A 55,393-nucleotide genomic window follows, 5' to 3' on the forward strand; every position below is an offset into this window, starting at 1 on the left:
CGGGCGGCGGTCGCGAGGTGCCCGACGGGCACGTCGGCGAGATCTGGCTGCATGGCAACAACATGGGCATCGGCTACTGGGGCCGTCCCGACGAGACGGCGGCGACGTTCCAGAACAAGGTCACCGAGCGCCTGTCCGAGGGCAGTCACGCCGAGGGCACCGAGCCGGACGCGAACTGGATGCGCACCGGCGACTACGGCGTGTACTTCGAGGGCGAGCTCTACATCACCGGTCGGGTCAAGGACCTGGTGATCGTGGACGGTCGCAACCACTACCCGCAGGACCTCGAGTTCTCCGCGCAGGAGGCCAGCACCGCGCTGCGTCCCGGCTTCGTGGCGGCGTTCTCGGTGCCCGCCAACCAGCTCCCGGCCGAAGTGTTCGAGCAGGGCAGCCACTCCGGCCTGCAGTTCGACGCCGACGACGCGTCCGAGCAGCTGGTCATCGTGGGTGAGCGCGGTCCTGGCGCGGGCAAGGCCGATCCGCTGCCGATCGCCGACGCGGTGCGCGCGGCGATCTCCCAGCGCCACGGCGTGACCGTTCGAGACGTGCTGCTGGTGCCCGCGGGATCGATCCCGCGCACCTCCAGCGGCAAGATCGCCCGCCGCGCCTGCCGGGCGGCCTATCTGGAGGGAACGCTGCGGGGTGGTTACACCCAGCAGGCTTTCCCCGATGCACCGGAAGAGTAATTGCCAGGGGCGGCCTCGGACCGACCATCGACGCTCGGCGCCGAGCTTCTCGAGCGCCGAGCGTCAAACCCGGTACGCCCGGTACGCAGACAGGTAGCTTGAGGAATTGATGGCTGACAACGAGGGCACGCCCACCCAGACGACCGACGCCCCACCCGTGGAGACCGTCGCCGACGCGGCGGCCCCGGCCGAGTCCGCGAAGGGCGGCGCGCAGACCGACATGTCGGTGGCGGAGCTGCGTGAGTGGCTGCGGCGCTGGGTCTCCGAGGCGACCGGGCAATCGATCGAGCAGATCACCGTGGACCGGCCGATGGAGGAGTTCGGGCTCGCCTCGCGGGACGCCATCGCCCTCGGCGGGGACATCGAGGAACTGACCGGCGTGATGCTGAACGCGACGATCGTGTACCAGCATCCGACCATCGCCTCGCTGGCCGAGCGGATCATCAACGGCGAGCCGGAGCTGCCCGCGGAGTCGTCCGACGACGCCTTCTACACCGCGGGTTACGCGCCGGGTGAGGCACACGACATCGCGATCGTGGGTCTGTCGACGCGGCTGCCCGGCGCGGGCGACACTCCGGAGTCGACGTGGGAATTCCTCATCGGACGCGGTGACGGCATCCGGGAGCGGCCAGAAGGGCGCTGGTCGGAGTTCCTGGCCGAGCCGCAGTTGGCGGAAGCGGTCGAGAACGCCAACACCAGGGGTGGCTATCTCGATCAGGACGTCGTCAAGGGTTTCGACGCCGAGTTCTTCGCCATGTCGCCGGTCGAGGTCGAGCGGGTCGATCCGCAGCAGCGCCTGATGATGGAGCTGACCTGGGAGGCGTTGGAGCACGCCAGGATTCCGGCCAGCGAACTCAAGGGCGAGCCGGTCGGCGTGTTCATCGGCTCGTCGGGCAACGACTTCATGCTGCTCGCGGCGCTCGGCCTCGGCAGCGAGCGCGATCCGAACGTGCCGGTATCGGCCGAGGCCTACGCGATCATGGGCAGCGTCACGTCCATCATCCCCAACCGGGTTTCCTACTTCTTCGACTTCCGCGGTCCGTCGGTGGCCGTCGACACCGCCTGCTCCTCGACGCTGGTCGCGGTGCACGAGGCGGTGCAGGCGCTGCGCAGCGGTGACGCTGATCTGGCGCTCGCCGGTGGCGTGAACATGTTGCTCGCGCCGATGGCCACGCTCGGTTTCGACGCCAATGGCGGCGTCGCCAAGGACGGTCACATCAAGGCATTCTCCAGCGACGCCGACGGCATGGTCCGCTCCGAGGGCGGCGGTCTGGTGGTGCTGAAGCGGCTCGCCGACGCGGAACGCGACGGCGACACGATCTACGCCGTGATCAAGGGCTCCGCGGTCAACAACGACGGGCGGTCCAACGGTCTGCTCGCCCCGAATCCCGACGCCCAGGCAGAAGTGCTGCGTCGCGCCTACCGGGACGCGGGCATCGCGCCGTCGGCGGTGGATTACATCGAGGCGCACGGAACCGGCACCCTGATCGGCGACCCGATCGAGGCCGACGCGCTCGGCCGCGTGGTCGGCCGGGGACGTGCGGCCGACAAGCCCGCGTTGCTCGGTTCGGCCAAGACCAACTTCGGTCACCTGGAGTCCGGCGCCGGTGCGGCGAGCCTGGCGAAGGTGATCATGTCGTTGCAGCACAACGTCATTCCACCGAACATCAACTACGCCGGACCGAACCCGTACATCCCGTGGGATCAGGCGCACCTGAAGATCGTCGACGAGCCCACCGAGTTCCCCCGCTACAGCGGCAAGGCCACCATCGGCATCTCCGGCTTCGGTTTCGGCGGCACCAACGCGCACGTCGTCGTCCAGGAGTACGTGCCCACCGCGACCGAGACCGAGGCTCCGTTCTCCGAACTCGAGGCCCGGCTGGACGAGGACGCGGTGGCGGAGAGCGCCGACGCAGAGACGGAATCCGCGGCAGGCGACGCCGTGGCCGAGGCGGCCGAAGCCGACGCGGAATGGACCGCCGAGCGCACCGAGCCGCTGCCGCAGATCCTGCCCGTGTCGGGTTATCTGCCTTCGCGGCGTCGTCGTGCCGCCGCCGAGCTGGCCGACTGGCTGGAATCCGAGGCGGGCGCGCAGACTCCGCTCGCCGATGTGGCGCGGTCGCTGGCCAAGCGCAGCCACTGGCGTTCGCGCGGCGTGGTGCTGGCGAAGACGCACGAAGAGGCGATCGCCGGACTGCGCGCCATCGCGGCGGGCAAGCCGGGGACCGGCGTCTTCACCGCCGACGCGCCCGCGGCCATGGGCCCGATGTGGGTGCTGGCCGGTTTCGGCGCGCAGCACCGCAAGATGGGCAAGCAGCTGTACCTGGAGAACTCGATCTTCGCGAAGGCTGTCGACGAGGTCGACGAGCTGGTGCAGGACGAGGCCGGATATTCGGTGCGCGAACTGTTCCTCGACGACAGCCAGGACTACAACGTCGGCACCTCGCAGGTCGGCATCTTCACCATCCAGGTCGGCCTGGCGGCGCTGCTGCGCGCGCACGGCGCGGAACCCGATGCGGTGGTGGGTCATTCCATGGGCGAGGTCGCCGGCGCGTACATCGCCGGTGGTCTCTCGCTCGAGGACGCGGTGCGCGTGATCTGCGCCCGTTCCCGCCTTATGGGCGAGGGCGAGCAGATGATCAGTGACGACGACGTGCGCAACATGGCGCTCATCGAGTACAGCGCCGAGGACGTCGCGAGCCTGCTGCCGGAATACCCGGACGTCGAGGTCGCGGTGTACGCCGCGCCGACGAACACGGTGATCGGCGGTCCGCAGGACCAGGTCGCGGCGATCGTCGCCCGGGTGGAGGCGGCGGGCAAGTTCGCCCGGGTGCTGCAGACCCGCGGTGCGGGCCACACCTCGCAGATGGATCCGCTGCTCGGCGAGCTGGCCGCGGAGCTGGCCGGTATCGAGCCGACCAAGCTGAAGACCGGCCTGTACTCGACGGTGCACAAGGAAGAGTTCTTCCGCTCCGGTCACGACCCGATCCATGACGAGGACTACTGGGTCAAGAACATGCGCCACAGCGTGTACTTCACCAACGCGGTGAAGCTCGCCGTGGACGCGGGGCACACGACCTTCCTGGAGCTGGCGCCGAATTCCGTCGCGCTGATGCAGGTGCTGGGCACCACCTTCGCCGCGGGCGTGCACGACGCGCAGCTCATCCCCACGCTCAAGCGCAAAGAAGACGAGTCCGCCGGTGTGATCGCCGCGCTCGCCCAGCTCTACGTGCACGGGCACAAGGTGGATCTGTTCTCGCTGCTCGGTGCAGGCGAGTACGCCGACGTTCCGCGTACCACGTTCGTGCGCAAGGAGTACTGGCCGAAGGTCCAGCTGTCCTCGGGCGGCAACGGCCGGGTTCCCGGTGCGCACGTGGCGCTGCCGGACGGCAGGCACGTCTGGGAGGTCCAGGCCTCCTCGGTGACCGATCTCTCCGGACTCGTGCGCGCCGCGGCGGCGCAGGTGCTCAGCGACGTGTCGCTGGGCGCGTCCATCCCGCACGCGCCGATCCCGGCTGCGGGCACGCTCACCACCACGCTCACCCCGCATCCCGGCGGCGCCTCGGTGCAGGTGCATGCCAAGGAGGGCAGCGCCTTCCGCCTGGTGTTCGACGCCGTGGTCACCTCCGGTGCTCCGCTGCCGGAACCTGTTGCGACCGAGACGGTCCCGGCGCCCGCCGCGCAGCCCCAGGGCGGCGCCGACATCGAGGTCGTGGAAACCTTCGGCGACCGGTGGGATCCGAACGGCACGCAGACCGTCGAGGAGCGGCTCGCGCTGATCGTCGCGGAGTCCATGGGTTACGCGGTCGAGGATCTTCCGATGGAGATCCCGCTGATGGAACTCGGTCTGGACTCGCTGATGGCGATGCGGATCAAGAACCGGGTCGAGTACGAGTTCGACATCCCGCAGTTGCAGGTACAGGCTGTGCGGGACGCGAGCCTGCACGAGGTCGGCAAGGTGCTGCGGTACGCGATCGAGCACCGCGACGAGGTGCAGGCGATGGCGGATCAGCAGGCCGCCGACAAGGCCGCGGGCGGTACCGGCGAGCTGGCCGTCGACTCCGATTTCATCGCCACGGCCCGCGCGGCGCTGGCCACCGGGGCCGACCCGGTCGCGGCGGTGACCGGCAAGACGACCGACGCGCCCGAGGCCGCACCGGCTGACGCGCCGACGGATTCCGTGCCGCCGGAAAGCGCTGTGCCCGAAGCCGTGGCGCCCGCCCCCCAGCCTGCTGCCGCGCCCGCAGCCGTGTTCGGCGGCGCTGCCCAGCAGCCCGCCGACGAGGACGACGTCCCGCCGCGCGACGCCGCCGAGCGCCTGACCTTCGCCACCTGGGCGGTGGTCACCGGCAAGTCGGCCGGAGGCATCTTCAACACGCTGCCGATCCTCGACGAGGACACCGCGGAGAAGCTGGCCGCGCGCCTGACCGAGCGGGTCAAGGCCGAGGTCACCGTGGACGACGTCCTCGATTGCGAGACCATCGAGCAGCTCTCCGACATCGTTCGCAACCTGCAGGACAGCGGCGCGGATGTGGACGGTTTCGTGCGTCCGCTTCGGGCGCGCGCGGAGGGCTCGAACGCGGTTCCGGTATTCGTGTTCCATCCGTCCGGTGGAAACACGCTGGTGTACGAGCCTCTGCTGAAGCGTCTGCCCGCCGACACGCCGATGTACGGCTTGGAACGGGTCGACGGTTCCATCGACGAACGAGCCCGCCAATACCTGCCCGAGCTGCGCAAGCTCCAGGGTGACGGGCCGTTCGTGCTGTACGGCTGGTCGCTGGGCGCGGTGCTGGCCATGCAGACCGCGCAACTGCTGCGGGCCGAGGGCGCGGACGTGCGCGTGGTCGGCCTGATCGATCTGGCCATTCCGACGCAGGGCGAGGACAACAGCCCCGAGGAGCGGGTGCGGCGGATCGAGCGCTACCAAACCTTCGCCAAGAAGACTTACGGCGTCGACGGCGAATTGGACCGCGAGCAGTTGGAGACACTGGCCGCGGCATCCGACGAAGAGCAGTTCAAGATGATCAGCGACCTGATCAAGATCAGTGGCGCGAAGATTCCCGGTGGCGTGCTCGAGCATCAGCGCACCTCGTGGATCGATAGTCGCCACCTCGCCCGTACCCAACCGTCCCACTACGACGGCAACGTCGTGCTCTACCTCGCCGATCGCTACCACGACGGGATGATCGAGCTCGAGCCACGCTTCGCCGACCGGGTGCCGAACGGCGGCTGGGACGAGTACATCCCGAATTTGGAGGTCGTCCACATCGCGGGCGACCACCTGCAGATCATCGACGAACCGCGGATCGGCAAGATCGGAGCCGACCTGACCGCGAAGCTCGCCGCGATCGAGGCGAAAGGGGCCAAGTGAGCACTACTGCCGAGAAACTCGCCGACCTGCGCAAGCGCCTGGATTTAGCGCAGGAGCCGGCGGGTGAAGCGGGCGTGGCCAAGCGGGCGAAGAAGGGTATTCCCAGCGCCCGCGACCGGATCAACATGCTGCTCGATCCGGGAACCTTCGTGGAAATCGGCGCGCTGGTCCGCAAACCGGGCGACTCCGCCGCGCTCTACGGCGACGGCGTCGTCACCGGGCACGGTTTGGTCGAAGGCAGGCCCGTGGCGGTGTTCTCGCACGACCAGACCGTCTACGGCGGTTCGGTCGGCGAGATGTTCGGCCGCAAGGTGGCCGGGATCCTGGAGTACGCCGCCAAGGTGGGGTGCCCGGTGGTCGGCATCAACGACTCCGGCGGCGCGCGCGTGCAGGAGGCGGTGACCTCACTGGCCTGGTACGCCGAGCTGGGGCGGCGGCAGGAGCCGCTGTCCGGGCTGGTCCCGCAGATCTCGATGATCCTCGGCAAATGCGCCGGTGGCGCCGTCTACGCCCCGATCAACACCGACGTGGTGGTGGCGACCGAAGAGGCGTACATGTTCGTCACCGGGCCGAAGGTGATCCGTGAGGTCACCGGCGAGGACGTGAGCCTCGAGGAACTCGGCGGCGCGCGCAGCCAGGCGGAGTACGGCAACATCCACCACGTGGCCAAGGACGAATCGGCCGCGTTCGAGTGGGTGCGCGACTACCTGAGCTACCTGCCGACCAGCTGCCAGGAGCTGGCGCCGATCGTGAATCCCGGCTTGGAGCCGGAGATCACCGACACCGACCTGGAGCTGAACTCGATCGTCCCGGACTCCGACAACTCCGGGTACGACATGCACGAGATCCTGCTGCGCATCTTCGACGACGGCGCCTTCCACGAATTCGGCGCTTCGGCGGGGCGCAACGTCATCACCGGCTTCGCCCGCGTGGACGGCCGCAGCGTCGGCGTGGTGGCCAACCAGCCGATGGTGTACGCGGGCGCGCTGGACGCCCGCGCCTCGGACAAGGCGGCGCATTTCGTGCGTCTGTGCGACGCGTTCGAGATCCCGCTGGTGTTCGTCGTGGACACGCCCGGGTTCCTGCCCGGCGTGGAACAGGAGAAGATCGGCGTCATCAAGCGCGGTGGACGGTTCCTGTTCTCCTACGTGGAGGCGTCGGTGCCGAAGGTCACCGTGGTGATCCGCAAGTCCTATGGCGGCGGTTACGCCGTGATGGGCTCCAAGCAGCTGGGCGCCGACGTGAACCTGGCCTGGCCGACGGCGCGGATCGCGGTCATGGGCGCCGAGAGCGCGGTCAGCTTGATCGGAGCCAAGCAGATCGACGCCGCGCCCGAGGACCAGCGGGCGGCGATTCGCCAGCAGATGATCGATTTCTACAACGCCACCGTGGCGACGCCGTGGGTGGCCGCCGAACGCGGATACGTCGACGCGGTCATCGAGCCGTCGACGACCCGACTGGAAATCCGTCGTGCGCTACAGCTTTTGCGGGACAAGTCCGTTGCCCGCAATCCGCGTAAGCATCACCTGCTGCCGCTGTAGCAACCGGTACACGATCGGGCCGCACCCCTTGGGGCGCGGCCCGATTCGCGTCTGGCGTCTCGAATGATCAGCTGACGGTGACGGATTCGATGACGACGTCGTCGACCGGCACGTCCTGATGCATGCCCGCCGAGGAGGTGCGGACACCCGCGATCTTGTCGACCACGTCGGCGCCCTCGGTCACCGCGCCGAAGACGGCGTAGCCCCAGCCCGCCGCGGTGGGAGCGGAGTGGTTGAGGAAGTCGTTGTCGGAGACATTGATGAAGAACTGCGCGGTGGCCGAGTGCGGGTCGTTGGTGCGCGCCATCGCGACGGTGTACTTGTTGTTCTTCAGGCCGTTGTTCGCTTCGTTCTGGATCGGGGCTTTGGTGCCCTTCTGACGCAACCCGGGCTCGAACCCGCCGCCCTGGATCATGAAGCCGGGGATGACGCGGTGGAAGATGGTGCCGTTGTAGTGGCCGGCGTTCGCGTAGTCCACGAAATTGCGCACGGTGTTCGGCGCTTTCTGATCGTCCAGCTCGAGCACGATCGATCCGTAGTTCGTCGAGATATTCACCTTGGTCATACACCCACCTTTCCATCCTTTCGTAGACCGTTGCGTCATACGGGTACTTTTCCAGTAGCGTCCGATACCGACGAACTGGTTTCGTGAGCACATGGGTAACTCGCCGGGAACGTCCAGAACCTGAGTCGCACCTGACGCAGGGCCTGAACGCAAATGGCGCGACGCCCCACTAGCACGGCCTAAAGACCCGGAGAGGCGGGGGAGCCAGCTAGCATTGCCAACCGTGCCCGACGCCGCAACCGCTGTACTCACGAAACCTCCCGCCGCCCCGGTGGTGACCCCGAACGATTTCCGGACCGCCCGGCTCATCGCGCTGGTGGCCGGAGTGCTCGGCGCGTTGTTCGCGCTGGCGACGCCGTTCCTGCCGGTCACGCAGACGACCGCGGTGCTGAACTGGCCGCAGGGCGGGACGCTCGGCAACGTGCAGGCGCCGCTGATGTCGCAGGTCCCGATCGACCTGAAGGCGACGATCCCGTGCGAGACGATCGCCCAGCTACCCGAGCGCGGTGGCATGCTGCTGGCCACCGCGCCGCCGCAGGGCGACCGGGCCGCGCTGGAGGCGCTGTTCGTGCGGGTGTCGGAGACCTCGGTGGACGTGATCGACCGCAACGCGGTGGTGGTGTCGGCCGACCGCAGCCGCATGGGCGAGTGCACGTCGTTGAGCATCGCCTCGGACAGCGACAGTACCTACGGCGCGTTCAACGGGATAACCAGGCAGGTGGAGCGGCCGATCGAGGGCGGGGCGCCCGGGGCGAACGAGTCGGTCACCGTGCCGGTGGAGGGGCAGCTCGGCGGCGATCTGCGGCCCCAGGTGGTCGGCGTGTTCTCCGATCTGAAGGGCGCGGCGCCGACCGGTTTGTCATTCACCATGACGGTGGACACCCGCTTCTCCTCCAGCCCGACCGCGATCAAGCTGGTCGCGATGATCGCGGCGGTGCTGTGCACGCTGATCGCCCTGGCGGCGCTGGCCCGGCTCGACAGCAGTGACGGGCGTGGGCACCGCCGGTTCCTGCCCGCGAACTGGCTGAAGCCGACCTGGGCGGACGGCGCGGTGGTCGGCACGCTGCTGCTGTGGCATTTCGCGGGCGCGAACACCTCCGACGACGGCTACATCCTCAGCATGGTGCGGGTGGCCCCGCACGCGGGCTACATGGCCAACTACTTCCGCTGGTACGGCGTGCCGGAGGCGCCGTTCGGCTGGTACTACTACGTCATCCAGGTCTTCTCGGAGATCTCCACCGCCAGCGCCTGGGTGCGGTTGCCTGCGCTGGCCTGCGCGATCCTGTGCTGGCTGGTGATCAGCCGCGAGGTGGTGCCCCGGCTGGGTCGCGGCGTCCGCACCAGCAAGGTGGCGCTGTGGACCGGCGGGCTGGTGTTCCTGGCGTTCTGGCTGCCGTTCGACAACGGCCTGCGCTCCGAGCCGATCGTCGCGCTCGGTGCGCTGCTGACCTGGGTGTCGATCGAGCGGGCCATCGCGACCGGGCGGCTGCTGCCCGCCGCGGTGGCCGTCCTGGTGGCGGCGTTCACTCTCGCCGCCGCGCCGACGGGCCTGATGTGCGTCGCAGCGCTGCTGGCCGGTATCCGTCCGATGCTGCGCATCGTGGTGCGCAAGCACCGGCAGTTCGCCGCGCTCGGCGCCGGTCGGTGGGGCTCGACGCTGCCGCTGCTCGCACCGATCGCCGCGGCGGGCGTGCTCGTGCTGACGGCCGTCTACACCGACCAGACCTTCGCGGGCATCCAGGAGGCCAACCGGGTTCGCCAGGTGACCGGGCCGAACCTGGCCTGGTACGAGGATTACCTGCGCTACTACTACCTGTTCGTGGAGACCGTCGACGGCTCGCTGTCGCGGCGCTTCGCCTTCCTGGTGATGCTGCTGTGCCTGTTCACCACCATGCTGGTGCTGCTGCGCCGCAGGCGGGTGCCGGGTATCTCCAGCGGTCCGACCTGGCGGTTGATGGGCGTGGTTTTCGGGACGATCTTCCTCATGATGTTCAACCCGACCAAGTGGACCCACCACTTCGGCGCGTACGCGGGCATCGCGGGTTCGCTGGCGGCGGTCACCGCGGTGGCGGTCTCGGCGAGCGCCCTGCGAGCCCGCAAGAACCGGGCCATCTTCCTGGCCGGGTTGCTGTTCGTGCTCGCGATCGCGTTCTCCGGCATCAACGGCTACTGGTACGTGTCCAGTTTCGGTGTGCCGTGGTTCGACAAGCGCGTCTCGCTGCACGGCTACCAGTCGAACACCCTCATGCTCGTGCTGTTCGGCGTGGCGCTGGCTTTGGTCGGTTGGTACGCGCTGCGGGAGGACTACACCGCGCCGCAGCCGTCGGCCAAGACGGCACGTGGCAGGCGGATCCGCCGGTTCGCGGCGATCCCACTGACCGTGGTCGCCGCGCTGATGGTCGCGCTCGAGGTGCTCTCGCTGGTGAAGGGCGCGGTCTCGCAGTATCCGGCGTACTCGCTGGCCCGGTCGAACATCGACGCGCTCAGCGGCAGCACCTGCGGCCTGGCCAATGACGTGCTGGTCGAGCCGGACCCGAACGCGGGCAAGTTGGAGCCGATCATGGATCCGGCGCATCCGCCGACGAATCCGTCCGATCCGCTGGCCGGTGTCGATCCGGTCGGTTTCGACCCCAACGGCGTGCCCAATGATCTGTCCGCCGACAGCGTCGAGGTGAAGCCGGGCACCGGGAACACTTCCACGCAGTCGGTCGGCGCGGCGTTCGCGGAGGGGCAGAGCGCGGGCACCGGCGGCGGCCAGGGCGCGCGCGGCGTCAACGGCTCCACCGTCGCCCTCCCGTTCGGCCTGGATCCGGCGACCACGCCGATCCTCGGCAGCTACCAGAACGGCGTGCAGCAGCCCGCGAACGTCACCTCGAGCTGGTACCAGTTGCCCGCGCGTTCGGCGGACAAGCCGCTGGTGGTGATCTCGGCCGCCGGTCGCATCCTCTCCTTCGACGACACCGGCGCGATGAAGTACGGTCAGTCGCTGACCGTCGACTACGGCAAGCGGCAGCCCGACGGCAGCGTGCAGAAGCTCGGCACCTACCTGCCGCGTGACATCGGCCCGTTCCCGTCCTGGCGCAACCTGCGGGTGCCGCTGGACGAGATCGCGCCCGACGCCGACGCGGTGCGCATCGTCGCCAACGACCCGATCCTGATCGGGGACCAGTGGCTGGCGTTCACGCCGCCGCGGATGCCGAAGTTGCAGACGCTCAACAGCCTGCTGGGTTCCCAGCAGCCGATCCTGCTGGACTGGGCGGTGGGCTTGCAGTTCCCATGCCAGCGTCCGTTCGACCACCGCAACGGCGTGGCCGAGGCGCCCGGCTACCGCATCCTGCCGGACCGCCCGCTGGCCATCAGCTCGACGAATACCTGGCAGGCCGAGGAGTTCGGCGGCGTGCTCGGCTTCACGCAGATGCTGGCCAGGTCCATCTCCGTGCCCACCTACCTGAAGGACGACTGGGCGCGGGACTGGGGCTCCCTGGAGCGCTACGAGCAGTACGACCGCAGCGCGGTCCCGGCGAAGCTGGACACCGGCACCGCGACGCGCTCGGGCCTCTGGTCGCCGGGCAGTATGCGGGTGTTCTGATCCGTTTCGGGCAAACACCAGGCCGTCGCATCGGTACAGGGACCGGATGCGACGGCCTTTGCCTTATCCAGGACATCGTCGCACGGGCTGAGCAGTGCGAATCCGTACCGTGAAATGCGCGAGCCGGCCGGTAGTCTCAGGGCATGACGAGCAGCGCACCCAGCGACTGGTACCGCTGGATCCCGGACCAGATCACGGCGCGGGACTACGAACAGCTGCCCCCTGATTTCTGCCGGACCATCGAGGTCATCGACGGCCATATCGTCAAGTGCGAAAGCCCCTCACGGCTGCATAATCGGGTGGCGCGGCGCATGGCCGCGCATATGGAAGCAGCGCGCAAGCCGGAACCGTGCTTGATGGTCGAGACCGACGTGGACGTCCGGCTCAGCGACGTTCCGCTCAGCCTCCGCCGACCGGACGTCGTCGTGTATCGCTGTCTGGACGACGATGCGCGACTGTATGCCGATGACACCGTGCTCGTGGTCGAGATCGTCTCTCCCGACAGTTCACACCACACCGATACGGTGGAGAAAAAGGCCGCATACGCGGCGGTCGGTATCCCGGTCTACCTCATCGTCTTCCTCACCGAGCCCGGCGATGGAATCGAGCAGATCGAGGAGTACCGGCTCTCCGAAGGTCGCTACCACCTGGTCTGTCTGCATACTCGCCGTCTGGCTGTGGACGTGCCGATACCCGTCGACGTCGCGTTCAGCGAGCTGGCCACGGGGTAGGTGCCCAGAACACAGGGCCGCCGCGCAGGTGAATCCTGCGCGGCGGCCCTGCCGTATGTCGCCGGTGCGTTACCGGGCGCTCAGACCTTCAGCCGAAGGCCGAGCTCGCGCCGGAGCACCTCTTGCGAAGGGAGGCGGCCGAGCACGCGCAGCACCGCAGGCCGCAGCTCCCGTTGTTCCTCTTCGTTGAGCAGTCCGACAAGATCGCGCAGATCCATTTCATCGAATGCCGTTGTCATGGCATTCAGATTAAGGCCAGCGGCCCGATTCGTCCTGCGATGCATAGCCACAGGTGGGAGCATATTTTTCAGACCGGACAACCGGTTTATTGGACGGTGCGGTCGTAGCGCGCCCGCGCGGCGATCACGTCGTCCATGCGTGTCTCCGCCCATGCTTTGACCGCGCTCATGACCGGCTGAAGACTGTGGCCGAGCGGGGTGAGTTCGTAGTCGACGCGGACCGGGACTTCCGCGGTGATCCGTCGCTCCACCAGGCCGTCGCGTTCCAGTCCGCGCAGCGTTTGCGTGAGCATCTTGGGACTCACGCCCGCGATGATCCGGTTCAGTTCGCCGTAGCGCAACGGCCCGTCGGCGAGGGCGGCCAATACGAGGCTCACCCATTTGTCGCTGATCCGGTCCAGGAGTTGCCGGGTCGGGCACTCGGCGATGTACGCGTCGTACCGCTGTTTTGCCAGCTCACGGCGCTGCGCCGCGGTCTTCGTCGCCATCGGGAGCACCTCGCTGCCTCTAACGCACTTTCGGGTAACTACTACCCATTGGATAGTAACCGTTCCTAGATTGGTCGGCAGCAGACAGGAAGGAACATCATGCGTGCAGTGGTAGTCCGCCGGCCGGGACCGGAAGCCGTGGTGGAGATCGTGGAAGTGCCGACTCCGCAGCCCGGCCCGGGTACGGTTCGCATCGCGGTCGCGGCGGCGACGGTGAACCCCGTGGATCTGATGGTGCGGGCGGGCGTGGGCGGCACGCCGTTCGCCGCGCAGCGCGATCAGTGGGGCGTCGGCTGGGATGTCGCGGGCACGGTCGACGCGCTCGGCGCGGGCGTCACGGAGTTCACGGTGGGGCAAGCGGTGATCGGCATCAGCGACCGGCTCGACGTCTCGCTCGGTGCGCAGGCCGACTACGTGGTGCTGGAGGTCGGGAACGTCGCACCCGCTCCGGTTTCCGTGTCGCCGGTGCAAGCGGCGACCCTCCCGCTCAACGGTCTCACCGCGCTCCAGGCTCTCGACGCGCTGGATCTCGCGTCCACCGACACGCTCCTGGTCACCGGCGCGGCGGGGGCTGTCGGCGGCTTCGCGGTCGAACTCGCGGCGGCGCAGGGTATCCGGGTGATCGCCGCGGCCGCACCCGCCGACGAGGACGCGGTGCGCGCCTTGGGCGCCACCGATTTCGTTCCGCGCCAGGCGTGCTTGCCGGATGCCGTCCGCGCCATCGTCCCCGGCGGCGTCGACGCCGCCCTGGACGCGGCCGCCCTCGGCCCGGCGACGCTCGCCGCGGTGCGCGGCGGCGGGCGATTCGCGTCGATCAGCGTTCCCGACACCCCGATCCCGTTGCGCGGCACCAAGGTCCACACAGTCCTTGTCCGCGCCGACCGCACCCGACTCGACCACCTCGTAACCCGAGTAGACGCGGGCAAACTAACCCTCCGCGTAGCGGCGACCCACCCCCTCACCGCCGTCCGAGAAGCCCAATCCCGCCTATCCCTCGGCGGCCTCCGCGGCCGCCTCGTCCTCACCCCCTGACACTCTCCACGAGTGGCACACGGCTGCGGCGAATCGCGAGAAGCCCGCTCCACCATGTGCCACTCGCGGAGTCAGCGGATGCGGATGGGGTCGTCGGTGGAGAGGCCGGTGCGGGTTCGGGTTGTGGTGGTGATGGGGGCAGGAATGGCGGTGGGGTCGTAGGGGGTGAAGCGTTCGAGGGAGCCCCAGTCGCGAGCCCAGTCGCGGTCGAGGTATGCGGGGACGGTTTGGGATTTCAGCAGCAGGCCGGTCCAGCCGAGTGGGCCGCCGCCGATGTCGTCTTGCCAGGCGTTCGAGGCGTCGGAGCCGACCCGGTCGGGCAGAATGCGCCACTGCGGAATCTCGCCCACGCCGTCCTTGTGGTCGAACGGCCGCTGGCACGGGAAGGCGAGGCCGACGTGCCAGTCGAGTAGCACGGGAGCCTGCGATCCGACCACGGAATTCAGCGTGGCCAGCTTGGGCAGCCGGGGCGGGGTGACGGCCAGCCACTGCTTGGGCGTGATGTCGTTGTCGATCGCGACCAGCCGCACCGCGTTCACTTCCGCCGGCAGCCGGTCCAGCGGCACCCGCAGGTTGCGCCAGGACGGCGCTGGGCCGATGTCCAGCGGATCGATCGAGCCGAGCGTGCGCACCTCGCCGTCCGCGCCACGTACGCCGTACTCCAGGTGCAGTTCCTGTCCGTAGGTGAGCACACCGTCGGCGTCCACCGAGCGGATCCGGCCCGCCGCTGTGATCGCGAGCACCTGGTAGGCGGGGTCGTTGCGCATGCTGTCGGTCAGGTCGAGCCGGTACCACTGGGTGGTCAGCTTCGCCTGCTGTTGCTCGCCCTCCTGGTAGCTGCCCAGCACCGGGGTTCTCGCCGGGTCGAGACCGAACGGCAGCGCGACGGTGCTGCCGTTGATGCCCGCCTGCTCGGTGGTGCCGCCGCCGGTGCCCGCGCCGGTGGTGTTGGTGGTCTTGTTCTCCGAATCCTTGTCCACGGAGTTCGCGCCGCCGGTGACCGTCTCCTCCGCGTCCGCGGTGAGGTCACGTGCCACCCCGTTCGGGGTGAATCCTTTGTTCTGCGCGGCCAAGCCGTCCGCAGGCGATCCTGTGAAGGGCTGCAGCAGCGAATCGGCGGTGTCGGTCTCGACGAGCACTTCGTTGGCCAGCGCGCACGAATCCCCGCCGACCGATTGCACATTCGACTTGGTGATCGAGTACGCGGGGTACTGCGTGGCAGCGGCCTTGGCGAGCGAGGCGACCTCGAAGATCACGAGCAGCGCGGCGGCGACGGTCAGCGGCGCGGAGGCCCACCGGTCGAATCGCCGTGGCGCTCCGGGCCGCTCACGCCGGTACGGCTCGCGATAGTGCTGCCATATCGCGACCAGCAGCGCGAGGACACTGAGCCCGAGGAACAACGTGGACAGCCCCTTGCCCGCGACCAACGGCGCCTTGTCCCACCACGGGACACCGTAGCTGGACACGTACCACCACCCGTTCGAGCCGGTGAACGTCACGGCGAGCAGGAAGAGCACGGCGGCGGCGAACAACGCGCGGTTGCGCGGCGAGCGAATACCGGTGGTGCCCACCGCGACCGCCGCGAGCGCGGCCAGCGATCCGGCCAGTCCGGCGTACACGCCGAAGTGGTGCGTCCATTTGGTGGGGGTGAACATCATCAGGAACAGCGATGCGAACACGATGCCGAGAATGCGCACCGAGGGGCCGCGCGAGGTGCCCGGAATCCGGCCCTTGCGCAGAACTTGCAGCACGCACACGAGCAGGCACAGCAGCATCACCAGCACGCCGAACCGCCGCGCCAGCGAACCGTCCGGCGAGAGCATGAGCAACGAGTCCCAGCGGGTGCGCTCGTCGAACCACGCGACGTTCGGGCCGACGATCGTGCGCACCCGGGTGGCTTCCAGCACCGTCGCCAAGGTCTGGTCGGCGAAGATCACCACCAGCACCAGCGTGCCCGCGGCGAGGCCGGGGGCGACCAGCGCGGCGAACCGGAACACCGCGCCCGCCCGGGACGGCTCGCGCACCTTCGCGGGGGCGTTCACCGCGGCCGCGGCTTCGGCGGAACCGGCGGCGGCCGCGTCGGCGTCGGGCCCGGTCCGGGCCGGGACGGCGCCGCGAGCGCGCTTGATGATGATCAGCAGCACCGGCCGTGAACCGGCGATCAGCGCCGCGATGCAGATCAGGCCGGTGGGGCCCGCCGCGAGGGAGAACGCGGCGATCAGGACGGCCACCGCGGCGGGCAGCAGCCGTCCGGTCGCGATGGCGCGCTCGATCGAGCACCAAGTCAGCAGCGCGCCCGCCGCGATCAGCGGTTCGGGGCGCAGGCCGTTGTCGTAGGGCAGCCAGAACGCGAGGAAGACCAGGCCCGCCGTCCACAGCGCCACTTTGTTGCGGCGCACCCGCGCGCCGAGGCGGGGCAGCACCTCGCGGCTGATCACCAGCCAGCAGATCACGCCCGCCAGCAGCGTGGGCAGTCGCATCCAGAGACTGGCGTCGGAGATCCGCGACATCCACGCCAGCACCTCGTACGACCACCCGAACGGGGCCTCGGGGACCGCGAACCACCGGTAGTAGTTCGCCATGTAGCCCGCGTGCCCGGAGACGCGCGCCATGTTCAAGATGTAGCCGTCGTCGGAGGTGTTCGCCCCGATGACGTGCCACAGCGCCAGCGTGCCGAGCACGACGCCGTCCGCGGGGGTGACCCGCCACCAGTGCGCGGGCAGGAACCGGCGCGGTCGGCGCCCGTCGGCGGTGTCCAGCAGATGCAGTGCGACGAGTGCGATCAGCGTGAACACCGCGGCGGCGATCATTGCGGCCAGCTTCAGCGGCGTCGGCGTGGAGGAGAAACGCGAGTCGATGTCCGCGTGCACCTGCGCTCCGGCGAGCCGATCGGCCTTCAGATCGGTGAACACGCCCACCAGCTGCGGCCGGATGTCCCGGCCGACCGTGGACTGGAACGGCGTGCCGTCCCGCCGGGTGACGCCGGTGAGTTCAGCCGTCGTCGCGGCGGCGGTCGACTCGATGCGGATCGTCGCGCAGGACCCGACCTCGGCCAGCGGCGCGGACAACAGCGGGATGTCGCGTTGCACCACCGAGAGGACGCCGTCGGCGACCGAGACCACCAGGCCCTTGGTAGCCGCCCGCCCGGAGGCCACGGGGGCGGTGGACAGCAGCGTGCCGCCCGATCCGAGCTCTCCGGTCATCGAGCAGGGCAGCGTCGCACTGAACCGCAGCGGCTCGTAGGACACCAGCGGCGCCGCCACGCTCCCGACGCCGGACTCGGGCCAGTCCAGGCTCGCCCGATCCTGCCGCACCGGCAGCAGCGGGGTCAGCAAGGCCAGCAGGAATCCGAGAAGCCCGGAGAGGAGGGCGATCAAGCGGATACGGGTGAACGCTGGAGAAGATCGGTCCGGTCGCACGGTGGTTGATGCTAGCTACCGCCCGGTGTGATGCCGACTGCCCCCGACGCGCGCAGCGAATGAACGTCCCACAGCCAGACGTCCTCGACCCGCGTCGGCGTGAATCCGAGCAGCTGGGTCACGGTCTCCCGCAACACTTCGCCGTTCTTCGTCGCGGGCAGCACCAAGACGTCGGCTTGCCAGAACCGTAGATCGTCCGTCGCACGGGTACGCACGCCCGCGTCGATCGGCGGTACGACTCCACTGTCCTGGGCCTGTACCAGCAGAGCGGTGGTCGGACGGGCCTCGGGACCGTAGATGCCTTTCTTGCCGGCACCGGTAGGGCCGACGAAGTAGCCGCCCGCCAGCGGGAAGGTGAAACCCGCGTCGGCCTGCCAACGTAGCGCCCGTGCGTCGGGTGGCCGGGGCGGCGGCACCAGGACCACCGATCCGTCGCCGACGTAACGGCGGACGGCGCCGTCGGCGAAGAAGTCCGGTGTCGGCGGTCGCTCGACCACCGGCAGGATGGTCGGGATCAGCGGCAGCAGCGCACCGGTGAGCGCCGCGAACCAGGCCAGCGGCTTCCAGTCCACTGCCGATTGCGTCCATGTCCCCACCGCGCGGTCGCTGGCCAGCGCGAGCACCACCGCGATGGCCGGGATCGCGGCCATGCTCATCCTGCTCTCCAGCACGGTGTTCAGCAGCGGAACATGTTCGGCCCAGCGCCACGGCAGGTCGACGCCGGTCGGCTGTTTACCGATCGTGGCGACCGCGCCCAGCGACAGCAGGCCGAAGACCGCGATCACCACGCCCGCGGCCCGCACCACGCGGTCGCGCCACAGCATTCCCACCGTGAACACGACCAACAGCAGCAGCGGCCAGCCGAAGTACGCGTTCTGCTCGGTCGGATTGATCGCCACGTTCGCGCCGGGCGCGAACACGCCGCCCAGCGATTCGGACGGGAACTGCACCAGCGCTTCGAGGTCGTTGCCCATCGGGCCGTGGTCGATCGATCGATAGCTCTGCGGGCCGAAGAATTGCCACCACAGCGGAATCTCGGCGAGTGCCAACGTGATAACCGCGGCCAGCGCGAAAGTCGGGGCGACCGCTCGCGTCACGCGCAGCGCGGTGCGCGGAGCATGCGCGTAATACACGATCCCGAACAGGCCGAACGCGAGGGCGAAGATCAACAGCGGTTCCTCGCCGAGCGCGATCTGCGTCGCGACCAGAAGTCCGAGAACGGCGGCATCCCGTACCCGCCCGCCCGGCCGTTCCCGTTCCGCCGCGGCCGCTCGCCGCGCCATCCGGATCAGCAGGCCCGCGATGATCGGAAGCAACAGCAGCACGACGAAATTCGGGTGGGCGTTGGCGTGCGAGATCATTCCGGGCGCGAATCCGCAGAACAGTCCGCCGATCACCGCCGCGACCCGGGACCGGACGAGCTCGCGGACGAATAGGCGATACCACGCGAACGCCGTTCCGGCCAGACCGAGGGTGAGCACGAGTACGAACGTGACGGTCGGCCCGAAAAGCAAGGTGACCGGTGTCAGCGGCACGCCGACACCGAACATGGCCGTGTTGGCCATCATGTTCACCCCGGCCGGGAAATTCTGCAGATCGGTACCGAGCGGGTTGTGCAGGGCGGCCACCGAGTGCGCGGTGACGGCGAAGAACCACTCCCACATCGTCTGGTCCTGACCGCTCTTGATCAGGTATCCGTTGTCGGTATCGCGCCACTGGCCCGACAGCACCGTCGCTGCCAGCGCCAGGTAACCGGCGCATACGAGCAGATCGGCGAGCGGAAGTCGGGGCAGCCGCCGGGTACGCGCGGGAGTGGTGAGCACTCCGGTCGCCGTCGCCTCTTTCGTCGCGATCGCGACCGTCGCCGATTCCGCCGGTAGGTCGGTCTCGGCGTCTTGTGCCTGTGTCACCTGCGCATCACTCCTCGCCAGCGCCCTCCGTTGCAACCACGCTGTGCGTGGACCGACAAACGAGAGGGGTATCCACTGCGCGCGAGTTCAACCGCCGCGATTTCAGCGGTGGACGGTGACCAGCGTGAACGGTCCGATGTCGGTGGTGGTGAAACGCGGGTCGGCGAACAGTTCCTTGGGGAAGCTCACCGAATAGCGCGCCACGTTCGGGTCGTTCGGGTAGACGTCCTTGGCCAGCCGCAGTGTGTAGGTGTCGCCGCTGCGCCGGAACAGGAACGCGTCCGGTGCGCGCCACGGGCTCGCCGCGAGCGCGTCGATCAATTCCTGCGGCGTCTTCAGCTTGCTCCAGCTCTCGATGGTCGCCGCCCGGCCCGCGAAGTCGGCGAGCGGGTTGGCGTAGTGGGAGGTGAGCGCCTGGAAGCCGAAGTAGGGATAGAAGGACAGGAAGCTGGTGTCGGCGGTGAGTACCACCGTGTCCGAGCGTGGCCGCCCGGTCTGCGCGGTGAGCGCCGCATCCACTTCGTCATAGAAAGACACGGCCGACACAGGCCGTTTGTCGGCTCGCTTTCCGTCTCCGTCGGTGTCTGTGTAGGCAGTCGTGATCTCCGGAGTCAGCACGTGCGGGATGTCTTGGGCGAACGCCAACGCGCCGATCGTCGCGACGACGATCGCCACCAGCCGGAACCGGGCGGGCTCGTTCAACGCCTGGTAGATCGCCCGCGCGCCCTCCACGAACCCGAACGCGCCCGCGACCGACAGCAGCACCAACAGCACCGGCTCCAGACGGAACGACAGCAACGTGGTGCCCGCCGCGGTCGCGGCCATGGACAGCAGCGCCCACAGGTAGATCGCCGCCACCCCGATGCCCAGCGCCTGCGCCCGTCGCGACGACGCGCCGCGCAGCACCAGCCAGATGATGCCGACCAGGCACAACGCCCCGAGCAGGGAGAACTGGAACATCGGCAACGGCAGTTCCGCTCCCGCTTCGGGCAGATAGTGCTGGGCGGTCCCGGAGCTCGCCGTCGCGCTGCGCAGCGCCTTCGCCAGGTACGGCGCCCACACGACGAGCGCGAACAGCCCGGCGATCACCGCGATCACCACGAGCCGCACCAGCGGCGGCGCCGCCGCGCGCCACGCGGGACGGGTCGGCCCGGTCGCCGCGGGGGGGGGGGGGGGGGGGGGGGGCGGCGGCGCGCCCCCCCCCCACCGCGAGGAAGGCCGCCACCAGACCCATCAGGGCCACCGCGAAGGCCGCCACGAGGAAGTAGAGGGTGTAGAACGTGGCCGCCCAGCCGAGGAACAGCCCGGTGCCGACGACCGCGCCCCAGCCACCGGCCGTGCGATGCTCCTCCGTCACGCCCTCCAGCGGGCGATACAGCGCCCCCCAGGCGAGCACCAGCGCGGGCGGCAGCAGCAGCACGATGACGGCGCTGTAGGCCTCGGGGGCGGCGTAGGCCAGGGTGACCGCCGTGCTCGCCGCCGCGACGCCCACCGCCCAGTCCGCGCGGATCAGCTTCGACCACAACACCAGCGCGACCACCGCGGCCACGGCGAGGAAAGTGATCGCGTACGGCTTGAATACTTCCCAGCCGTCCATCCCGAGCAGATTCGCCACCCGCCCGCCGATCCAGAACCAGCCCGCGGGGTAGAACGACGGCAGATCCGCGTACGTCATGTCGCGCAGCGCGGCGGAATCGGTGAGCCGGGTGAGGAACTCGGTGCGGAACTCCTGATCCACCGAGACGCCGAACAGATACAGCTTCGTCGCCGCCAGCGGCATGCCGAGCGTGAACGTGACGAACGTCGAAAGACCCACCCAGGACAGCAGTTTCGCGATCCAGGGCCACTTGCGCAGCCGCAGCAGCGCGATCGCGACCGCGAGCACGACCGCAGCGCCGACCTGCCCGACCGTGGTCAGCGCCCGCGTCACGTTGGAGGAGTTGAACGCGGGCCACTGCACCAGCGAGAACGCGACGAGCCCGACGACGGCCACCACGGCGGCGACCACCGCGGCGAGCGCGGCCTCGCCGACGCCGGCCGCGATCTGCCGTGCCACGAGTGACCCGCGCCCCGGCGCGGGGGTCGGATCGACGGGACGCGGCGGCGCTTCGTCCGCCGCGGTCACCGTGCTCAACGGACCGCTCCGCGCTCGTCGCACTGGATTACTCGCATGGCGCCTCCGGGTTCACAGGGTCACTCCGTCAGACGATAGGTGCCCGCGCGATCACTGATCACGCGGGCACCATGTCCGAGTTCGGTCGCCGATCAGATCGGCAGTCTGCGGAAGATCGAGCGCGGGATGTGCCGCAGCACCATCATCACGTAGCGGAAGGTTCCCGGCGCCCAGACCAGTTCCTTCCCCCGCTGCGATGCCGCGACCGCCAGCGCCGCGACGTCTTCCTTGTCGACGGTGAGCGGAGCCTCTTTGACGTGCGCGGAGAACTGGGTCCGCACCATGCCGGGCCGGATCACCAGTACACGCGGGCCGTGCGGCCGCAGCGCTTCGCCGAGCCCGAGGTAGAAGCCGTCCAGACCGGCCTTGGTCGATCCGTAGACGAAGTTCGAGCGGCGCACCCGTTCACCGGCGACGGAGGACATCGCGATGATCCGGCCGAAGCCCTGCGCCTTCATCTTCTCGCCGACCAGCACGCCGACGGAGACCGCGGCGGTGTAGTTGATCTGGGCGACTCGCACGGCCTTGGCCTGGTTCTGCCACAGCTCTTCGGGATCGCCGTCGAGGGCGAAGGCGACGATCGCGACGTCCACGTCGCCCGCGTCCCAGGCGGCGTCGATCACCTTGGCGTGCCCATCGGTGTCGAGCGCGTCGAAGTCGATGACCTCGACCTGGCTCGCGCCCGCGGCCTTCATCTGGGCGACCGCGCCCTCGCGCAGCGGATCACCGGGCAGCGCCGCCAGGGTGATGCGCGCGGGCCCCTTCTTCAGGTACTCCGCGCAGATTGCCAAGCCGATCTCCGACGTGCCACCCAGCAGCAGAATCGACTGCGGGTTACCAACGGCATTGATCACTGCAGCTCCAGCCTTCTCGCCATATCGGACATGAAAACGCCTGTGGGGTCGACGCTACGGCGGACCTTGATCCACTCGTCGATCCGGGGATACATCTTGTGGAAGGTATCGGCGGTGGTCCGCGAATCCTTCGCGGTGTACAGCCGCCCGCCGAACTCCAGCACGCGCCGGTCCAGCTCGCCGACCAGCTCGTTGAGACCGGGCTTGATCGGGAAGTCGACGCAGATGTTCCAGCCCGGCATTGGGAAACTCAGCGGGGCCTGGTTGCCCGGGCCGAACAGCTTGAACACGTTCAGCGCCGAGTAGTGCCCGGAGGCCTGGATGTCGACGATGATCCGCTTGAACTCCTCGACCGCCTCGGTCGGCACCACGAACTGGTACTGGAGGAAGCCGTTGGAGCCGTAGCCGCGGTTCCACTCCGCGATCATGTCCAGCGGGTGGTAGAACTGCGTCAGGTTCTGCACCTTGCCGGTGTAGTTGCCGCCCATCCGGTAGTAGGCCTCGCCGATGGACATCAGCGTCAGCTTGTTCATCGTCCAGTTCGGGAAGATGTCCGGGACGGTCATCAGCTGCGGCGCGTCGAACTTCAGCGGCTTGCTGCGCAGCCGCTTGGGCAGCTCGTCGAGCTTCGCCAGCCTGCCCCGGGTGATGGTGGCCCGGCCCAGCTTGGGCAGCGGGCTGATCACGTCGAACCAGGCGCTCGAGTAGGTGTAGTCGGCCTCGCTGCCGTCGCTGTGCGCGGCGATGGTCTCGTCGAGGGTCGTGGTCTTCACGCCGTCGTTGAGGAAGTAGGCCGTCTCCGTCGGCACCATCTCGATGGTGGCGCGCAGGATGATGCCGGTGAGCCCGTTGCCGCCGACGGTCGCCCAGAACAGCTTGGCGTTGCGCTTCGGCGTGATGTGCTGCACCTGCCCGTCGGCGGTGAGTAGATCGATCGAGCGCACGTGGTTGCCGAAGCTGCCCTCGCTGTGGTGGTTCTTGCCGTGGATGTCGGAGGCGATCGCGCCGCCGATGGTCACCTGGCGGGTGCCGGGGAGCACCGGGACCCAGAGGCCGAACGGCAGCGCGGCCTTCATGAGCTGGTCCAGGCTGACGCCGCCGTCCACGTCCACGATGCGGGTGTCGCGGTCGATCCGGTGGATGTTGTTCAGCGCGGTCATGTCGACGACGAGACCGCCCGCGTTCTGCGCGTGGTCGCCGTAGGAGCGGCCGAGGCCGCGCGCGATCACGCCGCGCCGCAGGTGGGCGGGCTTGCCGTCGTTGTCCTCGGCGACCATGGCGACTGCCTTGGCGATCAGTTCGGGATCGCTGGTCGAGAGCACTTCGGAGGAGGTGGGTGCGGTGCGACCCCACCCGGTCAACGTGCGGGTGCGCGTCGGAAGAGTGAACGCGGTGCCCGCGGCCGGGCCGTCGTTCGCGACGCCGGCGCCTTTGTCGTTCCCGGTTGTCTTGGTGGCGGTCGGAGCTTTCGTGGACATCGGCATAGAGGCTACAGGTATGACGGCAGATGGGGACGCGGTCGCTCTACCCATGGGTAGTGACGAACACGTCGGTTTAGAACCGTAATGAGTGCCCGACCCGGTCCGGCGCTACGCTCGTCGGCGTGCAAGCCGAACCCCAACTGCCGCTTCCGGCCGAGTTGCCCCTGGTCGACGAGCCCGGCGGCACCGAGGTCGACCTCAAGACGCAGATCATCCGGTTCACTCTCACCGGCGGGTTCTCGGCCGTCGTCGACTACGGGCTCTACAGCCTGCTGCTGAACCTGGTCGGTCTCCCGGTCGGCGTCGCCAAGTCGATCAGCTTCGTGGCGGGCACCACAACGGCATACCTGATCAACCGCCGCTGGACCTTCCAGGCTCCGCCCAGCCGCATCCGCTTCCTCGCGGTGGTCGTTCTCTACGCGGTGACCTTCGCGGTGCAGGTCGGCATCAACAACCTGCTGTACTTCTCGCTGGCCGACGAGTGGTGGCGCCAGCCGCTTGCCTTCGTCGTCGCCCAGGGCACCGCGACCGTCATCAACTTCATCGTCCAACGCTTGGTGATCTTCAAGCTCCGCTGAGTTATCCGCTCGTGGCGGCGTGGTCGGCCAGGAAGGCGCCGACCAGACGATTCACTTCGTCGGGGACCAGTCGAGAGAGGAATCGCGCTCAGCCGGTCAGAACGAGCAGTCGGTGGGACGGCCTGCCCAGCCGCCCTTCAGGAATTTGATGACGGCGCAGAACAGATCCTCCGACCAGGAACCCACCGGGGTCACGACCGAGATCGTGGCGACGGGTGTGGAGACAGGTGCGGCGACAGGTTCCGCGGCGGCCGAGCCCACCGGAACGACGAGTCCTGCGATCACGGCGGTGACGACGACAAGCTTCTTCATCAGGTGGCCTCTTTCCGTGGTTCTGGATGGCGGCTCGTAAGGCCGCGCAACCGACTGATCGGCAGCAATCACCCCGACGTTACGAAGTATGTTGCGCACCAAGCAATTAAACCGCTGTCGTCCAGGCACACGGCTGCGGCATTGCCCGAGGGAGGTCTCGATGACGCGCCGCTCGCGGGCAGCCTGATTGATTGGCAATCCCAACGATGTATGGTGGCTGTTGTGGAGGAGACACCCGCGCGCCTGGTCGCGAAGCCGAGTTGGCTGGTCACCCAGTTGGCCGTGCATGCCCACCGGTTGGCGTCCGACAGCTTCGGCGAGGTGGGTGCGCGTGGGTACCACTACCGCATTCTGGCCGCGCTGGACGAGTTCGGGGCGGCGAGCCAGGCTGAGCTCGGGCGCCGGTGCAACATGGACCGCAGCGACGTGGTGGCGGCGATCAACGAACTGGCCGGCCAGGGTTTCGTCGAGCGGACGCCGGACCCGGACGACCGAAGGCGCAATATCGTGACCCTCACCGAGGCGGGCAAAGGGCAACTGCGGCGCATGGATCAAGCGCTCGAGAAGGTGCAAGACGACCTGCTCGGACCGCTGTCGGCCGAGGACAGAAACGAACTGACCCGCCTGCTCACCCGCCTGCTCGCGCACCATCAGCGAGGTTGACGGGCCTGGTCCACCGCTGGCGGCGCCCGGCACATCTCGCCGCAGCCGGTGATCCGCCGCGCCACGCCCTTCAGGAGCCGCTGATCATCGTGTCGGCCAGCTCACGTTTCTCCGCCTTCGCCCCGAAGTAGTCGCCGCCTTTGGCGCGAATGTTGTCGGTGCCCCACTCGCGTTGTTCGCGCGGGGCGGGGATCAGGTGCGGGATGTGCTTGCGGCAGTGGATGTATGCCTCTTGCACATCGACCACCACCCACTGCTCCGCGGCGCGGCCTTTGTGGTTGACGGGCAGGTCGGGCACGGTGGTGCGAAGTGCCGGGTCGGAGACGATGCGGGCCGAGCCGTTGATGTGCAGTCCGATGAGGTCGTGCACGAAATCGATGAGCAGAATCCCGACGTGCGGATTCTCCAGGATATTGCCGAGGCTCGCCATGACGCCGTTGCCGCGGTATTCCGGATAGGCGATCGTGCGGTCGTCTATCACATGGAGGAAGCCGGGCAGTCCGGCGCGGAAACTCGAGTCGCATTCGCCGTGTTCGTCGGCTGTGGCGATGAACGCCATATCCATCCGGCCGATGAAATCTATCATCGTCGGATTGAGCCGGTCGAGCACCTGATCGTCGTAGAAGCGCTGTGCTCGATCTTCTGTTCCGTACCGTTCTTGCAGCTCACGCTCTCCGTCGCTGCCACTGTGTCCACCGGGCATCGCAGCCCCCTCCGGTCGCCGGAATGCGGGTTACACCAGGCTCGACGTTGAACCGCGGTCGTCTCGAGATCGCGTCCATTTTAGATGAGATCCACGCGGCAAAACGTCGAAATCCCCGTCGAGAATGCCCTTGATTCGGCTGCGGCGCAAGTATTTCCGACGGTTCGCTAAAAGCCGACCGGCCGGAATAATGTCCGGCCGGTCGGGATTTGCGGGATCGGTTGGAGAGATGTCAGGCCGGAGTCAGTGTCACCGGAACGCCGTTGAACACGGCGTTGCCGGAGGGCGCGTCGACCACCGAATCATCGGTGAGCACATTGGCATTGACGCCCGCGTGCGTGCGGGCCACGGTCTGCGCGCTGTCGGCGTGGCCCCACCCGTGCGGCAGGCTGACCACCCCGGGCATGATGGCCTCGGTCGGCTCCAGCGGGACCGTCAGCGTTCCGGCGGCCGATTTCACCACCGCCTCGTCACCCAGCCCCAGTCGCTCCACATCGGCCGGATTGATATGCAATGTGCACCGATTCGATCCGCTCACCAGCGTCGAGATGTTGTGCATCCAGCTGTTGTTCGACCGCAGCTGCCGCCGTCCGATCAGCACGATCTCCGGCGCGGCGTCGGCCAGGCGCGCCCGCATCCGTGCCACGTCGTCGAGCAGCGGCTGCGGGGCCAGGTCCACCCGCCCGCTCGCCGTACGCAGCGCGCCCGGCAGGCGCGGCTGCAACGGACCCAGGTCGATACCGTGCGGGTTGTCCAACAGCACTCGCAGATTGAGTGTGCCGCCGTTCCATTCGCCGTACGGCCCGAGGCGCAGCATCAGGTCGATGCGCTGCTCGGTGCTGTTCTCGCCGATCAGGTCGCCGCGCCGTTCGGGGAAACCGGCCTTGTGCAACATCCCCGCGATGACGAGTTCGTCCACGGCGGTGAGCGGATCGATTCCGTCGGAGCCGTCGTGCGGCCTGCCGGTCAGCGCGGCGGCGAGGCGAGCCAGGACGGCGGGTTCGGAAGGCCGGTCACCCAGCGGCACCAGCGGGCGCGAGTAGCGCGTGTAGTTGCGCACGGCGAATTGCAGCAGCGCGAAGTCGTAGTGCGGGGATTGCGTCGGACGCGGGGGAGGCAAGATCACATCCGCGTGCCTGGTGGTCTCGTTCACGTACCGGTCCACGCTCACCATGAACTCGAGCTGGGCGAACGCCTCGTCCAGGCGCGCCCCGCTCGGCGCGGACAGCACCGGATTGCCCGCGACCGTCACCAGGGCACGGATCTGCCCTTCGCCCGGCGTGGTGATCTCGTCGGCGAGCGTCGCGACGGGCAGCTCGCCCATCGCCTCGGGCAGCCCGCGGACTCGACTGGTCCAGCGCCCGGCGCGGAACGGCTTGGTGCGGGGGATGCCGCCGGCCGCGGCGGTGGCGAACATCGCGCCGCCGGGAGAGTCGAGGTTGCCGGTGAGCGCGTTGATCGCGTCGACGAGCCACTGCGTGATGGTGCCGAATTCGGCGGTGCACGTGCCGATACGGGCGTACACCGCGGCGGTCGGCGCCGCCGCGAGCTCACGGGCGAGCCGCACGACCGTGGACGCCGGTACGCCGGTGCGGGCCGCGACCGTCTCCGGGTCGAACGTGGCGGCGGCGGTGCGCAATTCGTCCAGGCCGGTCACCTCGACGCGCAGATCGGTCAATTGCTCGGCGAAAAGCGTGTGCACGATGCCGAACAGCAGGTACGCATCGCTGCCCGGCCGGATGAACAGGTGCTCGTCGGCGAGTTTCGCGGTGCGGGTGACCCGCGGATCGACCACCACGAAGCGGCCGCCTCTGCCACGCAGCGCCTTCAGCCTGCCCGGGAAATCCGGTGCGGTGCACAGCGAACCGTTCGATTCCAGCGGATTGGCCCCCAGCATCAGCAGGTAATCGGTGCGGTCGAGGTCGGGCACCGGCACGGTGAGCGGATCGCCGAACATCAGCCCACTGGCCACCTGCTTGGGCATTTGATCGGCGGTGCTGGCGGAGTAGATGTTCTTGGTGCCCAGCGCGCGTAGCAACGCCGGTACGTACAGCGTGCCCGCCACGGTGTGCGCGTTGGGATTGCCCAAGTAGGCCGCTGCCGACTGTGTTCCGTGCTCGGCCACGACGGCGGGGAACCGCTCGGCGATGTAATCGAAGGCTTCGTCCCAGGTCACGGTGCGCCAGGCACCGGTAGCGCGGTCACGAATCAGCGGGTCGGTCACCCGGTCCTGGTCCTCGTCGAGATGCCCGAAGCTGGCTCCCTTCGGGCAGATGAAGCCTTTGCTGAAGGGGTCACTGCGGTCGCCGCGGACCGAGGTCACGTGGTCGTCGGGATCCAGGGTGATTTCCAGGCCGCAGACCGCCTCACAGAGCGGGCAGGTCCGCAGCAGATTGCGCGATTGCGTGATCGGGGCCATACCCCATCTTTGCGTTCGACAGTGGAACTGAAAAGAGAACGCTTGATATCGGCGACGCCGAACGACCGGTACCCGGCAGCGCTCCGGGGTGGGGATCCGGAGCGCCGGGACGGATACCGGTCGCAAACAGGCCGGGTAGCGCGGCCCCGGCCCGCGATCAGCAGGTGAACTCGCTCAGGGGTGCGTTGCTCAGCAGGCGATGGTCAGCTTGGCGCGGCGCGACGTGGTGGCGGCGCGCACGGCCGCGGCGATCGCGACGACCGGCGGAACCCAGCGGGCCTCGCCGGGCGCGACGCCCCAGCAAGCCGAACCGGCCGACAGGTGGGTGGGCGGCAGCGGGATGCCGGCGCCGTCGGTGTACACGGTCGCTCCGGCCTCGCGCAGCGCCTCGAGCGCCATCGCCGCCTTGCGGACGCCCGTGACCAGGTGAATCTCGCGACGCTCCGTGCCCGGGATCTCGATAACCGCACCCGACAGGTTGTTCGCCCGCAGGAAGCGGCGGACCTCGCCGGCCAGTTCGCCGGTGACTTCGATGCCGGACAGGTCGTCGTCGGTGATCAGGCTCAGACCGTTGGCCGTTTCGGCGACCGTCCACCCGCGCTGGTTGTAGTCCTGCGCAGCGGCGGTCAGCTCGGCCGCCGTGACGGAAGTCGGAAACGTGGTGCGCACTGTCTTCTCCATTCCCCGGTAGATCTCTGGGTCCTGCATTCATGGGTCGTATCGGCGGGGGACGCCGTGGGCGTTACGGGTTCTCCGAAAGAATTTCCAGAGTGTCGCCTACGTCTCATTTCCGGAAGGTTCGTCCGTGTATCGCCGGGCATCCCGAGGTGGCTCGCCATGCCTGCCACGCAGCTACTTTCGGCCGTGGACCTGGCCACTCGCTGCGCCGGAGCTGTGAGATCGCTGTGGGGTGGGCGTGATGGGTGTTGCGGGTGCGAAAACATACCGGGGGCGTGTGTTTCCGGCTGGATCCCCCCGCCCCGGACAGGGAGGATTCTCGGCATGAGCGTCAGGCTCGAAGGAGGACCCGGCATGAGTGACGAAGCCAACGGACCCGGCGCGGCCGCGGACGCCGACGAGTACGAGGCCGAATCGCGCTGGATCACGTGGAAAGAGTCGGCGGCCGAGCGGTTCTCCAGGTCCGCTCCCGGCGAAGAGCAGCCCGCCGAGCCGTTCCGCAGCCCGCGCGCGTTCGCGCAGTGGAGCGCCGCGGCTGCGCGCGCCCTGCTCGACGTGCAGTTCCACCGCCCGGCCACCGGCACTCTCTTACCGCTGGCCTACATCCTGGGACTGGTGTTCGCCTTCGCCGTGCCCATCACGTTGACGGTATCGGCGTGGCGGGTGTCCGCGGTGCTCGGCGTGCTCGCCGCGGTGCTGGGCGTGCCGCTCGGCCTGACCATCGCCGCCGCCGTGCGCCTGATGCTCGAGTTCCTGGTGAACGCCTCGCGTCTGGCGACCAGGGTGGAGCACATCAGCGAATTGGCCGACGACCTGTTCCAGGCGTTGTCGGACGTGGCCGAGCCGGTCAACCAGCTGTCCGAAGACGTTCGGGCGGTGCAATTCTGGCGCTTCCGCAAGCGAAACCCGCGCAGGTAGGGACGAAATCGCGTCGTGCGGAAGTAGTTTGACTCGCAGGGGCCACCGGCCTGGCTGGGACACGCGCCGTGACCGCTGCGAGCTTCACTGTGAACAATGCTGTTCGGATACCCGGCATCCACCTCGGGTGTCCGAGGGCGTGCCGCGTCGCAGACCGAGGATGGTTCACGGTGCGCGCGGTGTAGGGCGAACAGGGGGGAAGCATGGCTTTACCGCAGGGAACGACCGGATCGACCATGCCGCGGCGGCAGCTCGGCAGGCATTTGCGTGATCTGCGCAACCGGGCCGGGATGACCACGCGGGTGGCCGCGCAGCAGTTGGAGTGGTCGGAGGCGAAGATCTGGCGGATCGAGACCGGGCAGACCTCGCTGCGCGGCCTCGACGTCGAGGCGATGTGCAAGGTCTACGGCGCGCCGCCCGACCTGCTCGAACCGCTGCGCGCGTTGGCGCGCGACACGAAGGCCAAGGGCTGGTGGACCACCTACGGCGACGTGATCGCGGAGGGCTTCGACGTCTATATCGGGCTGGAAGAGGCGGCCACCAGGCTGTCCACCTACGAGAACGAACTCCTACCCGGCCTGCTGCAAACCGAGGGCTACACCCGCGCGCTGTGCACGGCGGCGCACCCGGAGTTGGCCGCGCACGAGATCGACCGCCGGGTGCGCTTGCGCCAGGCCCGGCAGACCCTGGTCACCCGGGCTGACGCGCCGCTGCGGCTGGACGCGCTGATCGATGAGGCGGTGCTGCGACGGCGCATCGGCGGCCCGGCGGTGACCGCCGAGCAACTCGACCATCTGCTCCGGATGGCGCAGCTGCCGAACGTCCGGATCCGGCTGGTGCCCGCGGATTGCGGCTATCACGACGGCATGGCGTCGGGTCGTTTCGTGCTGTTGGAGTTCGCCGAGGCGGGTTCCGGCGAGCGGCCGGAACCGCCGGTGGTCTACCTGGAGACGTTCACCGGTCCCGTCTACGTGGACAAGGAGCACGAGATCGCGCGCTTCCGAGCGGCGTTCGCGAGCATCGAGGCGGCGACGATCGACGCGCGTGCGCACATCGAGGACGCACGGAAAGCGCTCTGAGTAAACGCTTCAGCCCGCGCTGATCAGCACTTCGGCGGACCCGGCAATTCCCAGGTGTCGCTCAATACCGCCCGGTGGGTGGGCAGGGCCCGGTCGTAGACCTCGCGGCCCTTCTCGGTGAGGCAGACGAACACGGCGCGGCGGTCTTCCGCACACATGGTGCGCTGAACGAGGCCGTCGCGCTCCAGCCGTGCCACGGCCCGCGACAGCGCGCTCTGGCTGAGGTAGATGTCGTTGGCGAGGTCGCTCATCCGGTAGTCGCCACAGTTCGCGTCGATCAGCCGGTCCAGCGTCTCGAATTCGCTGAGCCCGATGTGATGACCGTTCTGAAGCGCTTTCTCGAGCGCACAACTCACCGCCGCGTGCCGGTCGAGCAGCTCGCGCCACTCTCCAACCAGCCCGGCCGGCGCGGGGGCGCGCCGGGCTGTGCTCACGGTGGTCGGCTTCGACATGGCCCCATCTTAGTGGGCACGGCATGTCCATGCAACTGCATTAAATGTGTTGGCATTTAATGCGTGCGCATGTAATGTCCTCCGCATGACTTCACCAGCAACGCTCTCGGCCGCTCAGGCGAGCGATCCGACCAGATGGTCAGCCCGGCTCTGGGGCATGCTGATCACGCTGTGCATCGTGTTGTTCCTCGACGGTCTCGACGTCTCGATGATCGGCGTCGCGCTGCCGTCCATCGGCACGGAACTCGATCTGTCCACCTCGACCCTGCAATGGCTGGTCAGCGGTTACGTCCTCGGGTACGGCGGTCTGCTGCTGCTCGGCGGCCGCACCGCCGACCTGCTCGGGCGGCGCAAGGTCTTCCTGATCGCGCTCGCCGTCTTCGCGGTCGCCTCGCTGGCAGGCGGTCTGGTCAGCTCCGGTCCGCTGCTGATCCTCACCCGCTTCGTCAAGGGCCTCGCCGCCGCGTTCACCGCACCGACCGGCCTGTCGATCATCACCACCAACTTCGCCGAGGGACCCGCCCGCAACAAGGCGTTGTCCATCTACACGGTGTTCGGCGCGGGCGGCTACTCCATGGGCCTGCTGTTCGGCGGTCTGATGACCGGCGTCGGCTGGCGCTGGACGTTCCTGCTCCCGGTGCCGATCGCGCTCGCCGCGCTGGCCGCGGCCTACGTGCTGGTGCCCAAGGACAAGCCGGCCGAGGAAGGCGGACACGACCTGTTCGGGGCGCTGCTGTCCACCGGCGCCATGCTGCTGCTGGTCTACACCGTGGTCGCCGCGCCGGAAGCCGGGTGGGCGTCCGCGCGCACCATCGGTTCGTTCGTCGCGGTCGCCGCGCTGTTCGCCGGATTCGTCGCGGTGGAGAAGCGGGTGCGCTACCCGCTGGTGCGCCTCGGGATCCTGCGCAAGTCCTCGCTGGTCCGGGCCAGTCTCGCGATCGTGGCGGTGGCGGGCTCCTACTTCAGCTGGCAGTTCATCGTGACCCTGTACATGCAGGACACTCTCGGTTGGTCTCCGCTGAAGCTGGCCATGGCGCTGCTGCCGGTCGGTCTGCTGGTCGTGCTGTCGGCCTTCTTCTCCGACCGACTCGTCGATCGTTTCGGCACCGGGCCGGTGATCGCGGTGACCATGACCGTGATGGCCGTCGGTTACCTGCTGTTCCTGCGGTTGGACACCGCACCCTCCTACCTGACCATGCTGCTGCCCGCGGTGCTGCTCATCGGCATCGGGTGGGTCGGCTTCCCCGCCATCAACATCCAGGCCACCAACGGCATCGATGACGAGGAGCAGGGTCTCGCCGCAGGCGTGCTGCAAACGTCCATGCAGGTCGGCGCGGCCATCGTGCTCGCGGTGACCACGGCGATCATCGCCTCCGGCGCACACGCCGACATCTCGGCCGCCGGGATGCTCGACACCTACCGTCCCGGTCTGGAGTTCGCCGCGGGCGTGTCCATCGTCGGCGCGCTGGTCGCCCTGCTGGCCTTCGTGCCGCGATTCCGCGGCCGGGAGCAGGCGGCGGACGAGGCGAAGGAACTGGAACTCGTCGCCTGACTGCCGTGCTGCCGAGCGCTGTCACCCGTATCGGGTGGCAGCGCTCGGCTCGGCGCGGGCGATATCCGCCACCTCATGCGGCTCACGAGAACGGCGGGGCCACGGTGTCTTTCGCGGAGCGGACGAAAGCGAGTTCCCGGCCGTCGCGCCCCACCCGCGGCCACTCGATGCCGAGCGTGGGATCGAACGCGTCGATATCGTGGTCGAACTCCGGCTGATACTCCAGGGAGCACAGATACGTGACCGTCGAGCCGTCCTCCAGCGAGAGGATCGCGTGGCCGAGCCCTTCGGACAGGAACACCGAGCGCCGGTCGACGTCGTCGAGCAGCACGCTGTCCCAGCGGCCATAGGTCGGCGAGCCGGGGCGCAGGTCGACGACCACGTCGAGGAAGGCGCCGCGCACGCAGGTCACGTACTTGGCCTGTCCGGGCGGGTCCTCGGTGTAGTGGATCCCGCGCAGCACCCCCGCGGCCGACACCGAGCAGTTGACCTGCCGCAGGTCGAACGGCCGCCCGGTCACCTTCTCGAACTCCGAGGCCTTGAACCCCTCGAGGAACATGCCGCGACTGTCGCCGTGCTGGCGCGGCGTGATCACCCACGCGCCCGGCACCGCGAGTTCCCGGAACTCCATGCTCACCAGTCCCGTCCGCGTTCGAGCAGATCGAGCAGGTAGCGGCCGTAGCCGGAGCGGACCAGCGGCTCGGCCAGCGCGCACAACCGCTCGTCATCGATGAAGCCCATCCGCCAGGCCACCTCCTCGGGGACGCCGATCTTGAGGCCCTGCCGTTCCTCGATGGTGCGTACGTAATTGGCGGCGTCGAGCAGGGAATCGAAGGTACCCGTGTCCAGCCAGGCGGTACCGCGGGCGAGCACGTCCACGCTCAGACGATCCTGTTCCAGGTAGGCGCGATTGATGTCGGTGATCTCGTACTCGCCACGGGCGGACGGACGCAGCGACCGGGCGATCTCCACCACATCGTTGTCGTAGAAGTACAGCCCTGGAATGGCGTAGTTCGACCGCGGCGTCTTGGGCTTCTCCTCGATGGACACCGCCCGTCCCTCGGTGAACTCCACCACGCCGTAGGCGGTCGGGTCGGACACCCAGTAGGCGAACACCGCGCCGCCGTCGATTCCGTGAAAGCGATTGAGGCTGGTGCCGAGGCCGGGACCGTGAAAGATGTTGTCGCCGAGCACCAGTGCGGCGCAATCGCCGCCGATGTGGTCGGCGCCGAGGACGAAGGCCCTGGCCAGGCCGTCCGGCTCCGGCTGGACCACGTAGCTCAGGGACAGCCCGAACTGCGTGCCGTCGCCCAGCAGCCGCCGGAACGCCGCCGCGTCCTCGGGCGTGGTGATCACCAAGATGTCCCTGATCCCCGCGAGCATCAGCGTGGAAAGGGGGTAGTAGACCATGGGTTTGTCGTAGACCGGGACCAGCTGCTTGCTCACCCCGCGCGTGATCGGGTGCAACCGGGAGCCGGTGCCGCCCGCCAGAATGATTCCGCGCATGCCTTGGAGTCTGCCAGTTTCGCGGCTCCGGGATTCGGTGAGGTTCCGAGTAGTCCTCGATTCGGTTACGGGCGTTCCGCGGCGGCGGGCTTCGAGCGATTCTGTTGCGTAGGTCACGATGCGCATGGTGTTCTGAAAAGACACTGTGTGAGATGTCAGCGCCGACAGCTCGCTGGGCACGGTCCGGTCGTGATTCGGCGCGCCAGTTGTGAGGTAGGTGCGCGATGGCGACCAGAGACGGCGAGCCCGGTGCGGTGATGAATCCGAAGGGCCCCAGCGCGCAATCGCGTCTGCTGCTGGCCACTTGCATGGGCGTGGTCCGCCCGATGCTGCGAACCTTTCCGGTGACGAGGACGACCATCCCGGTCGGCGCGGCCACCGTCGACGGGCTGGCGCGGTTACGTCCTCGACCGCAGGGGATCGATCGAGAGCAGGTGTCGCTGCACGGCATCCGCCTGGAGATCATCCGCCCGGCCGGTGCGTCGCGTGCGTTGCGCCACGGCGCGGTGCTGTACATGCACGGCGGTGGCTTCGCGATCTGCAGTACCCGTAGTCATCGCCCGGTCGCGGCGAGCCTGGCCCGCCGCACCGGCCTGCCCGTGATCAACGTCGAGTACCGCCAGTTGCCCCGGACGCGGATCAGCGATTCGGTGGGGGACTGCCTCGCGGCCTATCGCTGGCTGCTGCGCCATGGCGCGGATCCAGGGCGGATCATCTTCGCGGGTGATTCGGCGGGCGGATACCTCACCTTCGCGACCGCCCTGCTGGCACTGGAGTCGGGGCTGCCCGCACCGGCCGGGTTGGTCGGCTTGAGCGCGCTGCTCGACCTGGACTACGCGGCGAAGCGGGACTACGTGAACGTCGCGCGCGATCCGTATATCCCGCTCTCGGCGCTGGAAGCGGTGGTGCGCATCGGCGCGGAGGTCGACGGGACGCTGGATCCGAGCCTCTCGCCGGTCAACGCGGCGCTGTCCGCGCTTCCACCCGTGCTGCTGGTCGCCGCCGAGGACGAGGTGCTGCGCTTCGATTCCGAACTGATGGCGCAGCGGCTCACCGCGGCGGGCGTGCCGAACGCCTTGGAGTTGTGGCGCGGCCAGGTCCACGCCTTCATGAGCATCGCGCCGAATCTGCCGGAGAGCAGGGCGGCGCTGGCGCGGGTCGCGCGGTTCGTGCGGGCCAGGATCGAAGGGGACCAGCGGGCTCGGACGGCGTAACCGGTCGGGCCCTGCCCAGGCGAGCCCCGCCCCGCATCAGACGGGACGGGGCTCGCGTCTGTGCAGGGGTGGTGCACTGCTCCGGGCGAAATTATTTCCGAATCGAAGTTATCTATCCTTGATAGCCGAGGTCACGACGTCGAAATCTTGGCGCTTCACTTTTTGTTCAGGATTAGTTAACTTTCGTTCGCGGCGGCAATGAATGAAGCCCCGTCCGCGTGGACAGCGCGGAGGGGGCTTCGATTCGTTTTCAGTTGTCCGTACGGTCGCGGGGAATTACTTCGGGGCGACGAACGGCTGGTTGATGGTGGTGAAGTACTGGATCGCGGCACCGATGGCGACCGGGGCGGTGATCAGCAGCTGGCCCGCGAGGGTGCCCAGCGCGCCGACGGCGATGATGCCGCCGAGGCAGCCGATGGCCGCGGCCGGGATGAACGCGCCGAACAGGCCGACGATGGCCGCCGAGGCGACGGTCGCGCCGGCGATGCCGCCGAGCACGCAGCCGACGGCGCCGCCGCCGATGCCGCCGACCAGGGTGCCGATGGTCGCGCCGGTCGAGATGGTGTCCTTCATGCGGTTGAAGGCGGCCTGCTCACGGTCGTACTCGGACTTCCAGGGCGCCTTGTCCTCGAACGGCAGGGCGACGGGCTTGTAGGTCGCGTGCGCCATGTCGAACTGCGGGGTCAGGGTGGCGGTGTGGTCCGCGATCTCGGCAGCGATCGGGAACTCGAAATCATCCACCCGGAAGGTCATCGGCATGCCGGTCAGCACGTTGCCGTTGGCCGCCTTGACCTTGAAAACGCCATCCTCGACGACCATGGAACCGGCATCGGTCGTGATGATGGACTGGGTGTCGGTCGCGTGAGCGGTGAAGTTCACCGCGTCATCGGCCTCGGCGGCCGGAGCCGCGTTCACGGTGCCGGCGGTGACGCCGAGGGCGGCGATCAGCAGTGCCGACGTCGCGGCGAATTTCCTCATCAGCATTTTGTTTGGAACCTCGATTGAAGCGTTCGGAGGGGACTAGACGAGCAAAATCTAGACCAGCTAACGCGTGGTGAACCCCTTGTGACTGTTTATTCAAATTTTGTTCACCATCGAGACCCACGGCTTGGTGGGGTCGCGGAAATAGGGGCGCTGACCGGGCTTTTCCGTGCCATATCAATCTGAGAGTTCCAATCGTTGGGAAGTCAATGAGACGAATGTCACAGATCGAAAACCTGGAGTTCGGTTTGGCCGCACCGGGTTTCGAGTCCGTCGCCGGTGCGGCGGGGCCCCACGTACAGTCATGGGGTGCGATTGCTCGTCACCGGTGGCGCCGGATTCATCGGCGCGAACTTCGTCCAGCAGACCGTGTCCGCCCACCCGGATACGGCCGTCACCGTCCTCGACGCCCTGACCTATGCCGGGAACCGAGCCTCGCTCGACCCGGTGGCCGATCGCATCGAGTTCGTGCACGGCGACATCGCCGATCTCGACCTGGTCGACGAACTGGTCAGCGGCATGGACGCGGTGGTGCACTTCGCCGCGGAGTCGCACAACGACAACTCTCTCGCCGAGCCGTGGCCGTTCGTGCAGACCAATATCGTCGGCACGTATTCCCTGCTGCAGGCCGTGCGCAGGCACGACGTGCGCTATCACCACGTGTCGACCGACGAGGTCTACGGCGACCTCGCCCCGGACGATCCGGCCTTCACCGAGACCACCCCCTACAACCCGTCCAGCCCGTACTCGGCCACCAAGGCCTCGAGCGATCTGCTGGTGCGCGCGTGGACCCGCTCGTTCGGCGTACGCGCCACGATCTCCAACTGCAGTAACAATTACGGGCCCTACCAGCACGTGGAGAAATTCATCCCGCGCCAGATCACCAATCTGATCGATGGGGTCCGTCCCCGGCTCTACGGGGCGGGACACCAGGTACGCGACTGGATCCACGTCGACGACCACAACCGCGCCGTGTGGGAGATCCTGCGCCGGGGCCGGATCGGGCAGACCTACCTGATCGGCGCCGACGGCGAACTAGACAACAAGTCCGTGGTGCAGATGATCCTCGCGGAGTTCGGCCGCGACCCCGACGATTTCGACCACGTGACCGACCGGCCCGGCCACGACCAGCGCTACGCGATCGACGCGACGTCGCTGCGTTCCGAACTCGATTGGCGCCCCCGTTACGCTGACTTCCGCGCCGGACTCGCCGCGACGATTCAGTGGTACCGGGACAACGAGAACTGGTGGCGCCCGTACAAGGCCGCCACCGAGCACGCCTACCTCGCTGCGGGCGAGCGGACTCTCAGCGCGGCGGGAGACTGAAAGGCGCCCCGGGCGATACCCGAGACGCCGCTCAGCCCCAGACGATGGTGTAGTACTTCGCCGCCGCCGCGATCAGCGCCACGCTCGTCGCCACCAGCACGGTGACGGCCGGGCCCACGGTCGGGGTCTTCCCCGCGGAGTCCGTGAGCCGCAGCGGCATCCAGCGCAGCAGCACCGCGAGCGTCACGATCGCCAGCGGCACGAAATAGCGGCCCTGCACGCCGTCGATGATGTAGTAGCCGACCGGCGTGAACGACATGTACAGCGTCACGTAGATCATCGCGACGCTCGCGGCCATGGTGAGCGCGACGATCAGGGTGCGGCGGAAGGCCGGGACGGTCATCCGTTCCGCGATGCCGATGCTCACCGCGAACGCGAGCAGGCAGGCCAGCATGGCGATGGCGGGCACGTCGACGTAGGCGAAGCCGAGTTCGCCGAAGAACTGGCTGAACCAGCGCTGGTCGCGCAGGGCGATGCTCTCGCCGAACACGTGCACGAACTCCGGTGGATCGCGCAGGATGCCGCTGAGCTGGTCACCGGGACGCACCGAGTGCCACTGGTGCGGCGGCCGCATCAGGCCCATGCCGTCGCCGGTCGGCGCCGCTATCTTCATCCACACCGCGAACGCGAGCGCGCCCGCCGCGGCGAACACCCACGGAATCCCGCGCCGCCACCCGCTGAATCCGAATCGGTCGGCGGGCACCAGGGCGACCAGCAGCGCGAGCAACACGTAGGTGGGCTTGCTCACCGGCAGCAGGATCGTCGCGGCCAGCAGCGCGCCGATCTCCACCCGGCCCAGTCGCATGCCGAGGAAGATGGCCTTCACCAGCAGCGCGGAGACCAAGATGGCCAGCGCGTTGGTCATGGTGTCGGCGGTCACCGTGCCCGCCTGGAACACCGCGATCGGCAGCACGGCGACGGTGAACGCCAGCCACTGCACCCGGTGCGCGCGCAAGGCGTACAGGCCGAACCCGACCACAGCGAGATAGGCCACCAGTCCGGCGAACCGGGTGAGCAGGAGCAGGCCACCCACGTTCAGCCCGAATAGTTCGCCGAGGCGGATGCCGATAGCGGCCGGAATGTAGGGGATCGGCGAGTAAGCCGCGGTATTGGTGAACCACACCGGTTCGGTGGCGTCCGAGACCGCGGCGCCGGTCAGTTGGTCGTAGCGGGCCGGGTCGCCCACCATGGGATCCGGCTCGTCCGGGTTGGTGGAGTAGTCCCGCAGCGCGTAGCCCATCAGCTCGGTGATGCTGGACGGGACGTCGCCGCCGTAGGCGATGCCGCGATCGTCGTGGATCCGCTGCGGCAGGAACCCGACGTGCGCGACCTGGTAGGCGCGACCGAACTGGGTGATCTCGTCATGACCCCAGAACGGCGGGGTGAGAACGGTGAACAGCGCACCGAAGATCGTCGCCAGCAGGGTGAAGGCGATCGTCGCCGCGCCCAGGCGCGTCACCACTCGCTCCGCGAGACCTTTCGCCGACCGGTCCGTGCCGGTGGTCGCCGCCTCGGCGTCCACAGCCGGTAGCGGGGCGGTGTCGGTGGCGGGTAGCGGCGCGGTGTCCGAACGCTCGCCCAGATTCTCCTCCGGCGTCGCGGCCCGATCCGCCGAGGTCGTCAACGCCCGGCTCCGCCGTTGCCCGCGCTGCGCGGGTCCTCCGCGCCCACCGCGGTGTAGCGCAGGTAGACCAGGCGCGCGGCCTCGTGGCGGGAGCGCCGGATGCCGTCGAGGATCAGTCCCGCGGTCCAGGCGAGGCTGCCGAGCAGCAGCAGCGTGAAGGCGAGGAACAGCGTCGGGAACCGCGGCACCGTGTGGGTGTTGTAGAACTCGACGACGATCGGAATGGTCAGGACGATCGAGACCAGCCAGCTCAGCGTGCCGAACAGGCCGTAGAACGCGACCGGCCGCTCGTGCCGGGCCAGCCCGACGATCAGGGCGAGGATCTTGAATCCGTCGTGATAGGTGCGCAGCTTGCTCTCGCTGCCCGCCGGACGATCGCGGAAGCCGACCGGCACCGCCGTCCGCGGCACCCGCAGGTGCAGGGAATGCACCGTGAGCTCGGTTTCGATCTCGAATTCACGAGACACCGCCGGAAAGCTCTTCACGAACCGGCGGGAGAACACCCGGAAACCGGAGAGCATGTCCTCGACGTTCTCGCCGAACACCTTCCCGACCACGCCGTTGAGCACCTTGTTACCGGTCTCGTGGCCCGCGCGGTAGGCCGAGGCGCCCTCGTCCTGCTTGCGCACGCCGAGCACATGGTCGTAGGGGCCGTCGAGCAACGTCTTGATCATCAGCGGCGCGGCGGACGCCTCATAGGTGTCGTCGCCGTCGACCATCAAGTACACGTCCGCCTCGATGTCGGCGAAGGCGCGGCGCACCACGTTGCCCTTGCCCTTGGTGTGCTCGTGGCGCACGATCGCTCCGGCCTCGCGTGCGCGCTCGGCGGTTTTGTCCGTGCTCAGATTGTCGTAGACGTAGACGACGATTCCCGGCACGGCGGCCTGCAGATCGGCCACGACCTTGGCGACCGAGGCCTCTTCGTTGTGACACGGAACCACGGCGGCAATACGGAGCTCGGTGGAGTCCACCCGGGTCAATCCTCGCGATCGGTGGTGAATGTGGGAACACGGGGAGGGTACAGGGAACTCACAGTTTGCGCGTGGCCGACCTCACCGTGTGCGGAGGCGGAATTTCCCCGCGCGGGCGCTTCGGCGCTCCTGCGGTACCGTCGGGCCGTGCCATCCAGTGAGTCCACCGCACCCGCGGACGAGCCAGTGACGCAGGAGACCGAAGCGATCGTTCGCAAGGTGCTCACCGCGCTGCGCAGAGGCGGGGCTTTCCTGGTGGTCGGCGCGATCGGGTTCCTGGTGGACGCGGGCACGTACAACCTCCTGGTCTTCTGGGGTGGCGAGGGCGTGCTCTATCACTACCCACTACCGGCAAAGATCATCGCGATCGCGGTGGCCACGGTGGTGACCTATTTCGGCAACAAGTGGTGGACCTTCGCGCACAAGCGGACCGACAATCCCGGTCGCGAATACCTGTTGTACGCGGTGTTCAACGTCGTCGCGATCGGCCTGCAACTGGGCTGTCTCGGCTTCTCCCGCTACGTGCTCGACCTGTCCAGCCCGCTGTCGGACAACATCTCCGGTACGTTGATCGGGCAGATCGTGGCCGTGGTGTTCCGGTACTGGGTCTATGACAAGTTCGTCTTCACCGGAGCGCGAGCGGGTACCGGCAGCGCCACCGACAACGAATCGGCGAACGTTTAGCAATGCTTCGAGCACACGTCGGCGTGGCCGTACGGCGGGCAGCCGCACAGGGCGGTTGATATCCTCACCCCCGCCGTGAAGGCATCGAGGGGCGTGTCTGTCCCGTCCGGCACAATGAGAATTTCGAGGATTTCATGGATCAGTCGGCTATCGAGGCCGTTACCGAAACAAACGATCGCTCGACGGCCGCTGAGGCGCCTGCCGCGCTGCGCGCCGACCATCGGGCGCCGGACCGGCTCGTGCTCCAGCGCGGTATCTTCGCCGGTCCGTCGGCGAAGGTGAGCGACGAGCTGTACGCCGTCGTGAAAGGTGGCGCGCACCGAGAACGCCAGACCCTGCGTTTGGACAAGGGCGCGACCGCGCACACCAACACCTATTTCGGCCGGTTCGCCGCGAGCTACTGGCAGCGCTGGACCACGGTCACCGATGTGCGGGTCACCATGGTGCTCGACGTCGCCGCCAAGGCGAACATCCGTCTGGTGGCCTCCGACATCGCCGGTCACCGCAGGATCATCGACACCCAGCGGGTCGACGCGAGCGGTTCGGTCACCCTGACCGCCCCGCTGGACCAGTACGTCGACGGCGGCGCGCTGTGGCTGGAGTTCGACGCCATCGGCGGCGCGCTCGGCATCGCGGAGTTGAGCTGGACCGCCGTCGCGCCGGAACGCGTCCGTCCGGTCGCCATCGCGATCTGCACCTTCAACCGTGCCGAGGACTGCGCCGAGACGGTCGCGGCGCTGTCCTCCGACCCGACCGTGCTCGCCGCGATCGACGCGGTGTACGTCGTCGACCAGGGCACCGATCTGGTCGAGAACCGGCCGCGTTACCAGGAGGTCGCACCGGTCCTCGGCGAGAAGCTGCGCTACCTGCGTCAGCCGAACCTGGGCGGCGCGGGCGGCTTCACCCGGGGGCTGTATGAGGTGTCCGCGGTCAACGAGCACGCCGACGTCATCCTGATGGACGACGACATCCTGTGCGAACCGGAGACGGTGCTGCGCCTGAACGCGTTCGCCAACCTGACGGTCGAACCGACCCTGGTCGGCGCGCAGATGCTGTTCCTGCTCAACCCCGACTACCTCAACGTCGGCGCCGAGGAAGTGCATCTGAACCGGCTGCGGCACGGCCAGAAGGTGCCCAAGGCGCTGCGCAACACCAGCATGTTGAAGAAAAACCAGGAGCGCCGTGTGGACGCGGGCTACAACGCCTGGTGGACCTGCCTCATCCCGGCCGAGGTGGTCGCGAAGATCGGCCTGCCGATCCCGATCTTCTTCCAGTGGGACGACGTGGAGTACGGCATCCGGGCGCGCGAGCACGGTTTCGTCACCGTCACGCTCCCCAACGCCGCGGTCTGGCACGCGGACTTCTACTGGAAGGACTACGACGACTGGGCGCGCTACTTCAGCACCCGCAACTCGCTGATCGTCGGCTCGCTGCACACCGAGTTGGACGGTAAGGACATCTCGGGCCGGCTGTTCCGGGAGATGGCCGAGCAGCTGGTCGCGATGCAGTACGGCTTGGTGCACACCACCCTGCAGGGCATCGAGGATTTCTTGAAGGGCCCGAAGGTGTTGCGGGACGGCGGTATCGAGGCGCTGGCCGCCGCGCGGACCAGCCGGGCCGACTACGCCGAGACGATCAAGCATCCGGCCTCGACGCCGCCGGTCCGTTCCGCGGACATCCAGTTGCGCCGTGCCGGTGGGGAACCCAGCCGCGCGAAGCTGGTGCTGATCAAGCGCGCGATCAATCAGTGGCTGGGCCGCACCCAGCACGGCATCATCGGCGTCACCAGGGAAGACGCCTACTGGTGGCATGTCTCGCTGTTCGACCACGTGGTGGTCACCGACGCCTCGCAATCCGGTGTCCGGGTGCGTCGGCGCGACAAGGCCCGCGCGCTGCGGCTGCTGCGTCGGATGGTGCGTGTGCTGCGTCGCCTGCGCCGTGAGCTGCCCGCGGTCCAGGCGCAGTACCGCGCGGCCATGCCGGAATTGACCAGCCGCGAGAATTGGGAGCGGTTGTACGGGATCGAAAGGTCCGGCGCTCCACGCGCCTGACCCGAGTGCCCCCGAAACCGCGTTCAGGTCACTGACCGGTTTCGGGGCGCCCGTATCTTGCGTGCGCGTCAGAGAAATAGATCGGTGGTGAGTTCCCCGTCGCCGGGGGTGACGCGGTACTTGTCCAGGTCGGTGATGCCGTGGGCGGCCAGGACATCGTCGTCGATGAAGAAGTTGCCGCTGGTTTCCTTGCCGGGCGAGGTGAGCACCAGGTAGGCGGCGTCGGCGTAGATGTCGGGGGTGCGCGAGGTGGAGACCATCTCCTCGCCGCCGAGCAGGTTCTTCACCGCCGCGGTGGCGATCGTGGTGCGCGGCCACAGTGAATTGACGCCGATGCCGTCGCCTTTGAGCTCCTCGGCCAGCCCCAACGTGGTCAGCGACATGCCGTACTTGGCGATCGTGTAGCCCAGCGCCATGCCCGCCCACTTGGGGTCCAGGTTCAGCGGCGGGGACAGCGTCAGGATGTGCGGGTTGCGCCCGGCCTTCGCCGATTCGCGCAGATGCGGGATGCTCAGCTTGGACAGCAGGAAGCTGCCTCGGCAGTTGATGTCCTGCATCAAGTCGTATTTCTTCATCGGCAGTGCGTCCGTGGGGGACAAGTCGATCGCGGAGGCGTTGTTCACCACGATGTCGATGCCGCCGAACCGCTCGACCGTCTGGCGCACCGCCTCGGCCACCGACTCGTCGACGCGAACGTCGCCGACGAACGGCAGTACCTGCCCGCCCTCCGCCTCGAGTTCCGCGGCGGCGGTGTGGATGGTGCCCGGCAGCTTGGGATGCGGCTGATCGGTCTTCGCGATCAGGGTGATGTTGGCGCCGTCGGCCGCGGCCCGCTTGGCGATCTCCAGCCCGATGCCGCGACTGCCGCCGGACATGATCATCGTCCGGCCCGCTAGCGGCTTGGATCCCGGTTCCGTCATCTGACCTGCTCCTTCGTTTCCGCCGCAGGCATCAGCCCGCGGCTGTACGCGCTTGCAGACTAAGCGTAAACCCGCTCGTTATGCAACCAGTTGCATAGGTGGTGCGAAGAGAGGGCACCGGCGTGCCGGTGCCCTCTTCCGGTTCAGGCCGTGGCGGCGATGAGCACGATGTTCAGCAAGAACATCAGGCCGACCAGGGCCCAGACGATGTACAGGAACAGCAGGCCCGGCGCTTTCTGCGGAACCGGTCCGATCGCGCCGTTGAGGAAGATCACAACCGGCGGCTTGTAGTAGAACCGCGCGGCCTGTCCCTCGGCGATCGGCACGGTCACGTTCGCCGAACCCATGTCGAACAACCACGGGGTGGTGACCCGGACGTGGTACTGGCCCGGGCCGACCGGGATGTGGTTCGCGCCCCAACGGGTGTTGGGCACCCGCTGTCCGTTGACCAGGATCTTCGGCTTGGTCAGCCCGAGCATGAACGTCCAGAGCGAATACGAGGCATCGATGGTGATGCCCGGCGGATCGGCGGGCCTGCCGTAGCCCTGCGGGCCGAACTGCTGCGGTTGACCGTACGGTTGCGGCTGACCGAACTGTTGCGGCTGGCCGTAGGGCTGCGGCTGCCCGTACTGCGGTGCGGGCTGGGCGAATTGGGGCGCGGGCTGCCCGTATGGCGACTGGCCCACCTGAGGTTGGGCGAGATGCGGTTGGCTCGGATGCTGCCCCGCGGGCGGCGCGTACTGCGCGGGCGCCTGCTGAGGCGGGTACTGGCCGACTGGCGGCTGCTGACCGAATGTCGGCTGTCCAGGCCATTGGCCGGGCTGCTGACCGGGTGGCGGGTACCCGCCGGGCTGACTCATCTATCCCTCCCAGATAGCGAACGATGCGAAGGGCACCCTACCGTGCCCCCGCTCGATCAGCGTCGCGAGTTCCGCTCCCGGAACATCTTGCGGTGCTGCTTGCTGATGTCCCGCCAGGCTCGCTCGCGTTCGGCTTGCAGCCGTTTGTCGGTGCGCGCCCGCATCCACTCGTTCTCCCGGGCCAGCTTGTCGTAGCTGTCGAGCCTGCGCTGGGTGAGTTCGCCGTTGTCGATCGCCTCCCGCACCGCGCACCCGGGTTCGCCGTGGTGCGCGCAATCGCCGAAACGACACTGGGCGGCAAGGGTTTCGATGTCGCTGAAGGTCTTCTCGATGCCCTCGGTGGCGTCCCAAAGCCCGACGCCGCGCAGCCCCGGCGTATCGATCAGGGTGCCGCCGCCGGGCAGCGGGCGCAGCTCCCGGTGCACCGTGGTGTGCCTGCCTTTCTTGTCGGTGTCGCGAACCGCGTTGGTGGCGAAGACCTCCGCGCCGAGCAGCGCGTTGGCGAGAGTCGACTTCCCAGCACCGGAGGGTCCGAGCAGCGCGACGGTGCCGTCGAGCAGCGCCGTGAGCACGTCGAGCCCGAGGCCGGTGTTCGCGCTCACCTCGAGCACGGCAGCGCCCGGCGCGACGGCGCGTACCTGGGCGAGCGGGAGGTCGTCGGCCGCGTCGGCCTTGGTGAGCAGCACGATCGGCTGGGCATTGCTCTCCCACACCAGCGCGAGCATGCGTTCGATGCGGCCGAGATCCACGTCGCCGTCGGCGGCGGCACAGATCAGCACGGTGTCGACGTTGGCGGCGAGCACCTGGCCCTGGGACCGGCCGGAGACCGACGATCGCATGATCGCCGATCGGCGCGGCAGCAACCGGCGCACCGCCGAGGTGGCGTCGACGGTCACCCAGTCGCCGGTGCACAGCCCGCTGACCTCGGAATCCGGGCGCGGGCAGCGAGCGCGGGCGAGCCCGTCGGGCGTGGCCACATCGCATTCGCTGCGGTCCATGCGGATCACTCGCGCGGGCACACAGTCTTCCTCGATCATCGAGGCGTACTGCGCGGCAACGGCTTCGGTCCAGCCGTAAGGGACGAGAAGGTCGCGGTCGACCATGATGGAAGGAGTCCTTCGTCGGGCGCCGAACCCGACGAAGGGTTCAGCGAGCGGAGAATGAGGTGGAGTTTCGTGTGGCGGCATGACCGACGTCAGCTCGCCTGAACACGACAACCCGAACGTTCCTCGTCACGGTCCACACCTCCTTGCCTCTCTCGCAGTTCTGCCCACTCTTGCACTCGACTCCGGCTCCGCACAACCGAATTACCGATTCGGGTCGGGAAGCGCCACGCATCGGACTGATCCGAGGCGCCGCGCGGCGACCTTCCGAGCTCAGTCGGGCTTGCCGAACTGCTCGTGGCGGCCGAGTGAGCGTAGGTGGAACCACTCGCGCAGGCCGGCCGGGTCGCGGCGGGTGACGAGGAAGAACCAGGAGAAGCGAACCCACTCCTGGGGCAGTAGTTTCCGCATACCCGGCTGCGACATCAAGTAGCCGCGGTTGCGGTAGGTGAAGTAGCGCTTCACCGGATCGTCGGGATATTGCGTGTGCATCCGGCCGCCGAGAATCGGCTTGAACTCCGCCGCACCGTTGGGATGCAGATATGCCGTCTGCAGGCAGGTGCCGAAGGGCAGCCCGGAGCGCACCAGCCTGCGATGCACCTCCACCTCGTCACCGCGCACGAACAGGCGCAGGTCCGGCACGCCGATCACGTCGACCGCCCGCGCGGAGATCAGCGCGCCGTTGAACAGCGAGGCGATGCCGGGCAGGAAGTCGTCGTCGCCGAGTTCCGAGCGCAGCCTGCGCCAAACCACGCCGCGGCGCAGCGGGAAGGCGAGGCGGTCGGGTTCGTCGATATCGCAGACCACGGGCGAAACCTCGACCAGACCGTGCCGGTTCGCGCAGTCCAGCAGGGTGGACAGCACATCGGGGCCTTCTGGCCTGCCGTCGTCGTCAGCGAGCCACACCCAGTCCGCGCCGATGCTCAACGCGTGCAGCATGCCGAGCGCGAACCCGCCCGCGCCGCCGAGGTTGTGCGCCGAGCCCAGGTAGGTGGATTCCACCGGCTGGTCGCGCACCAGATCGGCGACTTCGGTCTCGTTGCCGTTGTCCACCACGATCAGGTGGTCCACCGGCCGGGACTGCGAGGTGACGACCTTCAGTGACTCGGCGAGCAGTTCGCGGCGCTTGTGCGTGACGACGACGGCAACGACGCGCGGCTGCGAATCCGGATCCGGCGCCGCGGATTCCGCGGCGGGATCGGCGAGCTCGACGGCATCCTCCGGTGCGGAGCCGATCCGGGCCTGCGCCCCTTCGTCGATCGGGGTGTCCTGCCCGGTCGGCTCACTCATGCTGTGGCCTTCCTGGCATGTGCGGGGCCCTCCGTGGTCACGCTTCGCTGCCGCCTCCGGGCCTGACCGCTCATGCCTGATTCCGCTCCAATTCTCGATCTGATTTCTCGCCCCGCTCCGCTTCCATCTCGCGCAGCACGGTCGCGACGTGATTCCCCGCCTCCGGCCCCTCATAGGCTCGCACCACTTCTTCGATGCCGCCACGCAAGCGGATCTGGCCGTGGTCGATCCACAACGCCGTGTCGCACAACTGCGCGAGGAATTCGTTCGAATGGCTGGCGAAGACCAGGATGCCCGAACGCGCCACCAACGACTGCAACCGCTTGCGGGCCTTCTTCATGAATTCCGCGTCGACGGCGCCGATGCCCTCGTCGAGCAGCAGGATCTCGGGATCGATCGAGGTGACCACGCCCATCGCGAGGCGCACCCGCATACCGGTGGAATAGGTGCGCAGGGGCATGGACAGGTATTCGCCGAGCTCGGTGAAATCGGCGATCTCATCGATCTTCGACAGCATCTGCTTGCGGGTCTGCCCGAGGAACAGTCCGCGGATGATGATGTTCTCGTAGCCGGAGATCTCCGGGTCCATGCCGACGCCGAGGTCGAACACCGGAGCCACCCGCCCGCGGATGCGCGCACTGCCCCGCGACGGTTCGTAGATGCCCGAGAGCAGGCGCAGCAGCGTCGATTTGCCCGCGCCGTTGTGCCCGACCAAGCCCACCCGGTCGCCTTCTTTCAGCGACAGGTTGATCTCCCGCAGGGCCTCGACCACGACGACGTCGGATTTGTTGCGTCCGATCGCGCCGCCGGCCTTGCCGAGGAACGCCTTTTTCAACGACCGCGATTTGGCGTCGAAGATCGGGAATTCGACCCAGGCTTCCTGGGTCTCGATACTCACACGACTCATCGGGGCGCTCCTATACCCAGTACGGCACGCGCGAACGGAACTGCTTCATCGCGAGGATCGCCACGATCCAGCCCAGCAGGGTGATCACGCCGACGACCAGCCAGTGCCGCAGTTCTTGCGGTTCGCCGAGCAGGGGCGCCCGGACGATTTCGAGATAGTGGAACGTCGGCACGAGTTCGGCCAGCTTCGCGCGGTCGCCGTTGTTCATCTGCGATTGCAGCGTCTTGGTCGTCCACATGACCGGGGTCAGCACGAACAGCATCAGCGTGGTGCTGCCGAGAATCGGCGCGATGTCGCGGTAGCGCGTGCTGAAGATGCCGAACACGATCGACACCCACATCGAATTCAGGAAGATCAGCGCGATCGCCGGAATCGCCATGAGGCTGGCCACCCCGAGATGGCGCCACACGCCGAACGCGGCGAGCATCACCACGTAGATGACCATGTTGTGGGCGAAGAAGAGCAGTTGCCGCCACACCAGCCGGTAGACGTGCACGCTCAAGGCCGAAGGAAGCTGCTTGATCAGGCCCTCATTGGCGATGAAGACCTCCGAGCCCTCCAGGATGCTCGCGCTGATCACGTTCCAGATGATCAAGCCGACCGTCACGTAGGGCAGATACTCCCGCAGCGGCTGGCCGAGCAGCGCCGCGTACAGCACACCCATCGCCACGGCCTGCAAGCCGGTGGCAATGGTGATCCAGAACGGACCGAGCACCGAGCGCCGGTAACGCTGCTTGATGTCCTGCCAGCCGAGCGACAGCCACAGCTCTCGCTGCGCGAAGCCGACCGCGAAGTCCTGGAACGCGCGCCGGAACGTCTGGGAGTCCGGCACGATCTTCGCCACGGTGGCTCCGGCGTGCAGGGTCTCCGTCTCCGGTGTTGCCGCGCTCACAGGGTCCTCCGGTGAGTCGTCGCCGGAACGCTCCGTGTGCTCGGCCGAGGGGGTCGGCGAGCTGTCATCTGAACGTGCTTGGTCATCGGAACCAACTGAGCTCTCTTCAGGACGCACCGCACTCGGATCGGAGACCGAGTCGGAGCGAGCGGCAGCGGCGGGCACGGTGCACGAGACTACCCCGGCCGCTTCCCGCCGCCGCGTGGCACACGCGCGTCGCCGGTCTCACAGGTACTGGCCGGAACCGCCGGTGACGTGACCGGCTTGGCCGCCGCGCGGGTCGACGGCGTTGAGGCCGGGCGGCAGCGCGCCTTGGCGCATCTGTTCGAGCTGGGCGCGCGCGGCCATCTGCTGGGCGAACAGCGCGGTCTGGATGCCGTGGAACAGGCCCTCCAGCCAGCCGACCAGCTGGGCCTGCGCGATCCGCAGCTCGGCGTCGGTCGGGACGGCGTCGTCGGTGAACGGCAGGGTGAGCCGCTCGAGCTCCTCCCGCAGTTCCGGGGCGAGGCCCTGCTCCAGCTCCCGCACCGAGGACGTGTGGATCTCCTTCAGGCGATTGCGGCTGGCCTCGTCCAGCGGGGCGGCGCGCACCTCCTCGAGCAGCTGCTTGATCATGGTGCCGATGCGCATGACCTTCGCGGGCTGCTCGACCATGTCGGCGAGCGATTCGCCGGAGTCGTCCCGATCGTCCGACTTGTCCTTGTTATCGTCGGTCACGACCTGCGCGGTGAAGGGAGCCCCCGGTCCGGCCGCCGCCGGGATGGCCAACGGCCTGCCGTCGGGTCCGACAACGACGATGTGGTCCGGTGCCTCGTCCGAGTGCGTCATGGTCCCTATCATGTCGTGTTCGCTCCGAACGCGCTAAGCCGGTGTTCCGCGGACGGGCACACTGGGCAGGGCGCGGCGCGTGTCGCTGGTACGCACCGCCCTGGGAGCCGGCGTTCTATTCTGTTCGGGTCGTGTGATTCGGATTTGTCGAAAGTCGGTCGCCATGCTGAGTCCCAGGTCGCTGTGCTCTCGCCACGATGTGGAGGGGAACGCGGTTACACAGGCTCGCCCGCTGCCCTTAGAGTGGCCAGCATGACTTACGACGTCGCGCGGGTTCGGGGCCTGATACCGTCCCTGGGCGACGGCTGGATCCATCTCGACCCGCAAGCGGGCATGCTGATCCCGGACGCGGTATCCCGGGCTGTTTCAACGGGTTTCCGAACTTCTTCCTTCTCGCATATCGGCCGAACCGCCGCGGCCGTGCGCAGCGCGGCGATTCTGGACGCGGCCCGCGAGGCCGTCGCGGACCTGGTCGGCGGTGACCCGGCGGGTGTCGTGCTCGGTCCCGACCGTGCGGTCCTGCTGGCCTGGCTGGCCGAATCGCTGAGTTCCCGCCTCGGACTCGGCACCGGCATCGTGTTGTCCAGGCTGGACGACGAGGCCAATGTCGCGCCGTGGCTGCGCATCGCCAACCGCTACGGCGCGCACGTGCGCTGGGCCGAGGTGGAGATCGAGACCTGCGAGATGCCGTCCTGGCAGTTCGAGGAGTTGATCGGACCCACGGCGCGGCTGGTCGCCCTCACCGCCGCCTCGCCCATCGTCGGCTCGGCGCCCGCCGTGCGGGTTGCCGCGGACCGGGTGCACGAGGTGGGCGGCCTGCTGGTGGCCGACGCGTTCGGCGCCGCGCCCTACGCGCTCATCGACATCGAGGAACTGAACGCCGACGTCGTCGCGTTGAGCGCACCGGCGTGGGGCGGTCCGCAGATCGGCGCGCTGGTCTTCCGTGACCCCGCGTTCCTGGATCGGATCCCGTCCATGTCGCTCAACCCCTACGCGAAGGGCGCCGAGCGGCTCGAGGTCGGCGGGCACCAATACGCGCTGCTCGCGGGCCTGACCACTTCGATCGATTTCCTGGCCGGGCTGGACGAGCGGGCCCACGGCACCCGGCGCGAGCGGCTGGAGATGTCGATCACCTCGTTGCAGGACTACCACGACCAGTTGTTCGAGCACCTGATGAGCATGCTCGACTCGATCCCGAGCCTCACCGTGATCGGCCGCGCGTCCACCCGCATTCCCACGGTCAGCTTCACGCTCGCGGGCATGCAGGCGGAGAAGGTCGCGGCGAAGCTCGCCGACAACCGGATCGGCACGGTGAGCGGTGTGCACGGCGGCAGCAGGCTGCTGGACGCGCTCGGCGTCAACGACGAGGGCGGCGCCGTGACCATCGGGCTCGCGCCCTACACCACCAAGTTCGAGATCGATCAGCTCGGCAGGGCGCTGCTGGCGCTGGAGTGAGCGCCGCTCAGAGTTCCGCCACCCGCAGCACGACCTTGCCGACCACCTCGCCGGAGTCCAGCAGCCGGTGCGCTTCGGCGGCCTCCTCGATCGGCAGTTCGGCCGCGATGACGGGCGCCACCGTGCCGTCGGCGATCAACGGCCACAGCTGCCCGCGCACCTCCGCCACGATCTCGGCCTTGCCGCCCGCTCCGGTCGCGGGCCTCGCGCGCACGTTGGTGGCGTGGACGGTGCCCCACTTGCGCAACAGGGCGCCCAGGTTCAGTTCGGCGGTCACTCCGCCCTGCATGCCGATCACCACGAGGCGGCCGTGCTCGGCCAGCGCGTCGACGTTGCGTCCCAGGTAGGCCGCGCCCATGTTGTCGAGGATGACGTCCGCGCCGGAGCCGCCTGCGCCCGACCGCTCGGCACGCACGGCCGCGACGAAGTCGTCCTCTTTGTAGTTGATAAGCACGTCCGCCCCGAGTTCCGCGCAGCGCGCCAGCTTCTCGGCCGATCCGGCGGTCACCGCGACGCGCGCGCCGAGGGCCTTGGCGACCTGGATGGCGTGCGTACCGATCCCGCTGCCGCCGCCGTGGATCAGCACCAGCTGGTTGGCCCGCAGACCCGCGGTCATCACCAGGTTCGACCACACGGTCGCCGCCACCTCGGGCAGCCCGGCCGCCGCGCCCAGGTCCAGGCCGTCCGGAACCGGAAGCAACTGGGTGGCGGCCACCACGACCCGCTCGGCGTAGCCGCCGCCGGACAGCAGCGCGCACACCCGATCGCCGACCGCCCAGTCGCGCACTCCGTCGCCGATTCCGGCGATCACGCCGGAGCATTCCAGGCCGAGTAGCGGGCTGGCTCCCGGCGGGGGCGGGTAGAAGCCCTGACGCTGCAACAGATCGGCCCGGTTGACACCCGCGGCGGCCACCTCGATCAGCACTTCTCCGTGTCCCGGCTTCGGCTCCGGCGCTTCGGCCAAGACCATGACATCGGGACCGCCGAAACCGTTCAGATCTATAGCGCGCACCATGCCATAGTGCTCCGCGCGGACGGACGGCCGCGCGCTGGCCCCCGGAGCCGACCTTTCCGGACCGATCCGGCAAGCGGCCTGCGGTGACCGGCGTCACGGACTACCGTTCCGGTGATGAGTGGCGGCTTCATCGATTTCCAGAACGAGATCTACCTCGGCGGTCTGGGCGGCGTGAGACCCGAATTGCCCATGACCGCAGCGGGTCTGGAGTCGCTGGCGCGGGAGCGGCTGGATCCGGCCGCCTTCGCCTACGTGGCGGGCAGCGCGTCCGCGGAGCGCACCGCCGCCGCCAATCGATCCGCCTTCGACCGCTACCGCATCCTGCCGCGGATGCTGCGCGGCTCCACCGGCCCCGGCGCCCGGGATCTGTCCGTCGAGGTGCTCGGCACGAAACTGGCCGCGCCCGTGCTCACCGCGCCGGTCGGCGTCCTGGAACTCCTGCACGAGGGCGGCGAGGTGATCGTGGCGGAGGTGACCAAGGAACTCGGCCTCGGCACGGTGCTGTCCACGGCCGCTTCCTCGACCATCGAGGACGTCGGCGCGGCGGCCGGTGCGTGGTGGTATCAGCTGTATTGGCCCGCGGATGACGAACTGGCCTGCTCTTTCGTCCGGCGCGCCGAGCAGGCCGGAGCTTCGGCGATCGTGGTCACCGTGGACACTCCGACCCTCGGCTGGCGGCCGCGCGACCTGGAACAGGCGCACCTGCCGTTCCTGCACGCAAAGGGCATCGCCAACTATTTGTCCGACCCGGTGTTCCGGGCCAAGCTGCCCGCCGCGCCGGAGGAGAGCGAGGAGGCGATGCGGACGGCCATCCTCACCTGGGTCGGCCTGTTCGGCAACCACACGCTGCGGCTCGCGGACCTCGCGCTGCTGCGCGAATGGACGGATCTCCCGATCGCGGTGAAAGGCATCCTGCACCCGGACGACGCACGTCAGGCAGTGGATGCCGGCGCCGATGCGGTGGTGGTGAGCAATCACGGCGGCCGCCAAGTGGACGGCTCGATCGCGGCGCTGGACGCGCTGCCCGCGGTGGTGGCCACCATCGGCGACCGCGCCGACGTCCTGTTCGACTCCGGCCTGCGCACCGGTTCCGACGTGCTCGTGGCGCTGGCCCTGGGTGCGAAGGCGGTGCTGTACGGGCGGCCGTGGGCCTACGGCCTCGGGCTCGCGGGCGCCGCGGGGGTACGGCACGCGCTGCGCACGTTGCTCGCCGATTTCGACTCCACCCTCGGCCTCGCCGGATGCGCCAGCCCGGCCGCGGTGAACCGCGCACTGCTGTCCACGGTGCGCTGACCTGCGAGAGTTGCCCATTTCGGCAGTTCGTCGCGCATAGAATGACCACCGTGCATCCCGAACCGAGCGGTCGCGTCGTGGCCGAGCCCCGCTGGCTCACCCCGGCCCAGCAGCGCGCCTGGCGCGCGTACATGGACGGCCACCAGCGCCTGATGACAGCACTGAATCGTCAGCTGCAACGTGACAGCGACCTGACCGTCGCCGAATACCGGATCCTGGTCCTGCTCTCCGAGGCGCCCGACCGCTCGTTGCGGATGAGCGAGCTGGCCGACGGCGTGCTGTCCTCGCGCAGCAAGCTGACCCACCAGATCCGGCGGCTGGAGGCACAGAAGATGGTCCGCCGCAACACCTGCCTGGAGGACGGCCGCGGCGTGCTCGCCGAACTCACCGACGAGGGCCTGCGCCGCCTGCAAGCCGCCGCGCCCGGCCACGTCGAAGCCGTCCGCCGCCATTTCATCGACCTGCTGGCTCCGGCCCAGCTCGAGGTGATCGCCGACGTCTTCGGCCGCGTCGACGAGGAAATCGGCAAGCACTCCGGCTGAGCCGTCCGCTACGATCAGGTCCCTGGAGACGTGGCAGAGCGGCCGAATGCACTCGCCTTGAAAGCGAGCGTCGCGAGAGCGACCGGGGGTTCAAATCCCTCCGTCTCCGCTCCACTCGTCGCTGGCCCATGCTCATGGAGAGCATGTGCCGGGCTCGTTTCGCAATTTTTTGTGGGGGGTGCAACCCCCACACCCCGTCCGGCGGGCTTCGCCCCCGGACCCGCTGTGGGTTGAGCCGGGTCTTCCGCTGCTGGCTGGGTCGCGTTGCTGGTCCGGGCACCCGCTGATGGCCGGAGGTTGCCGTTGACGGTTGGACCTTCAGTTGATGGCTCGGCACTGTCCCGTTGGAACCGCCGCTGGTTATAGTCCCGTGTCGGCGCGGAAGTCTCTGCGGACGAAATTCGGCCGGATGTCCATGTCGGGTGGGTCGTAGTAGCGGTGGAAGGTCGGGGTCAGGCCGGAGGAGATCGGCGGGTTGATCCAGGACCAGTCGGTGGG

Annotated in this window: 44 protein-coding genes, 1 tRNA gene and 1 pseudogene (1 of these 46 only partly in view); 19 read left to right on the forward strand and 27 right to left on the reverse strand. The window is 68.4% G+C overall.

Annotated elements, in window-relative coordinates; genetic code table 11:
• The 3 genes from fadD32 to ACIA5H_RS19705 all read left to right on the forward strand — a co-directional run.
• Window positions 1-686 carry the final stretch of a long-chain-fatty-acid--AMP ligase FadD32 gene (gene fadD32 / locus ACIA5H_RS19695; protein ID WP_355073128.1) on the forward strand. The gene continues 1,228 nt to the left of window position 1, outside the view, so the window shows 686 of its 1,914 coding nt (coding positions 1,229-1,914); its start codon lies beyond the left edge, outside the window; it ends in the stop codon at window positions 684-686.
• A 109-nt stretch (window positions 687-795) separates the two neighbouring features.
• Window positions 796-6,057, forward strand: a complete 5,262-nt coding sequence (pks13, locus tag ACIA5H_RS19700) for a polyketide synthase Pks13 (RefSeq protein WP_397077003.1) — start codon at window positions 796-798, stop codon at window positions 6,055-6,057.
• Window positions 6,054-7,598: an acyl-CoA carboxylase subunit beta gene (locus ACIA5H_RS19705; protein ID WP_355073124.1), complete on the forward strand. Its 1,545-nt coding sequence runs from the start codon at window positions 6,054-6,056 to the stop codon at window positions 7,596-7,598. The genes pks13 and ACIA5H_RS19705 overlap by 4 nt, the downstream gene beginning before the upstream one ends.
• Before the next feature lie 67 nt (window positions 7,599-7,665).
• Here ACIA5H_RS19705 and ACIA5H_RS19710 read toward each other — a convergent pair whose 3' ends face one another.
• A complete protein-coding gene (locus ACIA5H_RS19710; RefSeq protein ID WP_379249880.1) occupies window positions 7,666-8,163 on the reverse strand; it encodes a peptidylprolyl isomerase in 498 nt (165 codons plus the stop codon).
• A gap of 223 nt (window positions 8,164-8,386) precedes the next feature.
• Between ACIA5H_RS19710 and ACIA5H_RS19715 the strand changes: the two genes are divergently transcribed.
• Window positions 8,387-11,752 carry an arabinosyltransferase domain-containing protein gene (locus ACIA5H_RS19715; protein ID WP_397077004.1) on the forward strand — a complete coding sequence of 1,122 codons (3,366 nt, stop codon included), beginning with the start codon at window positions 8,387-8,389 and terminating at the stop codon, window positions 11,750-11,752.
• A 143-nt stretch (window positions 11,753-11,895) separates the two neighbouring features.
• Window positions 11,896-12,483: a Uma2 family endonuclease gene (locus ACIA5H_RS19720; RefSeq protein ID WP_355073120.1), complete on the forward strand. Its 588-nt coding sequence runs from the start codon at window positions 11,896-11,898 to the stop codon at window positions 12,481-12,483.
• A gap of 80 nt (window positions 12,484-12,563) precedes the next feature.
• Here the strand turns inward: ACIA5H_RS19720 and ACIA5H_RS19725 are convergent, their stop codons facing one another.
• Entirely contained in the window at window positions 12,564-12,722 is a 159-nt protein-coding gene (locus ACIA5H_RS19725) for a hypothetical protein (RefSeq protein WP_169332658.1), read from the reverse strand.
• An 86-nt stretch (window positions 12,723-12,808) separates the two neighbouring features.
• Window positions 12,809-13,210 carry a helix-turn-helix domain-containing protein gene (locus tag ACIA5H_RS19730; protein ID WP_355073117.1) on the reverse strand — a complete coding sequence of 134 codons (402 nt, stop codon included), beginning with the start codon at window positions 13,208-13,210 and terminating at the stop codon, window positions 12,809-12,811.
• A gap of 99 nt (window positions 13,211-13,309) precedes the next feature.
• Between ACIA5H_RS19730 and ACIA5H_RS19735 the strand changes: the two genes are divergently transcribed.
• Window positions 13,310-14,242 (forward strand): NADP-dependent oxidoreductase, encoded by a 933-nt coding sequence (locus tag ACIA5H_RS19735; RefSeq protein WP_397077005.1) that lies wholly within the window; start codon window positions 13,310-13,312, stop codon window positions 14,240-14,242.
• A gap of 71 nt (window positions 14,243-14,313) precedes the next feature.
• On the opposite strand, the gene ACIA5H_RS19740 is transcribed toward ACIA5H_RS19735, so the two are convergent.
• The 5 genes and pseudogenes from ACIA5H_RS19740 to ACIA5H_RS19760 all read right to left on the reverse strand — a co-directional run bounded on the left by ACIA5H_RS19740 (window position 14,314) and on the right by ACIA5H_RS19760 (window position 24,082).
• The gene (locus ACIA5H_RS19740) at window positions 14,314-17,661 is read right to left on the reverse strand and encodes an arabinosyltransferase domain-containing protein (protein WP_397077006.1); all 3,348 of its coding nucleotides are present in this window, start codon (window positions 17,659-17,661) and stop codon (window positions 14,314-14,316) included.
• An 11-nt stretch (window positions 17,662-17,672) separates the two neighbouring features.
• On the reverse strand, window positions 17,673-19,571 hold the full coding sequence (locus tag ACIA5H_RS19745) for a glycosyl transferase (protein WP_397077007.1): 1,899 nt from the start codon (window positions 19,569-19,571) through the stop codon (window positions 17,673-17,675).
• A 102-nt stretch (window positions 19,572-19,673) separates the two neighbouring features.
• Window positions 19,674-21,696 (reverse strand): annotated as a pseudogene (locus ACIA5H_RS19750) (galactan 5-O-arabinofuranosyltransferase).
• A 140-nt stretch (window positions 21,697-21,836) separates the two neighbouring features.
• Window positions 21,837-22,598, reverse strand: coding sequence for a decaprenylphospho-beta-D-erythro-pentofuranosid-2-ulose 2-reductase (locus ACIA5H_RS19755; RefSeq protein WP_355073111.1), 762 nt, complete (start codon window positions 22,596-22,598; stop codon window positions 21,837-21,839).
• Window positions 22,595-24,082: an FAD-binding protein gene (locus tag ACIA5H_RS19760; protein WP_397077008.1), complete on the reverse strand. Its 1,488-nt coding sequence runs from the start codon at window positions 24,080-24,082 to the stop codon at window positions 22,595-22,597. Before ACIA5H_RS19760 ends, ACIA5H_RS19755 begins: the two co-directional genes overlap by 4 nt.
• A 119-nt stretch (window positions 24,083-24,201) precedes the next feature.
• On the opposite strand from ACIA5H_RS19760, the gene ACIA5H_RS19765 reads away from it, so the two are divergent.
• Entirely contained in the window at window positions 24,202-24,657 is a 456-nt protein-coding gene (locus ACIA5H_RS19765; RefSeq protein WP_355073107.1) for a GtrA family protein, read from the forward strand.
• 96 nt (window positions 24,658-24,753) lie between these two features.
• On the opposite strand, the gene ACIA5H_RS19770 is transcribed toward ACIA5H_RS19765, so the two are convergent.
• Entirely contained in the window at window positions 24,754-24,969 is a 216-nt protein-coding gene (locus ACIA5H_RS19770) for a hypothetical protein (RefSeq protein WP_397077009.1), read from the reverse strand.
• 222 nt (window positions 24,970-25,191) lie between these two features.
• Between ACIA5H_RS19770 and ACIA5H_RS19775 the strand changes: the two genes are divergently transcribed.
• Complete coding sequence (locus tag ACIA5H_RS19775) at window positions 25,192-25,632, forward strand: MarR family winged helix-turn-helix transcriptional regulator (RefSeq protein WP_397077010.1); 441 nt, start codon at window positions 25,192-25,194, stop codon at window positions 25,630-25,632.
• A gap of 70 nt (window positions 25,633-25,702) precedes the next feature.
• Here the strand turns inward: ACIA5H_RS19775 and ACIA5H_RS19780 are convergent, their stop codons facing one another.
• The 3 genes from ACIA5H_RS19780 to ACIA5H_RS19790 all read right to left on the reverse strand — a co-directional run bounded on the left by ACIA5H_RS19780 (window position 25,703) and on the right by ACIA5H_RS19790 (window position 29,462).
• Window positions 25,703-26,335 (reverse strand): pyridoxamine 5'-phosphate oxidase family protein, encoded by a 633-nt coding sequence (locus tag ACIA5H_RS19780; RefSeq protein WP_397077011.1) that lies wholly within the window; start codon window positions 26,333-26,335, stop codon window positions 25,703-25,705.
• A 232-nt stretch (window positions 26,336-26,567) separates the two neighbouring features.
• Window positions 26,568-28,754: a molybdopterin-dependent oxidoreductase gene (locus ACIA5H_RS19785; RefSeq protein ID WP_379249894.1), complete on the reverse strand. Its 2,187-nt coding sequence runs from the start codon at window positions 28,752-28,754 to the stop codon at window positions 26,568-26,570.
• Between the two features lie 189 nt (window positions 28,755-28,943).
• Window positions 28,944-29,462 (reverse strand): hypothetical protein, encoded by a 519-nt coding sequence (locus ACIA5H_RS19790; RefSeq protein ID WP_355073094.1) that lies wholly within the window; start codon window positions 29,460-29,462, stop codon window positions 28,944-28,946.
• A 324-nt stretch (window positions 29,463-29,786) separates the two neighbouring features.
• Here ACIA5H_RS19790 and ACIA5H_RS19795 point away from each other — a divergent pair, with 324 nt between their 5' ends.
• Complete coding sequence (locus ACIA5H_RS19795) at window positions 29,787-30,350, forward strand: DUF4282 domain-containing protein (RefSeq protein WP_397077012.1); 564 nt, start codon at window positions 29,787-29,789, stop codon at window positions 30,348-30,350.
• A 203-nt stretch (window positions 30,351-30,553) separates the two neighbouring features.
• Window positions 30,554-31,429 carry a helix-turn-helix domain-containing protein gene (locus ACIA5H_RS19800; protein ID WP_379249896.1) on the forward strand — a complete coding sequence of 292 codons (876 nt, stop codon included), beginning with the start codon at window positions 30,554-30,556 and terminating at the stop codon, window positions 31,427-31,429.
• Window positions 31,430-31,452: 23 nt separating this feature from the next.
• Here ACIA5H_RS19800 and ACIA5H_RS19805 read toward each other — a convergent pair whose 3' ends face one another.
• Window positions 31,453-31,881, reverse strand: a complete 429-nt coding sequence (locus ACIA5H_RS19805) for a MarR family winged helix-turn-helix transcriptional regulator (RefSeq protein ID WP_379249897.1) — start codon at window positions 31,879-31,881, stop codon at window positions 31,453-31,455.
• 85 nt (window positions 31,882-31,966) lie between these two features.
• Here ACIA5H_RS19805 and ACIA5H_RS19810 point away from each other — a divergent pair, with 85 nt between their 5' ends.
• Complete coding sequence (locus ACIA5H_RS19810) at window positions 31,967-33,433, forward strand: MFS transporter (protein WP_397077013.1); 1,467 nt, start codon at window positions 31,967-31,969, stop codon at window positions 33,431-33,433.
• 82 nt (window positions 33,434-33,515) lie between these two features.
• Here the strand turns inward: ACIA5H_RS19810 and ACIA5H_RS19815 are convergent, their stop codons facing one another.
• Both ACIA5H_RS19815 and rfbA read right to left on the reverse strand, forming a co-directional pair.
• Window positions 33,516-34,064, reverse strand: a complete 549-nt coding sequence (locus tag ACIA5H_RS19815; protein ID WP_397077030.1) for a dTDP-4-dehydrorhamnose 3,5-epimerase family protein — start codon at window positions 34,062-34,064, stop codon at window positions 33,516-33,518.
• Window positions 34,065-34,066: 2 nt separating this feature from the next.
• On the reverse strand, window positions 34,067-34,939 hold the full coding sequence (gene rfbA, locus ACIA5H_RS19820; protein WP_355073084.1) for a glucose-1-phosphate thymidylyltransferase RfbA: 873 nt from the start codon (window positions 34,937-34,939) through the stop codon (window positions 34,067-34,069).
• Window positions 34,940-35,163: 224 nt separating this feature from the next.
• Between rfbA and ACIA5H_RS19825 the strand changes: the two genes are divergently transcribed.
• On the forward strand, window positions 35,164-36,153 hold the full coding sequence (locus ACIA5H_RS19825; protein WP_379249901.1) for an alpha/beta hydrolase: 990 nt from the start codon (window positions 35,164-35,166) through the stop codon (window positions 36,151-36,153).
• A 276-nt stretch (window positions 36,154-36,429) separates the two neighbouring features.
• On the opposite strand, the gene ACIA5H_RS19830 is transcribed toward ACIA5H_RS19825, so the two are convergent.
• Complete coding sequence (locus tag ACIA5H_RS19830) at window positions 36,430-37,137, reverse strand: hypothetical protein (RefSeq protein ID WP_355073080.1); 708 nt, start codon at window positions 37,135-37,137, stop codon at window positions 36,430-36,432.
• A 306-nt stretch (window positions 37,138-37,443) separates the two neighbouring features.
• On the opposite strand from ACIA5H_RS19830, the gene rfbB reads away from it, so the two are divergent.
• Window positions 37,444-38,460, forward strand: coding sequence for a dTDP-glucose 4,6-dehydratase (gene rfbB / locus ACIA5H_RS19835; protein WP_379249903.1), 1,017 nt, complete (start codon window positions 37,444-37,446; stop codon window positions 38,458-38,460).
• A 31-nt stretch (window positions 38,461-38,491) separates the two neighbouring features.
• On the opposite strand, the gene ACIA5H_RS19840 is transcribed toward rfbB, so the two are convergent.
• Both ACIA5H_RS19840 and ACIA5H_RS19845 read right to left on the reverse strand, forming a co-directional pair.
• Window positions 38,492-40,084: a DUF2142 domain-containing protein gene (locus ACIA5H_RS19840; RefSeq protein WP_397077014.1), complete on the reverse strand. Its 1,593-nt coding sequence runs from the start codon at window positions 40,082-40,084 to the stop codon at window positions 38,492-38,494.
• Window positions 40,081-41,055: a glycosyltransferase gene (locus ACIA5H_RS19845; RefSeq protein ID WP_379249906.1), complete on the reverse strand. Its 975-nt coding sequence runs from the start codon at window positions 41,053-41,055 to the stop codon at window positions 40,081-40,083. Before ACIA5H_RS19845 ends, ACIA5H_RS19840 begins: the two co-directional genes overlap by 4 nt.
• Before the next feature lie 147 nt (window positions 41,056-41,202).
• Between ACIA5H_RS19845 and ACIA5H_RS19850 the strand changes: the two genes are divergently transcribed.
• Both ACIA5H_RS19850 and ACIA5H_RS19855 read left to right on the forward strand, forming a co-directional pair.
• On the forward strand, window positions 41,203-41,739 hold the full coding sequence (locus tag ACIA5H_RS19850) for a GtrA family protein (RefSeq protein ID WP_397077015.1): 537 nt from the start codon (window positions 41,203-41,205) through the stop codon (window positions 41,737-41,739).
• A 134-nt stretch (window positions 41,740-41,873) separates the two neighbouring features.
• Window positions 41,874-43,790 (forward strand): glycosyltransferase, encoded by a 1,917-nt coding sequence (locus tag ACIA5H_RS19855; RefSeq protein ID WP_379249908.1) that lies wholly within the window; start codon window positions 41,874-41,876, stop codon window positions 43,788-43,790.
• A 68-nt stretch (window positions 43,791-43,858) separates the two neighbouring features.
• Here ACIA5H_RS19855 and ACIA5H_RS19860 read toward each other — a convergent pair whose 3' ends face one another.
• From ACIA5H_RS19860 to ACIA5H_RS19890, 7 genes are all read right to left on the reverse strand, one after another.
• Window positions 43,859-44,710, reverse strand: coding sequence for an NAD(P)-dependent oxidoreductase (locus tag ACIA5H_RS19860; RefSeq protein WP_355073068.1), 852 nt, complete (start codon window positions 44,708-44,710; stop codon window positions 43,859-43,861).
• 143 nt (window positions 44,711-44,853) lie between these two features.
• The gene (locus tag ACIA5H_RS19865) at window positions 44,854-45,570 is read right to left on the reverse strand and encodes a hypothetical protein (RefSeq protein WP_355073066.1); all 717 of its coding nucleotides are present in this window, start codon (window positions 45,568-45,570) and stop codon (window positions 44,854-44,856) included.
• A 56-nt stretch (window positions 45,571-45,626) separates the two neighbouring features.
• A complete protein-coding gene (gene rsgA / locus ACIA5H_RS19870) occupies window positions 45,627-46,673 on the reverse strand; it encodes a ribosome small subunit-dependent GTPase A (RefSeq protein WP_397077016.1) in 1,047 nt (348 codons plus the stop codon).
• A 273-nt stretch (window positions 46,674-46,946) separates the two neighbouring features.
• Window positions 46,947-47,963 (reverse strand): glycosyltransferase, encoded by a 1,017-nt coding sequence (locus tag ACIA5H_RS19875; protein ID WP_397077017.1) that lies wholly within the window; start codon window positions 47,961-47,963, stop codon window positions 46,947-46,949.
• Between the two features lie 70 nt (window positions 47,964-48,033).
• Window positions 48,034-48,870, reverse strand: a complete 837-nt coding sequence (locus ACIA5H_RS19880; protein WP_379249915.1) for an ABC transporter ATP-binding protein — start codon at window positions 48,868-48,870, stop codon at window positions 48,034-48,036.
• Window positions 48,871-48,880: 10 nt separating this feature from the next.
• Window positions 48,881-49,762 carry an ABC transporter permease gene (locus ACIA5H_RS19885; RefSeq protein ID WP_379249917.1) on the reverse strand — a complete coding sequence of 294 codons (882 nt, stop codon included), beginning with the start codon at window positions 49,760-49,762 and terminating at the stop codon, window positions 48,881-48,883.
• A 225-nt stretch (window positions 49,763-49,987) separates the two neighbouring features.
• A complete protein-coding gene (locus ACIA5H_RS19890) occupies window positions 49,988-50,590 on the reverse strand; it encodes a bacterial proteasome activator family protein (RefSeq protein ID WP_379249919.1) in 603 nt (200 codons plus the stop codon).
• A gap of 252 nt (window positions 50,591-50,842) precedes the next feature.
• Between ACIA5H_RS19890 and ACIA5H_RS19895 the strand changes: the two genes are divergently transcribed.
• Window positions 50,843-52,045 (forward strand): cysteine desulfurase-like protein, encoded by a 1,203-nt coding sequence (locus tag ACIA5H_RS19895; RefSeq protein WP_355073057.1) that lies wholly within the window; start codon window positions 50,843-50,845, stop codon window positions 52,043-52,045.
• 7 nt (window positions 52,046-52,052) lie between these two features.
• On the opposite strand, the gene ACIA5H_RS19900 is transcribed toward ACIA5H_RS19895, so the two are convergent.
• Entirely contained in the window at window positions 52,053-53,057 is a 1,005-nt protein-coding gene (locus ACIA5H_RS19900; RefSeq protein WP_397077031.1) for an NAD(P)H-quinone oxidoreductase, read from the reverse strand.
• 117 nt (window positions 53,058-53,174) lie between these two features.
• Between ACIA5H_RS19900 and ACIA5H_RS19905 the strand changes: the two genes are divergently transcribed.
• The 3 genes from ACIA5H_RS19905 (at window position 53,175) to ACIA5H_RS19915 (ending at window position 55,004) form a co-directional block, all read left to right on the forward strand.
• Complete coding sequence (locus ACIA5H_RS19905) at window positions 53,175-54,353, forward strand: alpha-hydroxy-acid oxidizing protein (protein WP_379249921.1); 1,179 nt, start codon at window positions 53,175-53,177, stop codon at window positions 54,351-54,353.
• 41 nt (window positions 54,354-54,394) lie between these two features.
• The gene (locus tag ACIA5H_RS19910; RefSeq protein WP_379249923.1) at window positions 54,395-54,895 is read left to right on the forward strand and encodes a MarR family winged helix-turn-helix transcriptional regulator; all 501 of its coding nucleotides are present in this window, start codon (window positions 54,395-54,397) and stop codon (window positions 54,893-54,895) included.
• A gap of 24 nt (window positions 54,896-54,919) precedes the next feature.
• Window positions 54,920-55,004, forward strand: a tRNA-Ser gene (locus ACIA5H_RS19915).
• A 251-nt stretch (window positions 55,005-55,255) separates the two neighbouring features.
• Here ACIA5H_RS19915 and ACIA5H_RS19920 read toward each other — a convergent pair.
• Window positions 55,256-55,393, reverse strand: a 138-nt coding sequence (locus tag ACIA5H_RS19920; RefSeq protein ID WP_397077032.1) for a nitric oxide synthase oxygenase, incomplete at its 5' end; no start/stop codon positions are given.

Source organism: Nocardia sp. NPDC051900 (assembly GCF_044452545.1).
In the GTDB taxonomy this organism is placed as follows: Bacteria; Actinomycetota; Actinomycetes; order Mycobacteriales; family Mycobacteriaceae; genus Nocardia; species Nocardia sichangensis.

Coding starts and splice junctions, on each gene's coding strand:
- pks13 (WP_397077003.1), top strand. CDS start 796: ATGGCTGACAACGAGGGCACGCCCACCCAGACGACCGACGCCCCACCC.
- ACIA5H_RS19760 (WP_397077008.1), bottom strand. CDS start 24,082: ATGCCGATGTCCACGAAAGCTCCGACCGCCACCAAGACAACCGGGAAC.
- ACIA5H_RS19790 (WP_355073094.1), bottom strand. CDS start 29,462: ATGCAGGACCCAGAGATCTACCGGGGAATGGAGAAGACAGTGCGCACC.
- ACIA5H_RS19730 (WP_355073117.1), bottom strand. CDS start 13,210: ATGGCGACGAAGACCGCGGCGCAGCGCCGTGAGCTGGCAAAACAGCGG.
- ACIA5H_RS19880 (WP_379249915.1), bottom strand. CDS start 48,870: ATGAGTCGTGTGAGTATCGAGACCCAGGAAGCCTGGGTCGAATTCCCG.
- ACIA5H_RS19735 (WP_397077005.1), top strand. CDS start 13,310: ATGCGTGCAGTGGTAGTCCGCCGGCCGGGACCGGAAGCCGTGGTGGAG.
- ACIA5H_RS19805 (WP_379249897.1), bottom strand. CDS start 31,881: ATGTCGAAGCCGACCACCGTGAGCACAGCCCGGCGCGCCCCCGCGCCG.
- ACIA5H_RS19855 (WP_379249908.1), top strand. CDS start 41,874: ATGGATCAGTCGGCTATCGAGGCCGTTACCGAAACAAACGATCGCTCG.
- ACIA5H_RS19725 (WP_169332658.1), bottom strand. CDS start 12,722: ATGACAACGGCATTCGATGAAATGGATCTGCGCGATCTTGTCGGACTG.
- ACIA5H_RS19785 (WP_379249894.1), bottom strand. CDS start 28,754: ATGGCCCCGATCACGCAATCGCGCAATCTGCTGCGGACCTGCCCGCTC.
- ACIA5H_RS19815 (WP_397077030.1), bottom strand. CDS start 34,064: ATGGAGTTCCGGGAACTCGCGGTGCCGGGCGCGTGGGTGATCACGCCG.
- ACIA5H_RS19875 (WP_397077017.1), bottom strand. CDS start 47,963: ATGAGTGAGCCGACCGGGCAGGACACCCCGATCGACGAAGGGGCGCAG.
- ACIA5H_RS19890 (WP_379249919.1), bottom strand. CDS start 50,590: ATGACGCACTCGGACGAGGCACCGGACCACATCGTCGTTGTCGGACCC.
- ACIA5H_RS19780 (WP_397077011.1), bottom strand. CDS start 26,335: ATGCCCGGTGGACACAGTGGCAGCGACGGAGAGCGTGAGCTGCAAGAA.
- ACIA5H_RS19825 (WP_379249901.1), top strand. CDS start 35,164: ATGGCGACCAGAGACGGCGAGCCCGGTGCGGTGATGAATCCGAAGGGC.
- ACIA5H_RS19800 (WP_379249896.1), top strand. CDS start 30,554: ATGGCTTTACCGCAGGGAACGACCGGATCGACCATGCCGCGGCGGCAG.
- ACIA5H_RS19830 (WP_355073080.1), bottom strand. CDS start 37,137: ATGCTGATGAGGAAATTCGCCGCGACGTCGGCACTGCTGATCGCCGCC.
- rsgA (WP_397077016.1), bottom strand. CDS start 46,673: ATGGTCGACCGCGACCTTCTCGTCCCTTACGGCTGGACCGAAGCCGTT.
- ACIA5H_RS19865 (WP_355073066.1), bottom strand. CDS start 45,570: ATGAGTCAGCCCGGCGGGTACCCGCCACCCGGTCAGCAGCCCGGCCAA.
- ACIA5H_RS19795 (WP_397077012.1), top strand. CDS start 29,787: ATGAGTGACGAAGCCAACGGACCCGGCGCGGCCGCGGACGCCGACGAG.
- ACIA5H_RS19895 (WP_355073057.1), top strand. CDS start 50,843: ATGACTTACGACGTCGCGCGGGTTCGGGGCCTGATACCGTCCCTGGGC.
- ACIA5H_RS19770 (WP_397077009.1), bottom strand. CDS start 24,969: ATGAAGAAGCTTGTCGTCGTCACCGCCGTGATCGCAGGACTCGTCGTT.
- ACIA5H_RS19710 (WP_379249880.1), bottom strand. CDS start 8,163: ATGACCAAGGTGAATATCTCGACGAACTACGGATCGATCGTGCTCGAG.
- ACIA5H_RS19905 (WP_379249921.1), top strand. CDS start 53,175: ATGAGTGGCGGCTTCATCGATTTCCAGAACGAGATCTACCTCGGCGGT.
- ACIA5H_RS19810 (WP_397077013.1), top strand. CDS start 31,967: ATGACTTCACCAGCAACGCTCTCGGCCGCTCAGGCGAGCGATCCGACC.
- ACIA5H_RS19720 (WP_355073120.1), top strand. CDS start 11,896: ATGACGAGCAGCGCACCCAGCGACTGGTACCGCTGGATCCCGGACCAG.
- ACIA5H_RS19910 (WP_379249923.1), top strand. CDS start 54,395: ATGACCACCGTGCATCCCGAACCGAGCGGTCGCGTCGTGGCCGAGCCC.
- rfbA (WP_355073084.1), bottom strand. CDS start 34,939: ATGCGCGGAATCATTCTGGCGGGCGGCACCGGCTCCCGGTTGCACCCG.
- ACIA5H_RS19860 (WP_355073068.1), bottom strand. CDS start 44,710: ATGACGGAACCGGGATCCAAGCCGCTAGCGGGCCGGACGATGATCATG.